The 57,671-nt window shown below is 72.4% G+C and carries 53 protein-coding genes (2 of these 53 only partly in view); 38 read left to right on the plus strand and 15 right to left on the minus strand.

The features are described 5' to 3' along the window. On the minus strand, positions 1–1,720 hold the 5' portion of the coding sequence (locus DPM19_RS03280) for an RNA degradosome polyphosphate kinase (RefSeq protein ID WP_111863239.1). The gene continues 344 nt to the left of window position 1, outside the view; 1,720 of the gene's 2,064 nt are visible here — the first part of the coding sequence; it begins with the start codon at positions 1,718–1,720; the stop codon falls past the left edge of the window. A 134-nt stretch (positions 1,721–1,854) separates the two neighbouring features. Here DPM19_RS03280 and DPM19_RS03285 point away from each other — a divergent pair, with 134 nt between their 5' ends. After that, entirely contained in the window at positions 1,855–2,682 is an 828-nt protein-coding gene (locus DPM19_RS03285; RefSeq protein ID WP_233509777.1) for a sulfotransferase family protein, read from the plus strand. A 14-nt stretch (positions 2,683–2,696) separates the two neighbouring features. On the opposite strand, the gene DPM19_RS03290 is transcribed toward DPM19_RS03285, so the two are convergent. After that, positions 2,697–3,596, minus strand: coding sequence for a helix-turn-helix domain-containing protein (locus DPM19_RS03290; RefSeq protein WP_111863240.1), 900 nt, complete (start codon positions 3,594–3,596; stop codon positions 2,697–2,699). Positions 3,597–3,921: 325 nt separating this feature from the next. On the opposite strand from DPM19_RS03290, the gene DPM19_RS03295 reads away from it, so the two are divergent. Then, positions 3,922–4,275, plus strand: a complete 354-nt coding sequence (locus tag DPM19_RS03295; RefSeq protein ID WP_111863241.1) for an STAS domain-containing protein — start codon at positions 3,922–3,924, stop codon at positions 4,273–4,275. Positions 4,276–4,291: 16 nt separating this feature from the next. Here DPM19_RS03295 and DPM19_RS03300 read toward each other — a convergent pair whose 3' ends face one another. Continuing rightward, a complete protein-coding gene (locus DPM19_RS03300; protein ID WP_146778727.1) occupies positions 4,292–4,648 on the minus strand; it encodes an ATP-binding protein in 357 nt (118 codons plus the stop codon). Between the two features lie 485 nt (positions 4,649–5,133). Here DPM19_RS03300 and DPM19_RS03305 point away from each other — a divergent pair, with 485 nt between their 5' ends. Both DPM19_RS03305 and DPM19_RS03310 read left to right on the plus strand, forming a co-directional pair. Beyond that, complete coding sequence (locus DPM19_RS03305; protein ID WP_111863243.1) at positions 5,134–6,147, plus strand: 3-oxoacyl-ACP synthase III family protein; 1,014 nt, start codon at positions 5,134–5,136, stop codon at positions 6,145–6,147. Positions 6,148–6,152: 5 nt separating this feature from the next. Further along, positions 6,153–7,685, plus strand: a complete 1,533-nt coding sequence (locus DPM19_RS03310) for a class I adenylate-forming enzyme family protein (RefSeq protein ID WP_111863376.1) — start codon at positions 6,153–6,155, stop codon at positions 7,683–7,685. On the opposite strand, the gene DPM19_RS03315 is transcribed toward DPM19_RS03310, so the two are convergent. Together DPM19_RS03315 and DPM19_RS03320 are read right to left on the minus strand one after the other, a co-directional pair. Beyond that, complete coding sequence (locus DPM19_RS03315) at positions 7,682–8,365, minus strand: TetR/AcrR family transcriptional regulator (protein WP_233509778.1); 684 nt, start codon at positions 8,363–8,365, stop codon at positions 7,682–7,684. The two genes, DPM19_RS03310 and DPM19_RS03315, sit on opposite strands and share 4 nt — an antisense overlap. Further along, a complete protein-coding gene (locus DPM19_RS03320) occupies positions 8,362–9,585 on the minus strand; it encodes an acyl-CoA dehydrogenase family protein (protein WP_111863244.1) in 1,224 nt (407 codons plus the stop codon). The genes DPM19_RS03315 and DPM19_RS03320 overlap by 4 nt, the downstream gene beginning before the upstream one ends. Before the next feature lie 112 nt (positions 9,586–9,697). On the opposite strand from DPM19_RS03320, the gene DPM19_RS03325 reads away from it, so the two are divergent. The 4 genes from DPM19_RS03325 (at position 9,698) to DPM19_RS03340 (ending at position 14,780) form a co-directional block, all read left to right on the plus strand. Next, on the plus strand, positions 9,698–10,438 hold the full coding sequence (locus tag DPM19_RS03325; protein WP_111863245.1) for an SDR family oxidoreductase: 741 nt from the start codon (positions 9,698–9,700) through the stop codon (positions 10,436–10,438). Positions 10,439–10,490: 52 nt separating this feature from the next. Further along, entirely contained in the window at positions 10,491–11,447 is a 957-nt protein-coding gene (locus DPM19_RS03330) for a quinone oxidoreductase family protein (protein WP_111863246.1), read from the plus strand. Between the two features lie 73 nt (positions 11,448–11,520). Further along, positions 11,521–13,584 (plus strand): phosphate acetyltransferase, encoded by a 2,064-nt coding sequence (pta, locus tag DPM19_RS03335; RefSeq protein ID WP_267900863.1) that lies wholly within the window; start codon positions 11,521–11,523, stop codon positions 13,582–13,584. Then, positions 13,581–14,780, plus strand: a complete 1,200-nt coding sequence (locus tag DPM19_RS03340; RefSeq protein WP_111863248.1) for an acetate/propionate family kinase — start codon at positions 13,581–13,583, stop codon at positions 14,778–14,780. The genes pta and DPM19_RS03340 overlap by 4 nt, the downstream gene beginning before the upstream one ends. Before the next feature lie 35 nt (positions 14,781–14,815). Here DPM19_RS03340 and DPM19_RS03345 read toward each other — a convergent pair whose 3' ends face one another. Both DPM19_RS03345 and DPM19_RS03350 read right to left on the minus strand, forming a co-directional pair. After that, positions 14,816–15,472, minus strand: coding sequence for a response regulator (locus DPM19_RS03345; protein WP_111863249.1), 657 nt, complete (start codon positions 15,470–15,472; stop codon positions 14,816–14,818). Positions 15,473–15,499: 27 nt separating this feature from the next. After that, positions 15,500–16,789, minus strand: coding sequence for a sensor histidine kinase (locus DPM19_RS03350; protein ID WP_233509780.1), 1,290 nt, complete (start codon positions 16,787–16,789; stop codon positions 15,500–15,502). Between the two features lie 447 nt (positions 16,790–17,236). Between DPM19_RS03350 and thrS the strand changes: the two genes are divergently transcribed. Further along, positions 17,237–19,207, plus strand: coding sequence for a threonine--tRNA ligase (gene thrS / locus DPM19_RS03355; RefSeq protein ID WP_111863250.1), 1,971 nt, complete (start codon positions 17,237–17,239; stop codon positions 19,205–19,207). Between the two features lie 89 nt (positions 19,208–19,296). Next, the gene (locus tag DPM19_RS03360) at positions 19,297–19,863 is read left to right on the plus strand and encodes a hypothetical protein (RefSeq protein WP_146778728.1); all 567 of its coding nucleotides are present in this window, start codon (positions 19,297–19,299) and stop codon (positions 19,861–19,863) included. A gap of 26 nt (positions 19,864–19,889) precedes the next feature. On the opposite strand, the gene DPM19_RS03365 is transcribed toward DPM19_RS03360, so the two are convergent. After that, complete coding sequence (locus DPM19_RS03365; protein WP_111863252.1) at positions 19,890–20,453, minus strand: Asp23/Gls24 family envelope stress response protein; 564 nt, start codon at positions 20,451–20,453, stop codon at positions 19,890–19,892. Between the two features lie 172 nt (positions 20,454–20,625). Between DPM19_RS03365 and DPM19_RS03370 the strand changes: the two genes are divergently transcribed. Continuing rightward, on the plus strand, positions 20,626–21,219 hold the full coding sequence (locus DPM19_RS03370; protein ID WP_407642470.1) for an HIT family protein: 594 nt from the start codon (positions 20,626–20,628) through the stop codon (positions 21,217–21,219). Positions 21,220–21,291: 72 nt separating this feature from the next. Here DPM19_RS03370 and DPM19_RS03375 read toward each other — a convergent pair whose 3' ends face one another. Continuing rightward, a complete protein-coding gene (locus tag DPM19_RS03375) occupies positions 21,292–23,484 on the minus strand; it encodes an elongation factor G-like protein EF-G2 (RefSeq protein WP_111863253.1) in 2,193 nt (730 codons plus the stop codon). Between the two features lie 276 nt (positions 23,485–23,760). On the opposite strand from DPM19_RS03375, the gene pgsA reads away from it, so the two are divergent. From pgsA to DPM19_RS03470, 19 genes are all read left to right on the plus strand, one after another. Further along, positions 23,761–24,387, plus strand: coding sequence for a phosphatidylinositol phosphate synthase (gene pgsA / locus DPM19_RS03380; protein ID WP_111863254.1), 627 nt, complete (start codon positions 23,761–23,763; stop codon positions 24,385–24,387). Continuing rightward, positions 24,384–25,289 (plus strand): phosphatidylinositol mannoside acyltransferase, encoded by a 906-nt coding sequence (locus DPM19_RS03385; protein ID WP_111863255.1) that lies wholly within the window; start codon positions 24,384–24,386, stop codon positions 25,287–25,289. Before pgsA ends, DPM19_RS03385 begins: the two co-directional genes overlap by 4 nt. A 16-nt stretch (positions 25,290–25,305) precedes the next feature. After that, positions 25,306–26,463 (plus strand): glycosyltransferase family 4 protein, encoded by a 1,158-nt coding sequence (locus tag DPM19_RS03390; protein WP_111863256.1) that lies wholly within the window; start codon positions 25,306–25,308, stop codon positions 26,461–26,463. After that, a complete protein-coding gene (locus DPM19_RS03395; protein WP_111863257.1) occupies positions 26,456–26,989 on the plus strand; it encodes a LemA family protein in 534 nt (177 codons plus the stop codon). Before DPM19_RS03390 ends, DPM19_RS03395 begins: the two co-directional genes overlap by 8 nt. A 96-nt stretch (positions 26,990–27,085) precedes the next feature. After that, positions 27,086–28,096 (plus strand): DUF3048 domain-containing protein, encoded by a 1,011-nt coding sequence (locus DPM19_RS03400; protein ID WP_111863258.1) that lies wholly within the window; start codon positions 27,086–27,088, stop codon positions 28,094–28,096. A gap of 96 nt (positions 28,097–28,192) precedes the next feature. After that, positions 28,193–29,122: a pyridoxal 5'-phosphate synthase lyase subunit PdxS gene (gene pdxS / locus DPM19_RS03405; protein ID WP_111863259.1), complete on the plus strand. Its 930-nt coding sequence runs from the start codon at positions 28,193–28,195 to the stop codon at positions 29,120–29,122. A 130-nt stretch (positions 29,123–29,252) separates the two neighbouring features. Beyond that, complete coding sequence (locus DPM19_RS03410) at positions 29,253–29,867, plus strand: DUF6928 family protein (protein WP_111863260.1); 615 nt, start codon at positions 29,253–29,255, stop codon at positions 29,865–29,867. 80 nt (positions 29,868–29,947) lie between these two features. After that, complete coding sequence (gene pdxT, locus DPM19_RS03415; protein WP_111863261.1) at positions 29,948–30,565, plus strand: pyridoxal 5'-phosphate synthase glutaminase subunit PdxT; 618 nt, start codon at positions 29,948–29,950, stop codon at positions 30,563–30,565. Positions 30,566–30,568: 3 nt separating this feature from the next. Continuing rightward, entirely contained in the window at positions 30,569–31,318 is a 750-nt protein-coding gene (locus tag DPM19_RS03420; RefSeq protein ID WP_111863262.1) for a YebC/PmpR family DNA-binding transcriptional regulator, read from the plus strand. Between the two features lie 16 nt (positions 31,319–31,334). Further along, entirely contained in the window at positions 31,335–32,501 is a 1,167-nt protein-coding gene (locus tag DPM19_RS03425; RefSeq protein WP_111863263.1) for a GNAT family N-acetyltransferase, read from the plus strand. A gap of 81 nt (positions 32,502–32,582) precedes the next feature. Next, complete coding sequence (gene ruvC / locus DPM19_RS03430) at positions 32,583–33,122, plus strand: crossover junction endodeoxyribonuclease RuvC (RefSeq protein WP_111863264.1); 540 nt, start codon at positions 32,583–32,585, stop codon at positions 33,120–33,122. Next, positions 33,119–33,733: a Holliday junction branch migration protein RuvA gene (gene ruvA, locus DPM19_RS03435; protein WP_111863265.1), complete on the plus strand. Its 615-nt coding sequence runs from the start codon at positions 33,119–33,121 to the stop codon at positions 33,731–33,733. The genes ruvC and ruvA overlap by 4 nt, the downstream gene beginning before the upstream one ends. After that, a complete protein-coding gene (gene ruvB / locus DPM19_RS03440; RefSeq protein ID WP_111863266.1) occupies positions 33,730–34,779 on the plus strand; it encodes a Holliday junction branch migration DNA helicase RuvB in 1,050 nt (349 codons plus the stop codon). Before ruvA ends, ruvB begins: the two co-directional genes overlap by 4 nt. 187 nt (positions 34,780–34,966) lie before the next feature. Beyond that, positions 34,967–35,416 (plus strand): preprotein translocase subunit YajC, encoded by a 450-nt coding sequence (gene yajC, locus DPM19_RS03445; protein ID WP_233509797.1) that lies wholly within the window; start codon positions 34,967–34,969, stop codon positions 35,414–35,416. Positions 35,417–35,451: 35 nt separating this feature from the next. After that, positions 35,452–37,176 (plus strand): protein translocase subunit SecD, encoded by a 1,725-nt coding sequence (gene secD / locus DPM19_RS03450; protein WP_233509799.1) that lies wholly within the window; start codon positions 35,452–35,454, stop codon positions 37,174–37,176. Next, positions 37,176–38,336: a protein translocase subunit SecF gene (secF, locus tag DPM19_RS03455; protein ID WP_111863267.1), complete on the plus strand. Its 1,161-nt coding sequence runs from the start codon at positions 37,176–37,178 to the stop codon at positions 38,334–38,336. Before secD ends, secF begins: the two co-directional genes overlap by 1 nt. Positions 38,337–38,349: 13 nt before the next feature. Beyond that, positions 38,350–38,880, plus strand: coding sequence for an adenine phosphoribosyltransferase (locus DPM19_RS03460; RefSeq protein ID WP_111863268.1), 531 nt, complete (start codon positions 38,350–38,352; stop codon positions 38,878–38,880). Positions 38,881–39,226: 346 nt separating this feature from the next. Continuing rightward, positions 39,227–41,404, plus strand: coding sequence for a RelA/SpoT family protein (locus tag DPM19_RS03465; RefSeq protein WP_199484835.1), 2,178 nt, complete (start codon positions 39,227–39,229; stop codon positions 41,402–41,404). A gap of 77 nt (positions 41,405–41,481) precedes the next feature. Then, on the plus strand, positions 41,482–43,467 hold the full coding sequence (locus tag DPM19_RS03470) for an arabinofuranosyltransferase (RefSeq protein WP_111863270.1): 1,986 nt from the start codon (positions 41,482–41,484) through the stop codon (positions 43,465–43,467). Positions 43,468–43,509: 42 nt separating this feature from the next. Here the strand turns inward: DPM19_RS03470 and aspS are convergent, their stop codons facing one another. From aspS to DPM19_RS03485, 3 genes are read right to left on the minus strand one after another with little or no spacing between them, the layout of a single operon-like run. After that, positions 43,510–45,249 (minus strand): aspartate--tRNA ligase, encoded by a 1,740-nt coding sequence (gene aspS, locus DPM19_RS03475; protein ID WP_111863271.1) that lies wholly within the window; start codon positions 45,247–45,249, stop codon positions 43,510–43,512. Beyond that, positions 45,246–46,511, minus strand: coding sequence for a histidine--tRNA ligase (gene hisS / locus DPM19_RS03480; protein WP_111863272.1), 1,266 nt, complete (start codon positions 46,509–46,511; stop codon positions 45,246–45,248). The genes aspS and hisS overlap by 4 nt, the downstream gene beginning before the upstream one ends. Next, a complete protein-coding gene (locus DPM19_RS03485) occupies positions 46,508–47,206 on the minus strand; it encodes an MBL fold metallo-hydrolase (protein ID WP_111863273.1) in 699 nt (232 codons plus the stop codon). The genes hisS and DPM19_RS03485 overlap by 4 nt, the downstream gene beginning before the upstream one ends. Before the next feature lie 234 nt (positions 47,207–47,440). Between DPM19_RS03485 and DPM19_RS03490 the strand changes: the two genes are divergently transcribed. Next, positions 47,441–48,238, plus strand: a complete 798-nt coding sequence (locus DPM19_RS03490) for a peptidylprolyl isomerase (protein ID WP_111863274.1) — start codon at positions 47,441–47,443, stop codon at positions 48,236–48,238. 95 nt (positions 48,239–48,333) lie between these two features. Continuing rightward, positions 48,334–49,563, plus strand: coding sequence for a DUF349 domain-containing protein (locus tag DPM19_RS03495; protein ID WP_111863275.1), 1,230 nt, complete (start codon positions 48,334–48,336; stop codon positions 49,561–49,563). A gap of 16 nt (positions 49,564–49,579) precedes the next feature. On the opposite strand, the gene DPM19_RS03500 is transcribed toward DPM19_RS03495, so the two are convergent. From DPM19_RS03500 to DPM19_RS03510, 3 genes are read right to left on the minus strand one after another with little or no spacing between them, the layout of a single operon-like run. Next, positions 49,580–50,233 (minus strand): DUF305 domain-containing protein, encoded by a 654-nt coding sequence (locus DPM19_RS03500; protein WP_111863382.1) that lies wholly within the window; start codon positions 50,231–50,233, stop codon positions 49,580–49,582. After that, a complete protein-coding gene (locus DPM19_RS03505; protein WP_111863276.1) occupies positions 50,230–50,832 on the minus strand; it encodes a DUF3105 domain-containing protein in 603 nt (200 codons plus the stop codon). The genes DPM19_RS03500 and DPM19_RS03505 overlap by 4 nt, the downstream gene beginning before the upstream one ends. A gap of 47 nt (positions 50,833–50,879) precedes the next feature. Next, the gene (locus tag DPM19_RS03510; protein WP_146778729.1) at positions 50,880–51,254 is read right to left on the minus strand and encodes a hypothetical protein; all 375 of its coding nucleotides are present in this window, start codon (positions 51,252–51,254) and stop codon (positions 50,880–50,882) included. Between the two features lie 234 nt (positions 51,255–51,488). On the opposite strand from DPM19_RS03510, the gene DPM19_RS03515 reads away from it, so the two are divergent. From DPM19_RS03515 to mltG, 6 genes are all read left to right on the plus strand, one after another. Next, positions 51,489–52,742 carry a replication-associated recombination protein A gene (locus tag DPM19_RS03515; RefSeq protein ID WP_111863383.1) on the plus strand — a complete coding sequence of 418 codons (1,254 nt, stop codon included), beginning with the start codon at positions 51,489–51,491 and terminating at the stop codon, positions 52,740–52,742. A 174-nt stretch (positions 52,743–52,916) separates the two neighbouring features. After that, on the plus strand, positions 52,917–53,321 hold the full coding sequence (locus DPM19_RS03520) for a DUF948 domain-containing protein (RefSeq protein ID WP_111863278.1): 405 nt from the start codon (positions 52,917–52,919) through the stop codon (positions 53,319–53,321). A gap of 28 nt (positions 53,322–53,349) precedes the next feature. After that, the gene (locus tag DPM19_RS03525) at positions 53,350–53,628 is read left to right on the plus strand and encodes a DUF6167 family protein (RefSeq protein WP_111863279.1); all 279 of its coding nucleotides are present in this window, start codon (positions 53,350–53,352) and stop codon (positions 53,626–53,628) included. Between the two features lies 1 nt (position 53,629). After that, the gene (gene alaS, locus DPM19_RS03530; RefSeq protein ID WP_111863280.1) at positions 53,630–56,299 is read left to right on the plus strand and encodes an alanine--tRNA ligase; all 2,670 of its coding nucleotides are present in this window, start codon (positions 53,630–53,632) and stop codon (positions 56,297–56,299) included. Between the two features lie 141 nt (positions 56,300–56,440). After that, positions 56,441–56,899: a Holliday junction resolvase RuvX gene (gene ruvX, locus DPM19_RS03535; protein ID WP_111863281.1), complete on the plus strand. Its 459-nt coding sequence runs from the start codon at positions 56,441–56,443 to the stop codon at positions 56,897–56,899. Then, positions 56,896–57,671 carry the 5' portion of an endolytic transglycosylase MltG gene (mltG, locus tag DPM19_RS03540; RefSeq protein WP_111863282.1) on the plus strand. The gene runs 376 nt beyond the window's last position, so the window shows 776 of its 1,152 coding nt (coding positions 1–776); its start codon is at positions 56,896–56,898; its stop codon lies off the right edge, out of view. The genes ruvX and mltG overlap by 4 nt, the downstream gene beginning before the upstream one ends.

The following is a 57,671-nucleotide window of genomic DNA, read 5'->3' on the forward strand; positions in this document are numbered from 1 at the left end:
GCCCGGGGCGCAGCGCGCAGATCCCGCGCACCCAGATCTCGATCGGGACGCCCTCCTGGGAGGCCCGGTACAGCGCGTCGATGACCCCGCCGTCCACCATCGCGTTGCACTTGAAGCGGATCCGCGCGGGCCGTCCCGCCCGGTGGTGCTCGACCTCGCGGGCGATGCGGTCGACCAGCCCGGCCCGCAGCGTCGTCGGCGAGGCCAGCAGCCGCCGGTACTCGGACGGCCGGGAGAACCCGGTCAGGTGGTTGAACATGGACGCGACATCGGCGGCGATCTCCGGGTCCGCGGTGAACAGGCCCAGGTCCTCGTACAGCCGGGCCGTCTTGGGGTGGTAGTTGCCGGTCCCGATGTGGCAGTAGCGGCGCAGCGTCCCGTCGGCCTCCCGCCGGACGATGAGCGCCAGCTTGCAGTGCGTCTTCAGATCGACGAATCCGAAGACCACATGGCAGCCGGCCCGTTCCAGCTTGCGCGCCCACGAGATGTTGGCCCGCTCGTCGAACCGTGCCTTGATCTCGACGATCACCACCACCTGCTTGCCTGCCTCGGCGGCGTCGATCAGGGCGTCGACGATGGGGGAGTCGCCGCTGGTGCGGTAGAGGGTCTGCTTGATCGCCATCACCTGCGGATCGGCCGCGGCCTCCTCGACCAGCCGTTGCACGCTACGGGCGAACGAGTCGTAGGGGTGGTGCACCAGCACGTCGCGCTCGCGCAGCGTGGTGAACACGTCGGTGTCCGAGGGCAGGGCCCGGCCGTCGGGGATGAACGGCGGGTACTTCAGTTCCGGCCGGTCGAGGTCGGTGACGTCGCTCAGTCCCGCCAGGTCGAGCGGCCCCGGCAGCCGGTAGACCTGCTCGGGTTCCACATCCAGTTCCTCCACCAGCCATTCCAGCACCTGGGGCGTGATCGACTCCTCGACCTCCAGCCGGACCGCCGGGCCGAACCGGCGGCGGGCCAGTTCCCGCTCCAGCGCCTGGAGCAGGTCCTCGGTGATGTCCTCGTCGACGTCGAGGTCGGCGTTGCGGGTGACCCGGAAGGCGTGCCGTTCGATGATCTCCATGCCGATGAACAGCTCGTCCAGGTGCTCGGCGATCACGTCCTCCAGCAGGGCGAACCGCCCCGGCTCGGCCTCGACGAAGCGGGGCAGGCTCGGCGGGACTTTCACCCGGGCCAGCCGGGTGGTGCCGTCGGTGGGGTCGCGCGCGACCACGGCCAGGTTGAGGGACAGCCCGGAGATGTAGGGGAACGGGTGGGCCTGGTCGACGACCAGCGGCGTCAGTACCGGCTGGATGCTGTCGGTGAACAGCTTCCGCAGGGCGGATCGCTCGGTTCCGGTCAGCGCCTCCCACCGCAGGATCTCGATGCCCTGCGCGGCCAGCGCGGGACAGATCTCCTCGTGGAAGCACCTGGCCTGCCGCAGCACCAGTTCGTGTGCCACTTCGCCGATCCGCGCGAACACCTGGCGCGGCTGGCGCCGGCTGGCCGACTCGCCGACGAGCCCGGTGGCCATCCTGCGCAGCAGTCCGGCGACCCGGACCATGAAGAACTCGTCGAGGTTGCTGGAGAAGATCGACAGGAACCTGACCCGTTCCAGCAGGGGGACTCCGGGGTCTTCGGCGAGTTCCAGGACACGCTGGTTGAACCGCAACCAGCTTTCCTCACGGTCGTGGAAGCGGTCGGCGGGCAACTCGGGGGACCTGGCCGGCAGGGTGTCCATGTCCCCACCTTCTCAAACGGTTCGACGGGTCCGTCCCGCGCGCCGGGGCGACCGTTCCGAAATCGGCTCCCTGCGACCCCGAAGTCGATACTCTGCGTGCACACCCCCTTTCAAGGAGTGAGAAACTCTCCGATATGTCAGTGAAATGGAAAAACTCGACCAACCGAGTGCTGCGCCGGGCCGGCTACGAGATCGTGCGGTCACGCAGGTCGGAGCCCCTGTCCACCTCGGCGGCCCTGACGGCGAACGGTGACCGGCTGCTCGCCGCGCCGGTGTTCCTGATGTCCTCGGTCCGCTCGGGCTCGACCCTGCTGCGTGTGATCATCGACGGCCACTCCGCGATGCACGCCCCGCACGAACTGCATCTGCGCGACCTGAAGGTCGATCTCCACAACGACTACGTCGCCCGGTCGATGGCGGGTCTCGGGCTCTCGGAGCGCGAGCTCGAGCATCTGCTGTGGGACCGGGTGCTGCACCGGGAGCTGATGTCCAGCGGCAAGCAGATCCTGGTCAACAAGTCGCCCGACGACCTGTTCATGTGGCGGCGGATCGCCGGGTGCTGGCGGGACGCCCGCTTCGTTTTCCTGCTGCGGCATCCGGGCGCGGTGCTGGCGTCCTGGTGGCGGGCCCGGCCGCGCTACTCCGAGGACGAGGCCGTCGAGAGCGTCCGCCGTTACATGACGGCCCTGGAGGAGGCGCGTACCGAACTGCCCGGCCACGTCGTCCGGTACGAGGAGCTCACCGCCGATCCCGAGTCGGTCTGCCAGGACCTGTGCCGGTTCATCGGCGTGGACTGGGAGCCGAAGATGCTGGAGTACGGCCTGACGGGAGAGCGGAACTTCGAGGCCGGGCTCGGCGACTGGAGCGCACGGATCAAGTCGGGGCGGGTGCAGCCCGGAACGCCCCCGCCCGCAGACGTGCCGAAGGGGCTGCGCGACTTCGCCCGTGCCTGGGGGTACTAGGCGCGGGCGGCCGCTCAGTAGGACTTGAGCAGGTCGAACAGGATCCGCTTGGTCTCGGCCGGCTGGGCGGCCTGGATGCACAGCCGGTCCATCACCCGCATGTAGCCGTCGGTGTCGTGCGGCTTGTCGAGGTAGAGCGCGCTGTTGAGCTGCTCCAGGTAGACGACGTCGGGCAGGGCGGGCTCGGCGAACCGCAGGATGGTGAACGGGCCGCCCGCCGCCGCGTGGCCGCCGCTGGCGAAGGGCACCACCTGGAGGGTCACGTTCGGCTGCTCGGTCATGTTGAGCAGGTGCTGGATCTGGTCGCGCATGACCTCCGGGCCGCCCATCGGCCGGCGCAGCGCCGCCTCGTCCACCACGGCCCACAGTGACAGCGCCTCGCCGACCCGGAGTTGCCGGGCCATCCGCACGCTGAGCCGGCGGTCCATCTCCTCCTGGGTGGCCTCGGCGTGGCCGTGCCTGATCACGGCCCGGGCGTACTCGCGGGTCTGCATCAGCCCGGGCACGAACTGCACCTCGTAGGCCCGCATCAGCGACGCGGCCTCCTCCAGCCCGATGTAGACCTCGAACCAGCGGGGCAGCACGTCGCTGTAGCGGTGCCACCAGCCGGGCCGGTTGGCCTCGACGGCCAGCTGGAGGGTCATCGCGCGCTCTTCGGAGTCGGTCACCCCGTACAGGGTCAGCAGGTCGGTGATGTCGCGCTGCTTGAACCCCACCCGGCCCAGCTCGATCCGGCTGATCTTGGAGTGCGAGGCCCGGATCGCGTCACCGGCCTCCTCGGTGGACAGCCCGCGGCGCTCGCGCAGCCGGCGCAACTGCGCGCCCAGGACGATGCGGCGCACGGTGGGGCCGCTGCGGGAGTGTCCCTGCAGGGGACTGACGGGGGAACCCTCTGCGGCTGGGGCCGTGTTCATCGCCACTTCCTGGACAATCCGCTGTCTCCTTGGATATGCGGGTCAGTGTTGCACATCCGTGCCTCCCCGCCCAGTGGACCGTTCTCATTCTTACCCGGTTGTCATCTCCGGTCCGGATTGCGCGCCCCCACGCCGTCCCAGGATGGTGATGATCATGGCGGTGGCCGCGGTTGTCAAGACCGGGCGGTGGACCGGAAACTTGCTGGTCGGTCAGCGGGGCCGAGGAGACGTCCTTCGGTAAAGGAAGTCAGGAGTTCCCCGGTTTGCGGGCGGTGCACTGGGTAAGTTGGCCGTCCCCTTGCCGACTCATTATGAGGAATTGCGGATGACCGGTACCACGGAAGTTCTGCAAGTCACGACGGGCCGGACCGGCCTGTGGATGGTGGTGGAACTGGCGGGCGAACTGGACGTGGCGGCCCTGCCCCTGTTCCACCAGGAGATCGAACGCGTCTGCGCGGGTACCCCGGCACCGCGCGTGATCATCGACCTGTCGGCGGTGACGTTCATGGACTCGTGCGGCCTGGGCGGCCTGGTCCGCGCCTGGAAGCAGATCGGCGGCCCGGGCGGGCGCCTGGTGCTGGCCGGGGTGAACGGCAGGGTGCGGGAGGTGCTGCGCATCACCGGGATGCTGGCGGCCTTCGAAATCTGGGAGGGCGTGCCGGGGCCGGCCGGAGAATGACCCTTCGGAGCGCGTCTCAGGCCCCGTTCGCCAACTCGAACCAGGTCGTCAGCCCGGCCGCGCCACGGACGTGGTCCCACCGGTCCGCCAGGTGCTCGACGAGGAAGAGGCCGCGCCCGTTCTCGGCGGAGTCGGTCGCGATCCGCGGCCGGGGCACGGTGCCCGACCCGCCGTCGCCCACCTCGACCCGCACGCCGTCGCAGACGCTGACGACGGCCACCGTGACCAGGCCCTCGCCATGCACGATCGAGTTGGTCACCAGTTCACTGGTCAGCAGTACGGCCGTCTCCCGGCCCGGGTGGTCGTGCAGCGTGGCCGCCACGAACCGGCGCGCGTGCGCGACGTCCTCGTAGCGGTCTCGCAGCGTCATCATCCCGAGAACGGTGCCCACGGGCACCCGATGCGTGTGCTCGCCCGTACAGGACGGCCTGACCCGATCCTCGACGTGTCCTCGCACGGTGGCCGCACCAACCTCTCCACTGCCCCTGCCGGGCGGAACGCCGCGGGAGGGGTGGGTCCCGACGCATTCCCGGTGAGTACTCACCACATCACGCGATCCGGCGGCAGCGCTTGGATCGCCGCCCAAAGCGCGCGGAGGCCCGTTGTCAGCAGCATGACAATGCCAGCCTCGCTGGAAGAGGTCGCCACCGGGGTACCCAGAAGATGTCTTCTTCTTTCGCTTCACATTGACTTTGCCGGGTTTTCGGGTGGAAGCAGGCCTGCGACGTATTTCCTCCGGGGCTGGAGATCCGCCCGTACCCGGGCGGGCCGGTATGTTCTGGAGCTGACCTCCGGGGGGAGCAGGTACAGCGCGGCCGTCCTCCGCCCGGCACGCGCTGCGGGAGCGAGGACGGCGGAATGGGCGACAGGGGCCGAGCGGGCATCACCGCGGTGGCGACGTATCTGCCGGAGCACCTGGTGACCAGCGACGAGGTGGAGCACCGCGTCGCCGCGGAGAGCGCGGGCTACCGGCCGCTGCCCGGCATCGTCGAGCGGATGACCGGCATCACCGTCCGGCATCTGGGCCGCGACGACCAGCAGGCGTCCGACCTCGCGGCCGAGGCGGCGCGCCGGCTGCTGGCCGGGCGGGGGCTCGCCGCCGCCGACCTGGACCTGATCGTCTTCGGCTCGGCCAGCCGGGACATGGTCGAGCCCGCCACCGCCCACATCGTGGCGGCCAAGCTGGGGGCCGGCTGCCCGGTGTTCGACGTCACCAACGCCTGCAACAGCTTCCTCAACGCCGTGCAGATCGCCGAGGCGCTGATCCGCACCGGCCAGCACTCCCGGGTGCTGGTGTGCACCGGGGAGATGCCGTCCCGGGCGATCCGCTGGAACGTCCGGGGCTTCCGCCAGTTCGTCGAGTCCTTCCCCGGCTACACGATGTCGGACGGGGGCGCCGCGGTCCTGGTCGAGCCGGTGGCGCGGGGCGGGATCTTCCACCGGTCCTTCACCGCCGACTCGGCCCGCTGGGAGATCGGCACCCTGCCCGGCGGCGGCACCATGCATCCGCGGGACCCCGAGTACGGCTACTTCCGCGCCGACGGCCGACGGCTGCGGGAGGCGTTCCTGGCCCTGGGCACCGAGATCTTCGACAAGGCGCTCGCCGAGACCGGGCTGGCCTGGACCGACTTCGCCGTGGTCTGTGTGCACCAGGTGGCCATGGCGTACCTGGACGAACTGCGCGAGCTGACCGGCATCCCCGCCGACCGGCTGGTGGTCACGCTGCCCGGGCACGGCAACCTGGCCTCCGCCACGCTGCCCCTGCAACTCGCCACCGCGATCGAGGACGGCCGCTGCGGCCCCGGCGACCGGGTGGCGCTGCTCGGGCTGGCCGGCGGGCTCAGCATGGGCACCGTCCTGCTGGAACTGTGAAGCCGGTGGACGAGGCGGACCTGGTCGGGCGGGTACTCGCGGTCGCGGCGGAGCGGCCCGCGGCGGTCGCCCTGGTGACCGGCCGCCGCGACGAGGAGGTCAGCTACGGCGAACTGGGCCGCCGGGTGCGCGCCGTCGCGCACGGTCTGGCGGGCGCCGGGCTGCGCCCCGGCGACGGCGTGCTGCTGGGCGTGCGGCCGTCGGCGGACACGGTCGTCACGGCCCTGGCGGTGGTGGCCGCGGGCGGCACCCTCGTACTCGTCGATCCGGGCGCGGGACCGGAGATGTTCGCCGCCCGGCTGCGGCTGGCCCGGCCGCGCTGGGCGGTGGCCGAGTCGGCGCTGTACACGATCAACCGGGTCCGCGCGCTGCGCCGGTTCGCCCGCGACCGGGGGCTGCTGCTGCCCGGCCTGGCCGCCCCGGCACTGCGGCACGTGTACACCGGGCCCCGGCTGCCTGGCGTCCCGCGGGACGCGCTGCGCCTCGCCGACCTGGCGCACGGGCCCGCCCCCGAGCCGTCCCACGACCGGGACCCCGCCGCCCCGGCGGTCGTGGTCTTCACCTCCGGCACCACCGCCGCGCCACGCGGGGTGGTGCACACCGCGGCCTCGCTGGCCGCCGGGCTCGGACTGTGCCGGGAACGCTTCCCGCTCGGCCCCGCCGACGTGATCCATGACAGCGGGTTCATGCTCGGCCTGCCCGCGCTGCTCGCCGGCGCGCGGTGGTCGATCCCGTCCAGCCGCGACCCGGTGCGGGGGTTCATGGCGGAGGTCGCCCGGCGCTCGGTGACCCACGCCCTCTGCGTGCCGGTGCACCTGGCGCGGATGCTGGACGAGGACCTGGCGCTGCCGCCCTCCCTGAGCCACCTGCTGCTCGGCTCGGCGCCCGTGCCGCCGGCCGTGCTGCGCCGTGCGGTGGCGGCCGCGGGCCCCGGGACCGAGGTGCTGTCGGTCTACGCCATGACCGAGATGCTGCCGGTGGCCGTCGCGACCGCGGCCGAGAAGCTGGCGCACTGGGCGGCCGGCGCCGGGGGCGACCTGCTGGGCGCGGTACCGGCCGGGATCACCGCCCGGATCGCCGCCGACGGGGAGTTGCTGCTGCGCGGCCCCAACGCCTGCCTGGGCTATCTCGGCGAGCCGCCGCTGACCGAGGTGGCCACCGGCGACCTGGCCCGGCTGGACGAGCAGGGCCGGCTGGTGCTGGTCGGCCGCAAGAAGGACATGATCATCCGGGGTGCGGTGAACATCTACCCCGGTCTGTACGAGCCCGCCGTGGCCGCGCTGCCCGGGGTCGCCGAGGCCGCGCTGGTCGGCCTGCCCGACCCGGTGACGGGGGACGAGACCGTGGTGCTGGCCGTGGTGCCCGACGGGACGGTACCGCCCGGACCACTTGTCGAGCGGCTGCACCGGACCCTGCCGGAGGTGCTCGACGCGGGCGCGCTGCCCGACCGGATCGTCGCGCTGCCGGAACTGCCGCGCGGCGGGCGGTCGCACAAGCTCGACCGGGCGGCGCTGCGCGGGCTGCTGTCCGGCCCCTAGGTCCGGGGCAGCCGCTCGCCACGCCGCAGCCGCTCGAGGCCGAGCCAGATGAACTCCGTGGCGATGGCCTCGGCCCGCTCCCGGGGCGTGTCGGGGTGCTCCAGCCACCACGACACGATCGACAGCATCGACCCGTACATCAGGGGCACCAGCAGCCGGACCCGTCGCTCGTTGGCGGCCAGCGCGGCAGGTGACAGCGTTGGATCGGTCCGCCGCCGGGCCATCAGCAGGTCGGCGAAGGCCACCCCCAGCCGCTCCCGCAACTCCCGCAACTCGACCCCGATCTCGGGCTTGTCGAGGTGCCGGACCAGCAGCATCCACGCCTCGGGTTCCTCGGTGGCGTAGTCGAACAGGACCCGCACCATGGCCTGGATCGCCCGCTCGGCCCCGCCGGCGCCCGGGACCGTCGTGTTCAGCCGATCGGTCAGATCATTGACGATCACGGTGCTGACCTCGGTGAACAACCCCTCCTTGGAGGGAAAGTGCTGGTAGAGCAGCGCCTTGGAGACATGTGCGGCGGTGGCGACGTGCTCCATCTGGGTGAGATGGAAGCCGCGCCGGGCGAACTCGCCGAGCGCCGCCGCGAGTAGTTGCTCGCGGCGGCGCGCGAACGGCATCCGCTGCCGTACGGCCCGTGCGGCGGGGGCAGCGGAGGCGGAGTCGCCCGGCGCGTCGCTCACGAGCGGCGGTACGGGCGCAGTTCGGCGCGGGCGACCGAGCGCACGTGCACCTCGTCCGGGCCGTCGGCCAGCCGCAGCGTGCGCAGCGAGGCCCAGGCGCGGGCGAGCAGGGTGTCATCGCTGACGCCGGCCCCGCCGTGGATCTGGATGGCCCGGTCGACGACGTCCAGGGCCACCCGGGGCGCGACGACCTTGATGGCCGCGACCTCCTTGCGGGCCGCCTTGACGCCGTGCTTGTCGATCAGCCAGGCGGTCTTCAGGGTGAGCAGGCGGGCCTGCTCGATCGCCATGCGGGACTCGGCGATCTGCTGCTGCACCACGCCCTGTTCGGCCAGGGCCCCGCCGAAGGCGACCCGGGAGGAGGCCCGCTCGCACATCATCTCCAGCGCCCGCTCGGCCATGCCGATGGCGCGCATGCAGTGGTGGATGCGGCCGGGGCCCAGCCGTGCCTGGGCGATGGCGAACCCGCCACCTTCCTGACCGATCAGGTTGGTGACCGGTACCCGCACGTCGGTGAGGACGATCTCGCAGTGGCCGTGCTGGTCGGAGTAGCCGAAGACGGGCAGCGCCCGGCGGACCTCGACCCCGGGGGTGTCCAGGGGCACCAGCACCATGGACTGCTGCATGTAGGGGTGGCCCTCGGGGTCGGTCTTGCCCATGAGGATCATTATCTTGCAGCGCGGGTCGGCGGACCCCGTGATCCACCACTTGCTGCCGTTGATGACGTACTCGTCGCCGTCGCGCTCGATCCGGGTGGAGATGTTGGTCGCGTCGGAGCTGGCGACGTCGGGCTCGGTCATGCCGAAGGCGCTGCGGATCTCACCGTCGAGCAGGGGACGCAGCCAGCGCTCCTTCTGCTCGGGCGTGCCGAACAGGTGGAGCACCTCCATGTTGCCGGTGTCGGGCGCCGCGCAGTTGGTGGCCTCCGGGGCGAGGTGCGGGGAACGGCCGGTGAGCTCGGCCAGCGAGGCGTAGTCGGTGACCGTCAGGCCGTGCGCGGGGTCGTCGGAGTCGGGCAGGAAGAGGTTCCACAGGCCGCGCTTGCGCGCCTCGACCTTGAGTTCCTCGACCACGGGCGGCACGGTGTGCTCCTGTCCCGCCGCGCAGAGTTCCGCGCGCTGGGTCTCGTACAGGTGCTCGGCCGGGTAGATGTGCTCGTCCATGAACTCCTGGAGCCGGCCCAGGTACTCCTGAGCCCTCTCGCTCAAACCAAAATCCATTCCGTTAGAGTAACTGACGCGTCAGTCACTTGTGAGAGGGCGTCCCGGGAACCCGTTCCCGGGACGTACGAGCCGCCGGGCGCAGCGAGTCGAGCAGACGAAAGGGACTGGAATGGGCGCCGACGACAACGCCGCGGGCAAGGTCGTGCTGATCACGGGTGGTGCGAAGGGGATCGGGGCCGGGGTCGCCCGCCGGCTGGCCGGTCAGGGGGCCAAGGTCGTCCTGGCCGACATCGAGGAGGAGCGCGGCACCGCGCTCGCCGCCGAACTGGGCGGCGTGTTCGTCCGGTGCGACGTGCGCGACCCCGCCGCCAGCGTCGCGGCGGTCAAGGTGGCGACCGACGAGTTCGGCGGGCTGGACATCGCCTTCCTCAACGCCGGGATCTCCACCGGCTGCGGCCTGGAGGACGACTTCGACCCGGAGATCTACCGCCGGGCGATGGCCATCAACCTGGACGGGGTGGTGTACGGCGTGCACGCCGCGCTGCCCGCGCTGCGCGCCCGCGGCGGCGGCGACATCATCGCCACCGCCAGCATGGCCGGGCTGACCGCCGTCGGGTTCGACCCGATCTACGGGGCCAACAAGGCCGCGGTGGTCGGGCTGGTCCGCGGGCTCGCCCAGGCCCAGGCCGGCTCCGGCATCCGGGTGAACGCGCTGTGCCCGTCGTTCGCCGACACCGACATCCTGGGGCCGCTCAGGGACGCCCTGGACTTCCCGATCCTGCCGGTGGAGACGGTGATCGACGGCTTCATGGAGATCCTCGCCGGCGGCGGCACCGGAGAGGCATGGTACGTAGTGCCCGGCCGCACCCCCGAGCCGTTCAAGTTCCGCGGCGTCCCGGGCCCGCGCTGACCGGCACGGACACAGACAGGACAGGCAGGACAGCAGGACAGGGAGGACAGGCATGCGCGCGATCCAGATCACCGAGTTCGGCGGCCCCGAGGTGCTGCGGCTCACCGACCTGCCGGACCCCGAACCCGGCACCGGCGAACTGCTCGTGGAGGTCTCCCGGGCCGGAATCAACTACGCCGACACCCACCAGGCGGAGAACTCCTACCTGTCGGCCACGAGCCTGCCGCTGGTGCCGGGCGGCGAAGTCGTCGGGCGCGCTGCGGACGGCCGCCGGGTGGTGGCACTGTGCGGGACCGGCGGTTACGCCGAGCGCGCCGTGGCCCCCACCGCGATGGCCTGGGAGGTGCCCGACGCGGTCGACGACGTGGCCGCGCTGGGCATGATCGTGCAGGGCGCCACGGCATGGGTCCTGCTGCGCCGCAACGTCCATCTCCAGCCGGGGGAGTCGGTGGTGGTGCACGCGGCCGCGGGCGGCGTGGGCACGCTGGCGATCCAGCTCGCCCGGGCGTGGGGCGCGGGCCGGATCATCGCCACCGCCTCGTCGGAGGAGAAGCGGCGGCTCGCCCTGGAGCTGGGGGCGGACGTCGCCGTGGACGCGGGGGCCGAGGACATGAAGGCCGCGCTGATCGAGGCCAACGGCGGCCGCCGGGTCGACGTGGTGCTGGAGATGACCGGCGGCACGGTCACCGACCAGAGCCTGGCGGCGCTGGCGCCGTTCGGCCGCCTGGCCTTCTACGGCATGGCCTCGCGCGTCCCGCCGCGCCCGGTGCGGCCCGAGAGCCTGATGTCGCACTCCACCACGATCTCCGGGATGTGGCTGGCGCACGTGTTCCGGCTGCCCGGCGACGTGATGGGGACCGCGCTCAAGGAGCTGTTCGGGCTCGTCGCCGACGGCCGGCTGCGGGTGATCTCCGGCGGCGAGTACGGGCTGTCGGAGGCCCGCCGGGCGCACGAGGACATGCGCGCCCGGCGCACCACGGGCAAGCTGGTGCTCGACCCTGCCCGTTAGACCTGCCCGCTAGAGGGGCGCACGGCCCCGTCCTGACCGGGGCGGGGCCATGCACTCTGTACGGTTTGGGACTGTGACCGGCATCTACATCGCGGCCATCGACGCGGCGACCAAGAAGGCGACCGTGGCGCTCGGCATGACCGAGCTGCTGGCCCGCCGGGCCGGGCGGATCGGGGTGTTCCGGCCGGTCGTCCGGTCGGGTGTCCCCGACAACCTGGTCGAGACGTTGCGCGCCCGGTTCAAGCTCGACCTCGGCTACGCCGACTGCACCGGGGTGACCTACGAGCGGGTGCACGCCGACCCCGACGGCTCCGTCGCGGAGATCGTCGACCGCTACCGCAAACTCGCCGCCCGGTGCGAGGCCGTGGTCGTCGTCGGCACCGACTACACCGGGGTGGGGGCGCCCACCGAGTTCGAGTTCAACGTCCAACTCGCCGCGCACCTGGGCACTCCGGTGATGCTCGTGGTCAGCGGGCGCCGCCGCACCCCCGAGGACGTCGCGGCCGTGGTCGGGCTGGCCGTCGAGGAGATACGGCGCGAGCACGCCGCCGCGCTGGGCTGTGTGATCACCCGGGTCGACCCGGCCGGGCTGGCCGCGACGACCGCCCGGCTGGCGCGGGCCGAGCCGCCGGTCTTCGTGCTCCCCGAGGTGCCGCGGCTGGCCGCGCCCACGATGAACGACCTGATGACGGCCTGCTCCGGCTACCTGATGATCGGTGACGAGCAGCGGCTGGGCCGGGAGGTGGGCGGGCTGATGGTGGGCGCCATGTCGCTGCCCAACATCCTCAACCGGCTGACCGAGGGGGTGACGGTCATCATCCCGTCCGACCGCGCCGCCGCGCTGCTGCCCGGCCTGGTCGCCGCGCACGCCGCCCCCACCTTCCCGGCGCTGTCGGGGGTCGTCATGACCGGCGGCATGGACCTGCCCGAGCCGGTGGCCCGCCTGCTGGACGGGATGGCGGTACGGCTGCCCGTCGTCATCACCGAAGAGGACACCTTCGAGACGGCGACCCGGCTGTCGGCCGTCGAGGGGACCTTCACCCCCGACGCCGAAGGCAAGATCGAGACCGCCCTGGGGTTGTTCGCCGACCACGGGCCCGGTGCCGGGCTGCTCGACCGGCTGCGGGTGACCCGCACCGCCGTCACCCCGGTGATGTTCGAATACGACCTGTTGGAGGCGGCCCGCGCCCACCGCCGCCACATCGTGCTGCCCGAGGGAACCGAGGAACGGATCCTGCGGGCCGCCGACATCCTGCTGCGCCGGGGCGTCGCCGATCTCACCCTGCTCGGCGAGGAGGAGCAGATCCGGGCCCGGGCCGCCGAGCTCGGCCTCGACCTCGCCACCGCCCGGATGCTCAGCCCGCACGAGCCCGGCATCCGGCACCGGTTCGCCGAGGAGTACGCGCGGCTGCGCGCCCACAAGGGCGTCACCTACGACCTGGCCCGCGACACCGTCACCGACGTGTCCTACTTCGGCACCCTGATGGTGCACCTCGGGCTCGCCGACGGCATGGTCTCGGGGGCGGCGCACACCACCGCGCACACCATCCGGCCGGCCTTCGAGATCATCCGGGCCCGGCCCGGGGCCGGCGTCGTCTCCAGCGTGTTCTTCATGTGCCTGCCCGACCGGGTGCTCGTGTACGGCGACTGCGCGGTCAACCCGGAGCCCACCGTCGAGCAGCTCGCCGACATCGCGATCGCCTCCGCGGCCACCGCCGAGCGGTTCGGGGTGCAGCCGAGGGTGGCGATGCTGTCGTACTCCACCGGCGAGTCGGGCACCGGGCAGGAGGTCGAGCGGGTGCGCGCGGCCACCCGGCTCGTCCGCGGGCGGCGGCCCGACCTGCCGGTCGAAGGGCCGATCCAGTACGACGCCGCCGTGGAGCCCGCGGTGGCCCAGGCCAAGCTGCCCGGCAGCGAGGTCGCGGGCCGGGCCACGGTCTTCATCGTCCCCGACCTCAACACCGGCAACAACCTGTACAAGGCCGTGCAGCGCAGTGCCGGGGCCGTCGCCGTGGGGCCGGTGCTCCAAGGGCTGCGCCGTCCCGTCAACGACCTGTCCCGGGGCGCCACCGTGCAGGACATCGTCAACACCGTCGCGATCACCGCCATCCAGGCCCAGGGAGAGCAGCCCCCGTGACCCGACATGTACTCGTCCTGAACGTGGGCTCGTCATCAATCAAGTACGCGCTGCTGGACCCCGCCACCGGCCACCGGGCGGCCGGCGGGCTCGTCGAGCGCATCGGCGAGGACGGGGGTCGGCTCGTCCACCACGGCCCCGGCGAGGAACCGTACGAGCGGCCCGGCCCCTACCCCGACACCGAGAGCGCGCTGGCCGCGCTCCAGGCCGCGTTCGCCGAGGCCGGCCCCGACCTGGCGGACGCCAGGCTGGCCGCGGTCGGGCACCGGGTGGTGCACGGCGGCGACCGCTACTCCGCCCCGGTGGTGATCGACGAGTCGGTGGAGCAGACGATCGAGGAGCTCATTCCGCTGGCACCGCTGCACAACCCACCGGCCCTGGCCGGCATCCGGGCGGCCCGGCGGACCTTCCCCGAACTGCCGCACGTGGCTGTCTTCGACACCGCCTTCCACCAGACCCTGCCGCCCGCGGCCCACACCTACGCGGTGCCCCGCGACTGGGCGGCCGAGCTGGGGGTACGCCGCTACGGCTTCCACGGCACCTCCCACGCGTACGTGTCGCGGCGGGCCGCGGCGCTGCTCGGGCGGGTGCCCGGCGAGGTGAACTCGATCGTGCTGCACCTGGGCAACGGGGCCAGCGTCACCGCGGTGGCCGGCGGCCGCAGCGTCGAGACCTCGATGGGGCTGACCCCGCTGGAGGGGCTGGTGATGGGCACCCGGTCGGGCGACGTGGACCCGGCGCTGCCGGCGTTCCTCGCCCGCACCCGCGGGATGACCGCGGAGGAGACCGACAAGGCGCTCAACACCGCCGCCGGGCTGGAGGGCCTGTGCGGCGCCCGGGACATGCGGGAGGTGTGGCGGCTGGTGGACGCCGGTGACCCGGCGGCGGCGCTGGCGATCGACGTCTACGTCCACCGGATCCGCAAGTACGTCGGCGCCTACTACGCGGTGCTCGGCCGGGTCGACGCGGTGGTCTTCACCGCGGGGGTCGGCGAGAACGACGCGCGCACCCGGGCCCGGGCGCTGGCCGGTCTGGAACGGCTCGGCATCGCCGTGGACGCCGGCCGCAACACCGCGCCCGGCGGGGGCGAACGGTTCATCTCCCCGAAGGACGGCGAGGTGGCGGTGCTGGTGGTGCCCACAGACGAGGAGCGGGAGATCGCCGCCGGGGCGGTGCAGGCGGTGCGCGGCGCCTAGTCCACTGTTTCAGCCGGCCGTTTCAGCCGGCCGTTTCAGCCGGCAAGGCCGTTCTCGTAGGCGTAGACGACGGCCTGGGTGCGGTCGCGCAGCGCGAGCTTGGTCAGCACGTGCCCCACATGGGTCTTGACGGTCTGCTCGGCCAGCACCAGTTCGGCGGCGATCTCGGCGTTCGACAGCCCGCGGGCGATCAGCCGCAGCACGTCGATCTCGCGGGGGGTGAGGGAGGCGGTGGCCGTCGGGCTCGGCCGCTGGTGCTTGCGGCGGCGGGCGAAGTCGCCGATCAGCCGGCGGGTGATCGAGGGGGCCAGCAGGGCGTCGCCGTCGGCCACCACCCGCACCCCCTGGATCAGGTCGGCGGCGGCGGCGTCCTTGAGCAGGAACCCGCTGGCGCCCGAGCCGAGTGCCTCGTAGACGTACTCGTCGAGGTCGAAGGTGGTCAGCACCAGCACCCGCGGCCCGCTCTCGGGGGTGTCCCCGACGATCTCGGCGGTGGCGGCCAGGCCGTCCATCTCGGGCATCCGGATGTCCATCACGATGACGTCGGGCGACAGCTCACGGGCCAGCGCGACGGCCTCCCGGCCGTTGCCCGCCTGCCCGACCACCTCGATCTCGGGGTCGGAGGACAGCACCGCGGCCAGCCCGTCGCGGATCATCAGTTGGTCGTCCGCGATCAGCACCCGTATCGTCACGCGATCACTCTAGGGCGCGGCGGCGGCTCAGTCCTCCCCGTAGGGGAGTTCGGCCAGCACGGTCCACCCTGGTACGTCCGGGCGTGGCCCGGCCGCCAGCGTTCCGCCGAGCATCGTCACCCGCTCGCGCATACCGACCAGCCCGTGCCCGCCACCGGGCTCGGCGGGCTCGCCGTGCGGGCCGTCGTCGGTGACGGTCACCCGCAGCAGGTCGTTCCCGTACCGGACCTCCACTCCCGCCCGCGAGCCGGGCGCGTAGCGGGCGGCGTTGCTCAGCGACTCCTGCACGATGCGGTACGCCGACAGGTCGACCCCGGCGGTGACCGGCCGCGGCATGCCCACGATCGAGACGGCGACGTCGAGGCCGGAGCGCCGCGCGGCGGCGGTCAGCTCGTCGAGCCGGTCGAGGCCGGGCTGGGGCAGCCGCTCGGCTGCCTCGTCCTCGGCCCGCAGCAGGCCGACCACCCGCCGGGTCTCGGCCAGCGCCTGCCGGGCGGCGTCGTGGACCACGGAGAAGGTCTCCTTGGCCGGCTCGGGCAGATCGGGGATCTTGTACGGCGCGGCCTGGGCCTGCATCACGATGACCGACATGTGGTGGGCGACCACGTCGTGCAACTCGCGTGCGATCCGGGCGCGCTCCTCCAGCACCGCGTGGGCGGCCAGTTCCTGGCGGCGTAGCTCGGCCTGCTCGGCCAGGCTGGCCTCGGCCGCGTACCGCCCGCCGACCGCGTCCCCGAGCACCAGCGCGAAGAGCACGATGCCGGTCAGGATCAGACCGAACCAGCTCGGCATCCCGCCGATCACGATCGCCGAGCCGAACAGCCCGAACACCACGACCACCCCCGCGCCTCCCGAGATCCGCCGCTGGTAGGCCGTCGCGACCAGGAACACCAGCACGATCTGGGCGAGGAAGGAGGTCACCGGCCAGGGCCAGAACTCGCCGTCGGTCTGCGAGGTGACGGTCAGGACGCCCAGGAACATGCCGAGCGCGGAGATTCGCCAGGCGACCAGCGGCCGGAACACCGCGAACAGCAGCGGGCCGCACTGGAGCAGGCCGAGCACCGCGCCCCAGAAGGGGTGCAGGTGGAGCACGGCGATGTGGATGGCGATCGTGCCGCCCGCCCAGCCGACCGTGAGGGCCAGCGCGACGGCGAGCACGGTCAGCCGTGCCGCGGGGTGGGAGATCCACGGCATCGTCCGCTGCGGGGGCAGGGGGGCCCGCAGCACGGCGTCCCGGACGGCCCCGAACAGGTGGCCCGGCTCGGGGTCGTGGGCGGGTGGGTGGGCCGGCCCGCCGAGGAAGAAGTGGTCGGTCATCTTGCCCCCGAGCCTAGGACGCCCCGGCCTGGGCGCGGATGCCCCTGGGGAGGGAGATACGGCACGGCTCCCCGGTATCAGCCGGGCACCAGGGCGAACGGGGCGAGATCGGCGGGGCGGCCCCGCGCACGGTTTTCCGGTTCCGGCTCGTGCGGCGGGCCCGAGGGACGCGAACCAGCGGACATGCCATGGCGTGGCGGCGCTACCATGGGCCTGTGGCGGCCGCGCTTACTACGACGACGCCGGGGAATCCCCGGCGGCCGGTTCGCGTGCGCTGACACCGCACACCACGACGAGGCCCCGGGAGCTCCCGGGGCCTCGTGCGTTCCGGGCTCCCGGCCATGACGGGAGGCGAGAGCATGAAACGGGCCGTGCCCGACTCGATAGCATCGGTGCCCAGCCGACCAGCGGCGGGTTCCTACCACCATTGTGACCAGGGAGTTCTTCGTGTCCACCGTGTCTGAGCTGCGCGTCACCCTCAACGGAGACGAACGGGTGGTGCCGGCCGGGACCACCGCCGGGGACGTCCTGGCGGCCGACGGCAAGACCGTGATCGCCGCCCGGGTCGGCGGTGAGCTGCGCGACCTCGCCCACGCGGTCCGCGACGGCGACGCCGTCGAGCCGGTGGAGATCGGCTCTCCCGACGGCCGGGCCATCCTGCGCCACTCGACCGCGCACGTCATGGCCCAGGCGGTGCAGGAACTGTTCCCGGAGGCGAAGCTGGGCATCGGCCCGCCGGTGGAGAACGGCTTCTACTACGACTTCGACGTCCCCGCGGCGTTCACCCCCGAGGACCTCAAGCGCATCGAGAAGCGGATGCGCGAGATCGTCAAGCAGGGCCAGCGGTTCTCCCGCCGAGCGGTCTCCGACGACGCGGCCCGCGCCGAGCTCGCCGGCGAGCCGTACAAGCTGGAGCTGATCGGCCTCAAGGGCGGGGCCTCGGCCGACGACGGCTCCGACGTCGAGGTCGGCGCCGGTGAGCTGACCATCTACGACAACCTCGACCCCAAGACCGACGAGCTGTGCTGGAAGGACCTCTGCCGGGGCCCGCACCTGCCCACCACCCGCACCATCCCGGCGTTCAAGCTGATGCGCTCGGGTGGCGCGTACTGGCGGGGCAGTGAGAAGAACCCGCAGCTGCAGCGGATCTACGGCACCGCCTGGGAGTCCCGCGAGGCGCAGGACGAGTACCTGCACCTGCTGGCGGAGGCCGAGAAACGCGACCACCGCAGGCTCGGCACCGAGCTCGACCTGTTCTCCTTCCCCACCGAGATCGGCGGCGGGCTGGCGGTCTGGCACCCCAAGGGCGGCATCGTCCGGAAGGTGATGGAGGACTACTCCCGCAAGCGCCACGAGGAGGACGGCTACGAGTTCGTCGTCACCCCGCACCTGGCCAAGTCCACCCTGTTCGAGACCTCGGGCCACCTGGCGTGGTACGCCGACGGCATGTACCCGCCCATGGAGATGGACGGCGCGGCGTACTACCCCAAGCCGATGAACTGCCCGATGCACATCACCATCTACAAGGCGCGCGGCAAGTCCTACCGCGAGCTGCCGCTGCGGATGTTCGAGCTGGGCACCGTCTACCGGTTCGAGAAGTCGGGAGTGCTGCACGGCCTGACCCGGGCGCGCGGCTTCACCCAGGACGACGCGCACATCTTCTGCGCCCCCGACCAGCTCCAGGACGAGCTGGCCGCCCTGCTCAACTTCGTGGTGGGGCTGCTGCGCGACTTCGGGCTCACCGAGTTCGAGGCCGAGCTGGCCACCCGCCCGGAGAAGTTCGTCGGCGACCCGGCCGACTGGGAGAAGGCCGAGGCCGCGCTGGAGTACGCGCTGGGGCAGGCCGGGCTGCCCTACGTCATCGCCGAGGGGGAGGGCGCCTTCTACGCCCCCAAGATCGACGTGCACATCCGGGACGCGATCGGGCGGCGCTGGCAGCTGTCCACCCTCCAGGTGGACTTCCAGCTGCCGCAGCGCTTCGACATGGAGTTCCAGGCGGCCGACGGCAGCCGGCAGCGGCCGTACATGATCCACCGTGCGCTGTTCGGCTCGGTGGAGCGGTTCTTCGCCATCCTGCTGGAGCACTACGCCGGGGCGCTGCCGCCGTGGCTGGCACCGGTTCAGGTGGTGGGCATCCCGATCGGCGACGCCCACGTCCCGCATCTGGAGAAGATCGCCGCCCGGCTGCGCGAGCGGGGCGTGCGGGTCGAGGTGGACACCTCCGCCGACCGCATGCAGAAGAAGATCCGCAACGCCCAGAAGCAGAAGATCCCGTACATGCTGCTGGCCGGTGACGACGATGTCGCCAAGGACGCCGTGTCCTTCCGCTACCGCTCCGGCGAGCAGAAGAACGGGGTGTCGATCGACGCGGCGGTGGCCGAGATCGTCGAGACCGTCGAGAGCCGCGTCCAGATCTGATCCGCCGGGGTCGTCTCCGCCATGACCGGGAGACGACCCCGGCGGCCCGGTAACCTCGGTCACCCCCTGCCGATCCGGAGAATTCGACGATGAGGCGCATGCTGCCCCGGGCCGGGCGATCCCGGCTGCTCGGCTACGGCGGTGCGATGCTGCTCGTGCTGCTCGCGGTGGCGGTGCTGGTGACACCGCTGGTCGGGGACGGCGCCCCGCCGGACGCCCCGGCGGCCGGTAAGGACGCGAGCGGTGGCCCGGTGCCGCCCGGGGCGTCGCCGGGCTGGTCGGTGCCCCCCGTGCGCCCGGGGGGCGTCCCCACCGGCACCCCCGGCCCGGGAGCGGGGCGCGACCCGCGGCCGGGTCCGGGCATCGACCCGCCGGCCCGGGTCGGGGGCGCCGCCCCGGCCTGCTCCACCGCCACGGCGGTGCACCGCTACGCGGCCGACGGGCTCCGGGTCACCGTGCGCCCGACCGAGGTCGCACTCGTCAACGTGGCGGTGGAGCTGCGCGGTGGCCCGCCCGTCAGCGAGAACGCCACCGTGCGCGGTAGGCCGCACACCTTCGAGTTCCCCGGGGTGACGGCGGGCGCGGTGCAACGGATCATGGTCACCGTCCTGGACACCTCCGGCTACCGGGCCTGCGCGGCCCGCGCCCAGGGCTGAGCCGGCTCGGGCCATCTCGGGCCCGCTCAGCGCGTGCCGGCGCCCTCCGGCAGCCGCACGTCCTCCACGTCCACGTCCACCGAGGTCACGCGCAGGCCCACCATCAGGGCGACCACCCGGGCGACGTTCGCCTTGACGCGCTTGGCCACATCCATGATCACGCTGCCGTACTCGACCACCACGGAGAGTTCGACCGCGATCTCGGAGTCCTGCTTGCGCACCCGGACCGGACGCTCCCGGTCGGGGGCGGCGCCGAGCCCGGCCACCCCGGGCACCTCCAGCACGGCGAAGGCCGCGATCTTCTCCACCACTTCGTCGCCGATCGTGATCCTCCCCTTGACGACCGCGCTGGGCGTCGCCGCGATGGTGGCCCCCGCGTCCGGATCGGTCCGGGTGGGATCGCCCAGGGCCGGCGCCGGGGCCGGCGTGGCCTGCCGCGTCGCGACCGGTACCTGCTGTGGGGCGGGGGCGGGCGCCGACAGGGGTGAACCGGACGACCCGGGTGGCGAGGGGAAGAAGGGCCGGGGTCGCCTGGGGACTCCGGAGGGGTCGTCACCGGGGCCGGCGAAACCGGTGCCGAGGTCGGTCATCGATCATCTCCAGCCTGAGGAAGCGATCTCATAGTGTCGGAGGCGAATGCAGTGTGCCAGAAAGGCGGCGAAGAGTTCGCCGAAGCGTTGTACGGGCGGGTATCCCCGCGGTGGCACGGCCCGCTCCGCTCAATATGCTGCTTGTCAGGCCGAGGAGAAGGAGAGCGCCGTCTTGAGCGTAGAGCCCGACAGCGCAGCGGCGCCGGAGGCGCGCTGGGACGCTGCCGCCCAGGAGGAGCAGCGCGGAGCGGGCGTGCCCGACAGCTTCCAGCGGCTGTGGACCCCGCACCGGATGGCTTACATCAAGGGTGAGAACAAGCCCACCGGCACCGGGCCGGGGGAGGGCTGCCCCTTCTGCGAGATCCCCGGGATGAGCGACGAGGACGGGCTGGTCGTGGCCCGCGGCGAGGCCGTGTACGCGGTGCTCAACCTCTACCCCTACAACTCGGGGCACCTGATGGTCGTCCCCTACCGGCACGTGGCCGACTACGCCGACCTCGACGCCGCCGAGACCGGCGAACTCGCCGAGCTCACCAAGCGCGCGCTGCTCGCGCTGCGCAAGGCCAGCGGGGCGCAGGGCTTCAACGTGGGCATGAACCTCGGCGGGGTGGCCGGGGCCGGGATCGCGGCCCACCTGCACCAGCACGTGGTGCCGCGGTGGGGCGGCGACACCAACTTCATGCCGGTCGTCGGCCGCACCAAGGTGCTCCCGCAGCTGCTGCGCGACACCCGGCAGTTGCTGGCCGACGCCTGGCCGCAGGACTGATCGAGGCCGGCCGGTACCGGCCGCCCGGCGGTACCGCGGCATGCGCGCCGCCGCCGGGCGGCCGGGCGGGCGTCAGGCCGACATGGCGGTCTTCCCCGTTGCGTCACCGGCCACCTTGCCGGCCAGGTGCGCGGGCAGCGGCTCGTACCGCAGGAACGAGCGGCTGAACGTGCCGGTGCCCTGGGACATGGAGCGCAGGTCGATCGAGTAGCGGACGATCTCCAACTGCGGGACCTCCGCCCGGACCAGGGTGCGGCCGCCGGCCACCGGCTCGGAGCCGAGCACCCGCCCGCGCCGGGCCGACAGGTCCGACATCACCGGCCCCACGTAATCGTCGGGGACCAGCACGGCCACCTCGTCGACCGGCTCCAGCAGCCGGGTCGACGCCCTGGCGGCGGCGTCCTTCAGCGCCAGCGCCCCGGCGGTCTGGAAGGCCATGTCGGAGGAGTCGACCGAGTGCGCCTTGCCGTCGTCCAGGGTGACCCGGATGTCGACCATCGGGTAGCCGGCCAGCACGCCCCGGGCCATCTGGGTCTTCACCCCCTTCTCGACCGAGGGGATGAACTGGCGCGGCACCACCCCACCGACGATCTTGTCGACGAACTCGAAGCCCGTCCCGGACGGCAGCGGCTCCACGGTGATGTGGCAGATGCCGTACTGGCCGTGCCCGCCGCTCTGCTTGACGTGCCGGCCCAGTCCCTCGGCCGGTCCGCCGAAGGTCTCGCGCAGCGGCACCCGTGGCTCCACCGTCTCCACGGAGACGCCGTACCGGGAGCGGAGCCGGTCGAGGAACACGTCGGCGTGGGCCTCGCCCATGCACCACAGCACGAGCTGCCGGGTCTCGGCGTTGTTCTCCAGCCGTAGCGTGGGGTCCTCGGCGACGAGCCGGCCGAGCGCCTGGGAGAGCTTGTCCTCGTCGGCCTTGGACGTGGCCCGGATGGCGACCGGCAGCAGCGGGTCGGGCATCTCCCAGGAGCGCATCAGCAGCGGCCGCTCCCGGTCGGAGATCGTGTCGCCGGTCTCCGCGCGCGTCAGCTTGGCGACCGCGCAGATGTCGCCCGCCCGGCATTCGTTGACGGTCCGCTGCACCTTGCCCAGCGGCGAGGTGAGGGCGCCCACCCGCTCGTCGACGTCGTGGTCCTCGTGCCCCCGGTCGGCCAGGCCGTGCCCGGACACGTGGACCGTGGTGTCGGGCCGCAGCGTCCCGGAGAACACCCGGACCAGGGAGACCCGGCCCACGTACGGGTCGGACATGGTCTTGACGACCTCGGCGACCAGCGGGCCGGCCGGGTCGCAGCCGACCTCGGCCGGGCGGTTCCCGGACACCTCGATCACCGACGGGACGGGGTGCTCCAGCGGCGACGGGAAGCCGCGGATGACGACCTCCAGCAGCTCGATCACGCCCAGCACCGGTCCCGGGTGGTCGCCGTGCGGCACCGCCGTGGTCAGCACGGGGTGGAATCCGCCCCGGGCCACCGCCTTCTCCAGGTCGTCGATCAGCGCTCCGACCTCGATCTCCTCGCCGGCGAGGTAGCGGTCCATGAGCGTCTCGTCCTCGCTCTCCTGGATCACTCCCTCGATCAGCGCGGAGCGCCGCTCCTCGATGCTGTCGGCCAGTTCCGGGCCGGGCTCGCAGTCGTCCCGCCCGCCGCCCGAATAGTCGATCCACCGGCCGGAGAGCAGCCCGATCAGGCCCTGGCAACGCTGGTCCGACTCGCCGGCGTCGATCACCGGCAGGTAGCACGGCAGCACGTTGTCGCCGAAGGCCTCCTGGCAGGCCAGCAGGGCGGCGTCGAAGTCGCCGCGCACCTGGTCGATCTTGGTGATGACCACGGCCCGGGGCATCCCGACGGCCGCGCACTCCTCCCACAGCATGCGGGTCAGCCCGTCGACGCCGTCGACGGCCGAGACCACGAACAGCGCGGCATCGGCGGCCCGCAGCCCGGCCCGCAGATCACCGACGAAGTCGGGGTATCCGGGAGTGTCGATCAGGTTCACCTTCACGCCGTCGTGCATGAAGGGCAGGAGGGACAGGTTCACCGAGCGCCGCTGGCGCACCTCCACCTCATCGTGATCACCGACCGTGGTGCCCTCCTCCACCCGGCCGGGGCGCTGGATCGTCTTGGTCGCGGCGAGCATCGCCTCGGCGAGCGTGGTCTTGCCCGCCCCCGAATGGCCGACCAGCGCGACGTTGCGCACCCTGTCAGGCCGGTCGGCCTCCGGTGCCCTGCCCGCGGCTCCCGGGTGCGCTGCCTTGTCCGCCATGAGCTACCTCCTCGGCGCGGGGCCCGTGCGGGCCCTCCGGCATTGCCGGGAGTGACGCTCGTGACGTGACGGGCGTCACATCCGTATCATCACCCTTCCCCGCTCAGCGACCGAAAACAAGAGGGAAACTCCAGGAAACCGGTAATGTGCCCGACCCAGGCCCTGGCGGAGCCGGGCATCCGGTGGTTCGGACACCGGGCGCCTCACCAGCCACTACGATGGTCGGGCCCTTTGCGGACAGGTTCCGGGGAACGACAGCGGACAGGATCGACGGCGATGCTTAACCAACTGCGGCCCGTGCTGGGACGCGTCCTGACCCCGATCGGGCAGGCGGTCGCCCGGACCGGAGTGACTCCCAATGTCATCACCGTCGTGGGCACCGTCGGCGTCGTGGTGGGCGCGCTCGGCCTCTACCCCCGGGGCCAGCTCTTCTGGGGCACGATGTTCATCACCGCGTTCGTGCTGTTCGACATGCTGGACGGGGCCGTGGCCCGCGTCACCGGCAAGATCAGCCGATGGGGGGCCTTTCTCGACTCCACCATGGACCGGGTCGCCGACGCCGCGATCTTCTCCGGGCTGGCGCTCTGGCTGGTGGGCGAGCGGGCCGGCACGCAGACCGGCCTGGCCGCGCTGGCCCTGTACTGCCTGGTGTGCGGCGCCGTCGTCTCCTACGCCAAGGCGCGGGCCGAGGGGCTGGGCTTCGTCTGCGACGTCGGCATCGCCGAGCGGGCCGAACGGGTGCTCGTGGTGCTCGTGGTGGCCGGGCTCGACGGCCTGGGCGTGCCGTACGTGCTGGCCGCCGGCCTCTGGCTGCTGGCCGCCGCCAGCACGGTGACCGTCGCGCAGCGTTTCGCGGTGGTCTACCGGCAGTCCGCCGCGCAGCCCGTCCCGGAGCACAAGTGACCCTCCGACCACCCAGCCGTGACGAGGCGACGGACGCCCTCTATGCGCTGGGCTGGACCGTGGTCCGCAAGATGCCCGAACGGGCCGCCCGGCAGGTCTTCATGGCCATCGCCGACCGCACCTGGCGGCGGCGCGGCGCCGGTGTGCGGCAGTTGGAGAAGAACCTGTGCCGGGTGCTGGGCAAGGACGCGGTCGACGCCGAGGTCCGCGCGCTCAGCAGGCGGTCCATGCGCTCCTACCTGCGCTACTGGCTGGAGGTCTTCCGGCTGCCGGAGATGAGCCGCGAGCGCGTCCTGGCGGGAATGCGGATCACCGGGCACGAGGCGCTGTTCGAGGCCCTGGACTCCGGGCGCGGCGCGGTCGTCGCGCTCCCGCACATGGGCAACTACGAGCAGGCGGGCGCCTGGCTGGTGTACCAGGGGTATCCGTTCACCACGGTCGCCGAGCGGTTGCGGCCCGAGTCGCTGTTCGATCGCTTCGTGGCCTTCCGCGAGAGCCTGGGCATGGAGGTGCTGGCGCTGGGCGGCGGCAACGGCGCCACGGTGTTCGGCACCCTGGCCCGGCGGCTGCGCGCCGGCGGGTGCGTCTGCATCGTGGCCGACCGCGACCTCACCGAGAGCGGCCTGGAGGTCGAGTTCTTCGGCCGGCCCGCCCGGATGCCCGGGGGCGCCGCCGCGCTGGCGGCCCAGACCGGGGCGGCCCTGTTCCCGGCCACCCTGTGGTACGAAGGGGAGCACTGGGGCGCCCGCGTGCACGAGGAGATCCCGGTGCCCGCGGAGGGCACCCGGCAGGAGAAGGCGCGGGCGATGACCCAGGGCGTCGCGGACGCCTTCGCCGCGGGCATCGTCGCCCACCCCGAGGACTGGCACATGCTCCAGCGGGTGTGGCTGGAGGACCTGTGAGACCGGAGCGCGCCGGATGAAGATAGGAATCGTCTGTCCCTACACCTGGGACGTTCCCGGGGGGGTGCAGCAGCACATCCGCGACCTGGCCGAGGCGCTGCTGGCGCTCGGCCACGCGGTGTCGGTGATCACCCCCGCCGACGACGACTCCCCGCTGCCCGCCTACGTGGTCCCGGCGGGCCGCGCCGTGCCGGTGCCCTACAACGGCTCGGTGGCGCGACTGGCGTTCGGGTTCCTGTCGGCGGCGCGGGTGCGGCGCTGGATCCGCGACAACGACTTCGACGTGCTGCACGTCCACGAGCCCGCGGCACCCTCGCTCGGCCTGCTGGCCTGCTGGGCCGCCGAAGGTCCGATCGTCGGTACCTTCCACGCCTCCTACACCCGGTCCCGGATGGTCTCGGCGACCGCTCCGATCCTGCAGAGCGCGCTGGAGAAGATCACCGGTCGGATCGCGGTGTCGGAGGCCGCGCGCACCACCCTGGTCGAGCACCTGGGCGGCGACGCCGTGCTGATCCCCAACGGGGTGACCACCGAGCGGTACGCGATGGCCGAACCGCTGCCCGGCTGGGCGGGCCGCGGTGACGGCGCCGAGCCCCGGGACGGCGCCGGCGCCATCGGCTTCCTGGGCCGGATGGACGAGCCACGCAAGGGCCTTCAGGTGCTGCTGCGCGCCTTCGAGATCCTGGCCCCGCAGCGCCCCGGGCTGCGGCTGCTGGTGGCCGGGCCGGGCGACGCCGATGACGTGTTCGACAAGGTTTCGCCGGCGCTGCGCGACCGGGTGGTGGTGCTCGGCATGATCAGCGAGGCCGACAAGGTCCGCGCCTACCACTCCGTCGACGTGTTCGTGGCCCCCAACCTGGGCGGTGAGAGCTTCGGCATCGTGCTGGCCGAGGCGATGTCCGCGGGCGCGCCCCTCCTGGCCAGCGACATCGAGGCGTTCCGGCGGGTGCTGCTGGACGGGCGGGCCGGGGTGCTGTTCCCGGTCGGCGACGCCGCGGCGCTCGCCGAGGCGACCGCCGAACTGCTGGACGACCCGGCCCGCCGCAAACACCTGTCCGCCGAGGCGCGGACCGCGGTGCGCGCCTACGACTGGTCCACGGTGGCCCGGGACGTGCTGCGGGTGTACGAGACCGTGGTGGTCCCGGGTGCCGGGGTGGTGGAGTCCGGTGCCTAGCCGGCTGGTGGACGTCCTGTTCTGGATCGCCGTCGTGTTCCTCGTCGGCGTGTACGTGTCGTGGCGGGCCACCCGGCTGGACCGGCTGCACGTGCGGGTGGAGACCGCCCGGGCCGCGCTGGACGCCGCGCTGGTCCGCCGGGCCGCGGTGGTGCTGGAACTGGCCGCCTCCCGGCTGCTGGACCCGGCCACCAGCCTGGTGCTGGCGACCGCCGCGCACGAGGCCCGGACCGCGGACGCGGAATCCCGGGAGTTCGCCGAGAGCGACCTGTCCCGGGCCTTGCGCGCGGTCTCCGAGCAGCCGGACTTCCGGGCCACCGTGGTCGAGCGGGGCGACGGCCCGGCCCTGCTGGACGAGCTCGACGCGGCCGTCCAGAAGGTGACCTTCGCCCGGCGGTTCTACAACGACGCCGTGGCCGCCACGCTGATCGCCCGGCGCAAACTGCTGATCCGGATGCTGCCGCTGGCCGGGAACGCCCCGGCGCCGGGGTTCTTCGAGATCGACGACGCGCCGCCGCAACTGTGAACCAGCCCATGATCGGCCGGTAACCGGCCCGACGGGTCAAAGGCGTCCGCTACTCTCCGAAGCCGGTAGCGGAAAGGGTTGATTGTGCGCATTGCCATGCTTCGTACGGCCGCCATTCTCGGCGCCGTCACCCTGGCGGGCGTGTCGGCCTGCTCGGAGGACGGGCGCAAGGCCGTCCCGCCGGTCAGCCCGGGCACCACCACTCCCACGCCGACCCCCACGCCGACGCCGCCCGCCACGCACCCCTTCACCGGCGGCCGGACCGGGCTGCAGAACCCGGTACTCGCCGTGAAGATCGACAACACCCGTCCCGCCCACCCGCAGGAGGGCCTGCGCTCGGCCGACATCATCTACGTCGAACAGGTCGAGGGCGGCGAGACCCGGCTGATGGCGATCTTCTCCTCGAAGCTGCCGCGCCGGGTCGGCCCGGTTCGCAGCGCCCGGATCTCCGACCTGCACATCCTGAGCGCGTACGGCCGGCCGGCCTTCGCCTTCTCCGGCGTGCAGAGCAAGATGAAGCCCTACATCCGGCGGTCGAAGCTCTACGACATCTCCCAGGACAACGGCGGCAGTTCCTACTTCCGGGTGGGCGGTGGCCGGTCGATCCCCTACAACCTGTTCAGCAGCCCCCGGGCCCTGCTCGCCCAGGCGCCGAAGGCGTCCGGACCCCGCAACATCGGCTTCCGCTTCGGCCCCGCCCCCGAGGGCGGCAAGCCCCGCACCAGCTTCACCGCCCGCTGGCCCTCAGAGACCATGGGTTTCCGCTGGTCGGCCGCCCAGAAGCGCTGGCTGTCGTCGCACAGCGGGCGGAGCAACACCGCCGCCGAGGGCGGGGTGCTGGGCGGGCAGACGATCGTCGTCCAGTACGCCAAGACCACCCGGTCGCGGTTCCACGACTTCCTGGGCTCCTACACGCCGCTGATCCATACCACCGGCACCGGCCGGGCCACCGTGCTGCGCGACGGGAAGGCCTACGACGCCCGGTGGTCCCGGCCGAACGAGGAGTCCGGCACCACCTTCACCACCGCCGCCGGCGCCCCCATGACCTTCGCCCCCGGGCAGGTCTGGGTGGTGCTGGTCAACGACGGCCCGCCGCGGATCCCCTGACCCGGCGGTCTCCGGAGGACGGCGCGTCGAACACTGCAACGAGCAGGCAATATCATGGAAAGGTCCATGTCGTCCGCTCATGTGAGGTAAAAACCGGTGTCCACTGACAGTTCCGCTCCCGTCGAGTCCGCAGCCCCGACCGCCGCCGCGACCGGGACCGCCCGGGTCAAGCGCGGGATGGCGGAAATGCTCAAGGGCGGCGTGATCATGGATGTCGTCACCCCCGAGCAGGCCAAGATCGCCGAAGACGCGGGTGCCGTCGCCGTCATGGCCCTGGAACGGGTGCCCGCCGACATCCGGGTGCAGGGCGGCGTGGCCCGGATGAGCGACCCCGACATGATCGACGGCATCATCGAGGCCGTCTCGATCCCGGTGATGGCCAAGGCCCGCATCGGCCATTTCGTCGAGGCCCAGGTCCTCCAGGCGCTCGGCGTCGACTACATCGACGAGTCCGAGGTGCTGACCCCCGCCGACGAGGCGCACCACATCGACAAGTGGGCCTTCACCGTCCCGTTCGTCTGCGGCGCCACCAACCTCGGCGAGGCGCTGCGCCGCATCGCCGAGGGCGCGGCCATGATCCGCTCCAAGGGGGAGGCCGGCACCGGCAACGTCGTCGAGGCGACCCGGCACATGCGGCAGCTCCGCGCCGAGCTCAAGCGGCTCACCACGCTCGACGAGACCGAGCTGTTCGTCGCCGCCAAGGAGCTGCGCGCCCCCTACGAGCTGGTCAAGGAGGTCGCGCAGGCCGGCCGGCTGCCCGTGGTGCTGTTCACCGCCGGCGGCATCGCCACCCCCGCCGACGCGGCCATGATGATGCAACTCGGCGCCGAAGGCGTCTTCGTCGGCTCGGGCATCTTCAAGTCCGGCAACCCCGCCCAGCGCGCCGAGGCCATCGTGAAGGCCACCACCTTCCACGACGACCCCGACGTCCTGGCCAAGGTGTCGCGCGGGCTGGGCGAGGCCATGGTCGGCATCAACGTCGACACCCTGCCCGAGTCCGAGCGGTACGCCGGCCGGGGTTGGTGACCGGGCCGGTTTCTTCTCCCCGCCTCTCCACAGCGCGTGCCGCGCGGGTTACGCTGGCCGCGCGGCCGGGCGGGACCGGGCTGGTCGGGGGTGACCGAGGTTCGCGAACGGCCCGCGGAAGGGGACGTGCATGGTGTGGTCGGTGGCGCTGGCCTGCGTGATCGCGGGTGATCCCGCCACGGTGTTCCGACCGGGGTTGACCCCCGATCCGGCCGCCGCGGCCGGGCTGGCGCACCGGCTCTACCCGGCGGCCAACCTCGTCGAGACCGGCGACACCATGCTCGACTTCGCCCTCTGGCCCTACCAGGACGAGCTGTTCGTCGGCGTGTACGAGGACGCCCTGCTCGTCTGCGACCGGCGGCTGTTCTGCCTCGACGACGACGCCCGCCGGGTCGCCGACACCATCGCCGCGGCCCTGCCCGAGGCGAACTGCGGGGTGCTGGTCCTGCACTCGGTGATCTCCGGTTGCTGGTGGCGCTGGTACGAACGCGGCGAACTGCTGCGCGACGTCTTCGTCACCGTCGAGGACGGCGTGGTCGTCGACCAGGGCGCGCGGCTGGCGGCCGAGGAGCCGTACTGGAAGTCGGTCGACGCCGACGGGCTGGACGTCCCCCTGCCGTTCGACCCCGAGGAGTTCGGGCTGGAACTGGCCCGCACGCACCTGTTCGGCCGCGGCCTCGCCGATCGCGGCGACGACGGTTTCCTGCCCCTGGAACTCCCGGTCCGAAGGTTCAAACTCGGCTGAGAGCAGCGCGGGGTGATGGGAAGACCGGTTCGACCGGTGGCGTTGAATTACATCGTCCGCATTCTTGGGAAGGGCCCTTTGTGACGGCTTTGCCGACGATCGGTGTGCTCGCGCTCCAGGGCGACGTGCGCGAGCATGCGCGCGCGCTGGAGGCCGGCGGGGCGCGCACCCTGGCCGTGCGCCGGCCGGAGGAACTGGAGCGTGTCCACGGGCTGGTGATCCCGGGTGGGGAGTCGACCACCATGTGGCGGCTGGCCCGGACGTTCGACATGCTCGAACCGTTGCGCAAGCACCTGGGGGCGGGGCTGCCCGCCTACGGGTCCTGCGCCGGGATGATCCTGCTCGCCGACCGGATCATCGACGGCGCGCAGGGGCAGGAGACCGTCGGCGGCATCGACATGGTCGTGCGCCGTAACGCGTTCGGGCGTCAGGTCGACTCCTTCGAGTCCGACATTTCCCTGCCGGAGCTGGGTGATCCGCCGTACCATGCCGTTTTCATCCGCGCACCGTGGGTGGAGTCCGTCGGGGCCGGGGTCCGGGTGCTCGGGCGCGCCGAAGGGGGCGGCGGCGCCGGTAGGATCGTCGCGGTCCGTCAGGGGCGCCTGATGGCGACGGCCTTTCATCCCGAGTTGACGGGCGATTTCCGGGTGCACCGGTACTTCGTCGATCTGGTGCGTCGGGCGATGGAGGAGGATTAACGAATGTCCGGCCATTCCAAGTGGGCGACGACGAAGCACAAGAAGGCGGCTCTCGACGCCAAGCGGGGCAAACTCTTCGCCAAGCTGATCAAGAACATCGAGGTGGCCGCGCGGACCGGCGGCGGCGACCCCGACGGAAACCCCACGCTGTACGACGCCATCCAGAAGGCGCGCAAGAACTCCGTGCCGCTCGACAACATCGAGCGCGCCCGCAAGCGCGGTGCGGGCGAGGAGGCCGGCGGCGCCGACTGGCAGAACATCACCTACGAGGGTTACGCCCCCGGCGGGGTGGCCGTGCTGATCGAGTGCCTCACCGACAACCGCAACCGGGCCGCCTCCGAGGTCCGCACCGCGATGACCCGCAACGGCGGCAACATGGCCGACCCGGGCTCGGTGTCGTACCTGTTCAACCGTAAGGGCGTCGTGATCGTCCCCAAGGACGGGGCCAGCGAGGACGACGTGATGCTCGCGGTGCTGGACGCCGGCGCCGAGGAGGTCAACGACCTCGGCGAGTCCTTCGAGGTGATCTGCGAGGCGGGCGACATGGTGGCGGTCCGCAGCGCACTCCAGGAGGCCGACATCGACTACGAGTCGGCCGACGCCAACTGGCTGCCCAGCGTCACGGTCCCGCTCGACGAGGACAACGCCAAGAAGGTGTTCCGGCTGATCGAGGCGCTGGAGGACTCCGACGACGTGCAGGACGTCTTCGCCAACTTCGACGTCGACGACGAGGTCCTGGCCAAGCTGGGCTGACGGGTACGGTCGGACGGTGAAGATCCGACCACTGCACCAGGGTGACCTCGACGCGGCCGCCGACAACGATTTCCGGGCGTTCTCCTGGCCGTCCGCCGCCGACCGGGAGGAGTGGGGGCATCGGGCCGCCCGCTCCGTGCGCGACGGCCTGTACCTCGGCGGTTTCGACGGCGACCGGCTGGTCGCGTCCGCCCGGATCCTCGACCTCGCCCAGTGGTGGCATGGGCGCGCGGTCCCCATGGCGGGCATCGCCGGGGTGAGCGTCGCCCCCGAGGACCGCGGCCGGGGCGCCGGGCGCCGGATCATGGCCGCCGTGCTGGAACGGTGCGGCGCGCTGGGCAGCCCGCTGTCGGTGCTGTTCCCGGCCACCACCCCGCTCTACCGGGAGTTCGGCTGGGAGCACGCCGGTGCCCAGCACGTCATCGGCCTGGCCGCGGAGGGGCTGCGCACCCTGGCCGCCGAGCCGGTGCCGGTCCGGCGGCCGGGCCCGCAGGACGCCGCCGAGGTGGCCGCCGTCCTGCGGCGGGTGCACGCTGCGGCCGCCGACTGCGGCCCGCTCGACTGGGGCGAGGACGAGTGGCGGCTCCGGCTCGACGAGCCCGGCGGCCGGTTCCGCTACCTGGCCGACGACGGTTTCCTGTCCTATCGCTGGATCCGGGACGGCGCGGCCCTGGAGGTCGACAAGCTGGTGGCGGGCTCGGAGCGGACGCTGCGCGCGCTGTGGGCGATCGTCGGCTCCGGCTCGTCGATCGCCCGCACCGTCGAGGTCCGCGCCGCCCCGCACGACCCGGTCCTCTGGCTGGTCCGCGAACGCCCCGACGACGAGGTGCGGCGGCACCCCTGGATGCTGCGCGTGGTGGACGCCCCCGCGGCCGTCGCCGCCCGCGGCTTTCCCGCCGGGGTGGACGTCTCCGCCCCACTGGTGATCGAGGACCCGCTGTGCCCCGGGAACACCGGCTCCTGGCGGCTGACGGTCTCCGGCGGCGCGGGCGGGCTGGAACCCGCCGGTGCGGCCGCGGAGCGGGCGGTCCGGCTCGGCCCCCGCGGGCTGGCCGCGCTGTACGCCGGCGCCCCGGTGGGGGTCCTGCGCCGGTCGGGCCTGCTGGGCGGCGGCGACCCGGGCACCGACGCCGCACTCGGCGCGGCCTTCGGCGGTGTCCCCTTCACGCTCGACGCCTTCTGAGCCGGGCCGGCGCCTCCTCGCCCGGTACGGCGGGATGTTCCGGTAGCGTGGGGCCGAACACATGATCGAAAGGGGTGGGGCGTGCGGGTGCTCGGCATCGACCCCGGGCTCACCCGGTGCGGGGTCGGAGTGGTCGACGGCGCGCCCGGCGCGCCCCTCACCCTGGTGCGGGTCGGCGTGGTCCGGACCAGCCCGGACGACGACCTCGCGGCCCGGCTGCTCGGTATCGAACAGGGCATCGAGGAACTGATGGACGAGGTGCGCCCCGACGCCGTCGCGGTCGAGCGGGTCTTCGCCCAGCACAACGTGAGCACCGTGATGGGCACCGCACAGGCCGGGGCCGTCGCCATCGTGGCCGCCGCCCGGCGCGGGCTGCCGGTCGCCCTGCACACCCCCAGCGAGGCGAAGGCCGCGGTCACCGGCAGCGGCCGGGCCGACAAGGCCCAGGTCACCGCGATGGTGACCCGCCTGCTGCGGCTGGACGCCCCGCCCCGCCCGGCCGACGCGGCCGACGCGCTCGCGCTGGCGATCTGCCATCTGTGGCGCGGCGGCGCGCAGTCCCGGATCGAGGCCGCCCGGCTGGCCGCCCGCAGCCGGATGAAGGGGAGCAGCGGAAGGTGATCGCTTTCGTCAGCGGCCGGGTGGCCGCGACCGGGCCGGATGCCGCCGTCGTCGACATCGGCGGCGTCGGGCTGTCCGTGCAGTGCACTCCGGCGACCCTGGCCGGGCTGCGGGTGGGCGAGGAAGCCCGGGTGGCGACGTCGCTGGTGGTCCGCGAGGACTCGCTGACCCTCTTCGGCTTCGCCGACGACGACGAGCGCACCGTCTTCGAACTGCTCCAGACGGCCAGCGGGGTGGGCCCCCGGCTGGCCCTGGCCATGCTCGCCGTGCACTCCCCGGACGCGCTGCGGCACGCGGTGGCCACCGAGGACCTGACCGCGCTGATCAGGGTGCCGGGCATCGGCAAGAAGGGCGCGCAGCGCATCGTGCTCGAACTCAAGGACCGGCTGGGCGCGCCGTCCGGGGCCCCCGCCGACGTGCCCCGTCCCGCCGCGGCCGTGGCCTGGCGCGACCAGGTCCAGGCCGGGCTGGTCAACCTCGGCTGGTCGGCCCGCGACGCCGAGGGCGCGGTGGACGCGGTCGCCGCCGACCTCGCCGCCGGACCCGACGGCGAGGCCCCGCCGGTCGCCGTCCTGCTCAAGGCCGCCCTCAAGAAGCTGAGCCGCCCGTGACCCACGACCCCGAGGATCGGATCGTCTCGCCGGTCGTGGCCGGGGACGAGCAGGCGGTCGAGGCCGCCCTGCGCCCCAAGCGGCTGGCGGAGTTCGTCGGCCAGGAGCGTGTCCGCGAGCAGCTCTCCCTGGTGCTGCAGAGCGCGCTGCGGCGGAACCGGCCGCCCGACCACATCCTGCTCAGCGGGCCGCCCGGCCTCGGGAAGACCACCCTGTCGATGATCATCGCGGCCGAGCTGGGGAAGCCACTGCGGATCACGTCCGGGCCGGCCATCGAGCGGGCGGGAGACCTGGCGGCGGTGCTGTCCACCCTCTCGGAGGGCGAGGTGCTGTTCCTCGACGAGATCCACCGGATGGCCCGGCCCGCCGAAGAGATGCTCTACATGGCGATGGAGGACTTCCGGGTCGACGTCGTCGTCGGCAAGGGCCCCGGCGCGACCGCGATCCCGCTGGACATCGCCCCGTTCACGCTGGTCGGAGCCACCACCCGGGCGGGCATGCTGCCCGGCCCGCTGCGCGACCGGTTCGGCTTCGTCGCGCACATGGACTTCTACGAGCCGGCCGAACTCGAAGTGATCATCGACCGGTCGGCGGGCCTGCTGGACGTGCGGATCGACGCCGAGGCCGCCACCGAGGTGGCGGGCAGGTCGCGCGGCACGCCCCGGATCGCCAACCGGCTGCTGCGCCGGGTCCGCGACTACGCGGAGGTCCGCGCCGACGGCCGGGTCACCCCGGAACTGGCCCGGGCGGCGCTGGAACTGTATGAGGTGGACGAGCGCGGCCTCGACCGACTCGACCGCGCCGTCCTCGGCTCGCTGCTGCGGAAGTTCGGCGGCGGGCCGGTCGGGCTGTCCACGCTGGCGGTCTCGGTGGGGGAGGAGCCCGAAACCGTCGAGGTCGTCGCCGAGCCGTTCCTGGTCAGGCAGGGGTTGCTGGCCCGGACGCCGCGCGGCCGGATCGCCACCCCCGCGGCCTGGACCCACCTGGGCCTCACCCCGCCAACACCATCGCCGGCGGCGGGTACCCTTTTCGATGTTGACGAATGAATCCGGGTGAACTCCGGATCGGGCGGCGCCGGGAACTTTCCATCTCGCCGGATCGTCGCGCCTTTGCCGGAGTCACACGTACTCTCTACACTTCGGGACTTGGTCGCCGCCCTTCGTCGGCGGTTCCCCGGTGTCGCCGTGCCGGCGACGGATCGGGTCCTCGATATCGGAAGGAATGCCCCGTCTCATGGGCACTGACATGAACGTTCTCGCGGAGCAGGCTCAGGGCGGCAACCCGATCGTCAGCCTGATGCCGCTGATCCTCATCGCCGTGGCCTTCTACTTCTTCCTGATCAGGCCGCAGAGCAAGCGCCGGCGCGAGCAGATGGAACTGCAGAACTCGGTCGAGCCCGGCAGCCGCGTCCTGACCACCAACGGCATGTACGCCACGGTCGCCGAGGTGGACGACGACGGCGTCACCCTGGAGATCGCCCCCGGGGTGGAGGCCCGCTTCGTCAAGCAGGCCATCATGCAGGTCATCAAGGACGACGTCGAGGACGATGACGACGCCGACGACGACGAGACCGAGCTGGCGGAGACCGACGCGGCCGACGAGACCGCCAAGGCCGACGCGGCCGACGAGGTTGACGAGGTCGATCTCGCGAAATCCGGCGACAAGGCTGTGAAGAAGCCCTGACGACCGGGCGACGACGGCAAAGTTAGGCGATCCAGTTGGCCTCCTCCCCAAGCAACGTGCCCAATCCCGGCCGCACCCTCCTGGTGCTGTTCGCGATCATGGCCGGGTTGACGAGCCTGATGTTCCTGCAAGGGCACCCCACGCCCAAGCTGGGGCTCGACCTGGCGGGCGGCACCACCGTCACGCTCACCGCGGTGACCGAGGCGGGCAAGAGCCCGCCGGAAGCCCAGATGAACCAGGCCCTGGAGATCATGCGGGACCGGGTGAACGGCCTCGGCGTCTCGGACGCCGAGGTGAGCAAGCAGGGCAGCAACGTCATCGTGGTGAACGTGCCCGGCGAGGGGCAGGACCGGGTCGTCCAGCTCATCGGGACGACGGCGCAGTTGCAGTTCCGGCAGGTCTACGCGATCTCCGACGCCGTGCCGGACGCGCCGGCGAGCACCGCGCCGTCCGGCACGGCCAAGCCGACGCCCAAACCGACCCCGTCGGTGAGCCCGTCCGGCACGGCCACGCCGCGGGGCCGGGCGGTGCCGCCCGCGCTGGCGGAGCCCACCCCGGCCCCGTCCGGGTCGGCCCCGGCGCAGCCGTCGGCGCCCGCCTCGCCACCGGTGATCCAGCCGCAGCAGCCGGCCGAGACCTTCGAGGGCATCACCGACAAGGCCGTCATCGCCCAGTACCAGCAGCTCACCTGCGCGAAGGGCAAGCGGGTTCCCGGCGCCGACGACCCGAGGAAGCAGTGGGTCGCCGTCTGCTCCCAGGAGGGCGACGCCAAGTACATCCTCGGCCCCGTCCAGGTGGAGGGCCGGCAGGTCTCCGACGCCAACGCGGTGCCGCCGAACGCGCAGCAGGGGCAGAACAGCTGGCAGGTGTCGCTGCAGTTCAGGTCGCAGGGCGGCCGGCAGTTCGCCGACGTCACCACCAAGGCGTACCAGGCCTACCAGATGAACCCCGGCTCGCCGCAGCAGTACGTCGCCATCGTGCTCGACGGGCAGGTGATCTCGGCGCCGAGCATCACCAACGGGGCGATCACCGGCGGTCAGGCCAGCATCTACGGGCCGCCCGAGAGCTTCAACCAGCAGTACGCCGCCGACCTGGCCAACGTGCTGAAGTACGGGGCGTTGCCGCTGAAGTTCACCCCCAGCTCGATCGACGAGGTGTCCTCGACGCTGGGCGACGACCAGCTGCGCGGCGGTCTGATCGCCGGCGCGATCGGGCTGGGCCTGGTCGTCATCTATTCGATGATCTACTACCGGGGGCTCGGGCTCGTCTCGGTGTTCAGCCTGCTGGTCGCCGCGGGCCTGACCTATCTGTCGGTCGTCGTCCTCGGCGAGAACATCGGGTTCCGGCTGTCGCTGCCGCACATCATCGGCCTGATCGTCTCGATCGGTATCACCGCGGACTCCTTCATCGTCTACTTCGAGCGATTGCGTGACGAACTGCGCGCGGGCCGCCCGTTGAGACCCTCGGTGGAGGTGGCCTGGCGCCGGGCGCGCCGGACGATCCTGGTGGCCGACGCCGTCACGTTCATCGCCGCCCTGGTGCTGTTCTTCCTGGCGGTCGGCGGGGTGGCCGGCTTCGCCTTCGCGATGGGGCTCACCACCCTGATCGACGTGGTGGTGGTCTTCATGTTCACCAAGCCGCTGGTCGCGCTGCTGGCGCGGACCCGGTTCTTCGGCAGGGGCCACAAGTGGTCCGGGCTCGATGTCGACCGGCTGCGCCAGACCGGCACCGCCACCCGCTCGATGCGCCAGGAGGCCTGATGTCCGGGTTCCGTCTCGCCATTGCCCGGATCTACCGCGGTGAGATCAGCGCCGACATCGTCGGCCGGCCCCGGCTGTGGTACTCGCTTTCGGCCGTGCTGCTGGTCATCTCGATCGCCGGGCTGATCATCAAGGGCCTCAACTTCGGCGTGGAGTTCACCGGCGGCTCCGTCTTCAGCATGAAGGCGCCGAACGCCTCGATCACCCAGGTGCGCTCCGCCGTCCAGGAGGGCGGGGCCCACCAGGCGATCGTGCAGGAGGCCGGCGACCGCTGGCGGGTCACCACCGAGAGCCTGGACACCACCGAGGTCGCCGAGGTCAAGAAGTCCATCAACGAGCGGCTGGGCGTGCCCGCCGGGCAGGTCGACACCCAGGTCGTCGGCGGCTCGTGGGGTGGTGAGATCTCCAAGAAGGCCTGGCAGGCGCTGGGTGTCTTCATGCTGCTCATCGTCATCTACCTGTCGGTGGCCTTTGAGGGGCGGATGGCGGTCGCGGCGGTGGTGGCGCTCGTCCACGACCTGATCATCACGGCCGGGATCTACGCGTGGTCCGGGTTCGAGGTGACACCCGCGACCCTGCTGGGCTTCCTGACGATCCTCGGCTACTCGCTGTACGACGCCGTCGTGGTGTTCGACATGATCAAGGAGGTGACGAAACCGCTCGGCCCGCAGTCCAAGATCACCTACAGTCAGGCCGCCAACAACGCGCTGAACAGCACGCTGGTGCGGTCGCTGAACACCTCCCTGGTGGCGATCCTGCCGGTGGCCTCCATCCTGTTCATCGGCACCACGCTGTTCGGGGCGGGCACCCTCAAGGACCTGTCGCTGTCGCTGTTCGTCGGGATCATGGTCGGCACCTACTCCTCCATCTGCGTCGCCACCCCGCTGCTGGTCCAGCTCAAGGAACGCGAGCCCAGGTACCGGGAGATCCGCGAGCGGATCGAGGCCCGCCAGGCCAGCCCCAAACGGCAGGCCAAGGCCGCCAAGCTGGTCACGTCCGGTCCGGGTGGTGACGATTCCGATGCCGCGGACGAGGAGCCCGCACCGGCCGTCACCCCGGATCCCAAGACCTCCGCGCCGCGCCCGGCGCGCAAGCTCGTCCAGCAGGGCCCCCGGGTCCAGCCCCAGCGCGGTAGCCGCCGCAGCCGGGGCAAGAAGTGAGAGGCCGGCGGTGATGGACCTGCAGAAGCTGATCCTGGAGCGGGTCCGGGACGTCCGCGACTACCCCCAGGAGGGGATCCTTTTCAAGGACATCACCCCGCTGCTCGCCGACCACGTGGCGTTCGCCGGGGTCGTCGACGCGATCGTCGCCCACCACGGGAGGGGCACGATCGACAAGGTCGTGGGGATCGAGGCGCGGGGGTTCATCCTCGCCGCTCCGGTGGCCTACCACTTCGGCGCCGGGTTCGTGCCGGTGCGGAAAAGGGGAAAGCTGCCCTCGAACACCCACGAGGAGACCTATGATCTGGAGTACGGCACCGCGACGATCGAGATGCACACGGACGCCTTCCTCCCGGGGGAGCGGGTCCTGATCGTCGATGACGTGCTCGCGACCGGCGGCACCGCCGGGGCGGCCATCGAGCTCGTCCGGCGCGGCGGGGGAACGGTCGCGGGCCTGTCGGTGTTGCTGGAACTGTCGTTCCTGCCCGGCCGGCAGCGACTCGACGGCTCCGGTGTCGACGTTCACTCCCTGGTGACGGTCTAGCGCCGAACGGGCCCCGATACACTTGTGGTCAGGAGGGGCTGGTGACGGCAGTGTCCCCGACGCGGGGGCGGCCGTGAGATCCGCGAACAACGCGGTATGAGGAGGCTGAGTGCCCGGTGAGGTGTCCTCGACGAACGCGGTGACTCCGGCCGCGCAACCGCCGGACGCGCCGCCCGGCAACGCCCCGGCGGCGAACAAGCCCGACGGGGCGGCGGCGGAGCCCGACGGAGTCGTCGACGCGCCCGCCCTCCCCACGGCGACGACCTCGGCCCAGTCCACAATCCCACCGTCGGCGGCCCGGGTGCGGCGCAAGCTCGCCCGGCTGGGAGCCCAACGCGGTCCCACTATGAACCCCGTACTCGAACCCCTGATCAAGACGGTCCGCAACACGCACCCCAAGGCCGACCTGCGGATGATCGAGCGCGCCTACGACGTGGCCGCGCACTACCACCGCGAGCAGAAGCGCAAGAGCGGCGACCCGTACATCACCCACCCGCTGGCGGTGGCCACCATCCTGGCCGAGCTCGGCATGAACACCGAGACCCTGTGCGCGGCCCTGCTGCACGACACCGTCGAGGACACCCCCTACACGATCGACGAGCTGCGGCAGGACTTCGGCAGCGAGATCGCCGCGCTGGTCGACGGGGTGACCAAGCTCGACAAGGTGAAGTACGGCGAGGCCGCCGAGGCCGAGACCGTCCGCAAGATGGTCGTCGCCATGGCCCGCGACATCCGGGTCCTGGTGATCAAGCTCGCCGACCGGCTGCACAACATGCGCACGCTGCGCTACCTGCCCCGGCACAAGCAGGAGCGGAAGGCCCGCGAGACGCTGGAGATCTTCGCTCCGCTGGCGCACCGGCTCGGCATGAACACGCTCAAGTGGGAGCTGGAGGACCTCGCGTTCGCCACCATGTTCCCCAAGCGGTTCGACGAGATCGCCCGGCTGGTCTCGGAGCGGGCGCCGCGCCGCGACGTGTACCTCCAGGAAGTGATCGAGAACGTCTCGGCCGACCTGCGCGAGGCGCGGATCAAGGCGACGGTGACCGGCCGCCCCAAGCACTACTACTCGATCTACCAGAAGATGATCGCCCGCGACGTCGGGTTCGACGACATCTACGACCTGGTGGGCATCCGGGTCCTCGTCGACTCCGTCCGCGACTGCTATGCGGCCCTCGGCTCGATCCACGCGCGATGGAACCCGGTTCCCGGCCGGTTCAAGGACTACATCGCGATGCCCAAGTTCAACATGTACCAGTCGCTGCACACCACGGTGATCGGCCCGGAGGGCAAGCCGGTCGAGCTGCAGATCCGCACCTGGGGCATGCACCGGCGGGCCGAGTACGGCGTCGCCGCGCACTGGAAGTACAAAGAGGAGACGGTCGCCGGCCGCAAGGCCGCCGACATGCAGTGGCTGCGGCAACTGCTCGACTGGCAGAAGGAGACCGCCGACCCGGCCGAGTTCCTGGAGTCGCTGCGCTTCGACCTGTCGGTCTCGGAGGTGTTCGTCTTCACCCCCAAGGGCGACGTGATGGCGCTGCCGCAGGGGGCCACCCCGGTCGACTTCGCCTACGCCATCCACACCGAGGTCGGGCACCGGTGCATCGGCGCCCGGGTGAACGGCAGGCTGGTCCCGCTGGAGTCGGTCCTCGACAACGGCGACAGCGTCGAGATCTTCACCTCCAAGTCGCCCGACGCCGGGCCCAGCCGCGACTGGCTCGGCTTCGTCAAGAGCGCCCGCGCCCGCAACAAGATCAAGCACTGGTTCTCCAAGGAACGCCGCGACACCGCGATCGAGTCGGGCAAGGACTCCATCGCCCGGGCGATGCGCAAGCAGAACATGCCGCTGCAGCGGATGATGTCCGGCGAGGCGCTGCTCGCGCTGGCCCGCGACATGCGCTACACCGACGTCTCCTCCCTGTACGCCGCGGTGGGGGAGGGGCACATCTCCGCGCAGACCGTGGTGCAGCGCCTGGTCCAGGCGCTGGGCGGGGTGGAGAGCGCCGAGGAGGACCTGGCCGAGATCGCCCTGCCCACCCGGCGGCGCGGGCGGAACCGGCCCGGCGACCCCGGTGTGGTGGTGGCCGGCGACCCGGACGTCTGGGTCCGGCTGTCCCGCTGCTGCACTCCGGTGCCCGGCGACGAGATCGTGGGTTTCGTCACCCGGGGCAGCGGGGTGTCGGTGCACCGGGCCGACTGCTCCAACGTGGCGAGCCTGAAGAACGAGCCCGGCCGGCTGATCGACGTGAAGTGGTCGCCCGGCGAGGACTCGGTGTTCCTGGTCGCGATCCAGGTGGAGGCGCTCGACCGGCCCCGGTTGCTCTCCGACGTCACCCGGGTGCTGTCGGACCAGCACGTCAACATCCTGTCGGCCTCGGTGACGACCACCCGCGACCGGGTGGCGGTCAGCCGCTTCACCTTCGAGATGGGCGACCCCAAGCATCTGGGCCATGTGCTCAAGGCGGTGCGCTCCATCGACGGGGTCTACGACGTCTACCGGGTCACCAGCGGAGCCGCCGCCCGATAGCAGCCACACACCTCAAGCTGCAGGTTTATGCGTTTCGCACAACTTCCGGCGTCCCACAGACCCTAGGCTGTCCCCTCATGCGCTCCGAACAACCTCCCGCGCCGCGGGCGCCGGCCGACGACCTTCCCGCTCCGGAACGCGAGGTCACGGCGGAACCACGGCCCGAGCCCGCCCCGGCCAAGGACGGGCACCGGCCGGCCCTGCTGGGCCGAGGGCTGCGCAATCCCGCGCTGGTCGCGCTGCTGACCTGGGCGCTGCTCGGGCCCTGGGCCGCCGCGCTGCCCCGGGTGCTGAACATCGACCCGTTCACCCAGCGGGGCGCCACCCTGCCGCTGGCACTGGGCGGTGCCGCCGCGGCCCTGCTGGCCTGCATCGCGCTGCGCCGCGCCGGCCCGACGCTCATCGGGATCTGTGCCGGGGTCTTCGCCGCCTACCTGGTGCTGGTGCTGCGCACCGCGCTGGTCGGCACGCCGTTCCCCTACGAGGGCGTCGACGGCGACTCCGGCCGGGTGTCGGCGGCGGTCGTGCGCTACTCGGTGAGCTGGGCGACCAGCGACGCCATCGTGGCGGGGGTGCCGGCGGAGTACCCGCCGCTCTTCCCCTACGTGGTCGGCAAGATCGCCATGCTGCTGGACACGCCGGCCTGGCAGTTGCTGGCCCCGGCGGAGATCATCATGATCTCGGGGTCGGTGATCGCCGGTTTCGCCCTCTGGATCCGGCTGACGGCCCCGCCCGCCGCCCTGGCGATCAGCGCGCTGCTGCTGCCGGCGTTCGGCAACCCGGCCAAGTGCTACGAGGTGGTCGCACTGGCGGTGTTCGTGCCGCTGGCGCTGCTCACGCTGGCCCGGCCACCGGGCGGGCGGCTGCACTGGCTGCCCGCCGGCCTGCTCACCGGCGTACTGTGCCTGACCTACTACGCCTATGTCGTCTTCGCCGCGGTGGGGCTGGTGGTGCTGGGCTGGTGGGTGTGGCGGAGCGAGCCGGACCGCCGGGCCTACCTGCTCCACCTGGCCCGGGTGACCGCCGTGGTGGCGGTGGTGACGGCCTGGTACACGATCCCGTACCTGATCGCCATGGCTCAGGGCGGCCAGCAGGTGGGCGACATGTACCAGGCCACCGAGATCTCCCAGGACCCGTTCCCGTTCCTGGACCTGTCCCCGTTCGGCCTGGTCCAGCTCGCGGGGGTGATCGCGCTGCTGTGGTACGGCCGCACCACCTGGTGGGCGAACCCGCTGCTGCTCATCGTGGCCGGAGCGTACGCCTACCGGGTGATCGGCATGATCCGCTGGGTGGCCACCGCGCACACCGGGTTGTTCTACTACACGCTGCCGCTGATCAGCGCCTGCCTCATCGCGGCGGCCGTGCTCGGCGCCTGGGAGGCCGTCCCGGCACTGCTGCGGTGGGCGCGCCGCAAGGACGTGTCGCTGTCGGCCGGGGCCGGCGTGGTGGCGCTGACGGTCCTCCTCGGCTACACCGGCTACAGCTACTGGTATGTGTGGATGCCCGCCAATCGCTGGCTCGCCACCGCGGACGGCGGGGCGGTGCCGGACTGGAACACCTCCAACCGGCTGGCGGCCTACGCGCACGTCCAGCGGCTGCCGGACGGGCGCCGCACCCTGCACGCCCAGTCGGCGTCCAAGGGGGGCGCCCGGTCCTACCTGCCGGTCGCCGACATCCAGGGGCTGGTGTACCAGGTCCGCCCCGGGGACGAGCGGCCCCGCACCCTGTCCTACAGCGAGCAGATCTTCGCGTTCCTGCCGTGGCGGGGGTTCATCGGCGTCGACCGGAACGCCTCCCTGGGCCCGGCCCGCTGGGTCGACCGCCACAACGCCCTGCTCAGGCTCGCCACCGTCCTGGATCCGGACGCCTTCGCCCGGGCGTCCGCGGACACCGGGTTCGGCCCGATCGACGTGTTCGTCCTCCGCCGGGACGGAGACTCCCTCACCTGGAAGGGGCTGCGGGTCCCGCAGACGGTGCGGTTCGGCCGCAGCCAGTTCGCCTCCGCGTCCTTCTACGTCCAGGACCTCCCCGACGGCACCACGGTGGCCATCCGCCGGCCCTGAGCGGCGTGGGGCCGTCCCCGCGGGAGACGGCCCCACCCGGTTTCAGCGGTCCTGTTCCTCGGGGGTGGCGTCCACCCCGGCCTCGGCGCGCTGCTGGGGGGTGATGCCGGTGGGGGCACCGGTCAGCGGGTCGTAGCCGGAGGCCGCCTTGGGGAAGGCGATGACGTCGCGGATCGAGTCGCCGCCGGCCAGCAGCATGCAGGTGCGGTCCCAGCCGAAGGCGATCCCGCCGTGCGGCGGCGGGCCGTACTTGAACGCCTCCAGCAGGAAGCCGAACTTCGACTCGGCCTCCTCCTTGGACATGCCCAGCACGTCGAAGACCCGCTGCTGCATCTCGGCCCGGTGGATACGCAGCGAACCGCCACCGATCTCGTTGCCGTTGCAGACGATGTCGTAGGCGTCGGCCAGCGCCTCGCCCGGGTGCTCGTGGAAGGAGTCGGCCCATTCGGGCTTGGGCGCGGTGAACGGGTGGTGGACCGGGGTCCAGCCGCCGTCCCCGTCCGGCTCGAAGACCGGGGCGTCGACGATCCAGACGAACGCCCACGCCGACTCGTCGATCAGGCCGCACCGGCGGCCGATCTCCAGCCGGGCCGCGCCCAGCAGGTCGCGCGAGTCCCGGGCCTCGCCCGCGGCGAAGAACACCGCGTCGCCCGGAGCGGCCCCGACGGCCTCGGCCAGCCCGGCCCGCTCGTCCTCCGACAGGTTCTTGGCCACCGGGCCGCCGAGGGTGCCGTCGGCCTGGACCAGCACGTAGGCCAGGCCCCGGGCGCCGCGCGCCTTCGCCCAGTCCTGCCAGGCGTCGAGCTCCTTGCGGGTCTGCGTGGCGCCGCCCGGCATCACGACCGCCCCCACGTACGGGGCCTGGAACACCCGGAACGGCGTCTGCGCGAAGTACCCGGTCATCTCGACCAGTTCGGCGCCGAACCGCAGATCGGGCTTGTCGGAGCCGTACCGGCGCATCGCCTCCGCGTAGGTCATCCGCGGGATCGGCCGGGGGACCTCGTAACCGGCCACGTCCCGCCACAGCCGTGCCACCAGGTCCTCGGCGACGTTCAGGACGTCGTCCTGCTCCACGAAGGACATCTCGATGTCGATCTGGGTGAACTCCGGCTGCCGGTCGGCGCGGAAGTCCTCGTCCCGGTAGCAGCGCGCGATCTGGTAGTACCGCTCCAGCCCGCTCACCATCAGCAGCTGCTTGAACAGCTGGGGCGACTGCGGCAGCGCGTACCAGTGGCCGGGCTTGAGCCGCACCGGCACCAGGAAGTCGCGCGCCCCCTCGGGCGTCGAGCGGGTCAGCGTGGGCGTCTCGACGTTGACGAAGCCGTGCTCCTGCATGACGTCGTGCACCAGGTAGGACGCCTGGGAGCGCAGGCGCATCGCCCGGGCCACCGCCTCGCGGCGGATGTCGAGGTAGCGGTACTTGAGCCGGATCTCCTCGTTGACGTTGACGTCGGCCTCGATCGGGAACGGCAGCGGCGCCGCCTCCGAGAGGACGTCGATCTCGGTGGCGACCACCTCGACGTCGCCGGTGGGCAACTCGGGGTTCTCGTTCCCGGCGGGCCGCACCCGGACCTGGCCGGTGATCTTGACGCAGTACTCGGCCCGCAGGTCGTGCGCGGTGTCCTCCTCCCGGAAGACCACCTGGACGAGACCGGAGGCGTCGCGCAGGTCGATGAACGTGACCCCGCCGTGGTCGCGCCGGCGCGCCACCCAGCCGGCCAGGGTGACCTCCTGGTCGGCGTGCTCCCTCCGCAAGACTCCGGCGTCATGCGTACGGATCATCGTGAGAGCCTTTCCTTCAGCGTGGTGGTGAGGTCGGTGAGCGGTACGGCGACCTGGTCGCCGCTGGCCAGGTCCTTCAGCTGGACGGACCCGGCCGCGAGATCTCGCTCGCCGACGATCACCGCGTAGGCGGCGCCCGAACGGTCGGCGTCCTTCATCGCGCCCTTGAGCCGCTTGCCCCCGAAGGAGGCGTCCGCGGCGATCCCGGCCCCGCGCAGCTCGTCGATCGCGGCGAACAGGACGCGCTCGGCCGTCTCGCCGAGCGCCACCCCGAAGACCTGGCAGGCCGGCGGCGCCGTGAACGGGGTTCCCTCGGCCTCCAGCGCGAGGATCGTGCGGTCGAGGCCGAGCCCGAACCCGATGCCGGGCAGGGGCGGGCCGCCGATGTCCTCGGACAGCCCGTCGTAGCGCCCGCCGCCGCCGATGCCGGACTGGGCGCCGAGCAGCGGGTGGTCGAACTCGTAGGTGGTGCGGGTGTAGTAGTCGAGCCCGCGGACCAGCCGGGGCTCGTCCTCCCACGCGATGCCGAGCGCCGCCAGCAGCTCGCGGACCCGGTCATGGTGGGCCTTGCATCCCGCGCACAGGTGGTCGGCCATCAGCGGCGCGTCCGTGAGCTGGGCCTGGACCTGCGGGCGCTTGTCGTCGAGCACCCGCAGCGGGTTCAGGTCGATCCGCGCCCGGGTGGCCTCGTCGAGGTCGAGGCTGCGCAGGAACTCCTGCAACCGGGCCCGGTAGGCGGGACGGCACTCCTTGCAGCCGAGCGAGTTCAGCAGCAGGCGCACCTGGCGCAGCCCGAGGTCGCGGTACCAGTTCCAGGCGATCGCGATCGTCTCGGCGTCGAGCCGCGGGTCCTCGCCACCGATCGCCTCCAGGTCGAGCTGGTAGAACTGCCGGTAGCGCCCCTGCTGGGGGCGTTCGGCGCGGAACGCCGGCCCGGTCGTCCAGACCTTGACCGGCAGCCCGCGCCCGGGCAGGCCGTGCTCCAGCACCGCCCGCAGCACCCCCGCGGTGAACTCGGGGCGCAGGGTGAGGGAGCGGCCGCCGCGGTCCTCGAAGGTGTACATCTCCTTGCTGACCACGTCGGTGGACTCGCCGACCCCCCGCCGGAAGAGCTGGGTGTCCTCGAAGACCGCCAGTTCCAGGTAGCCGTATCCGGCCAGCCGTGCCCGCTCGGCGAAGGCCTGGCGGATGGCGTAGAGGAGGTCCGCGCGCGGCGGGACGTACTCGCTGATCCCCTTGGGGGCCCGGAAACCGGAGCTCATAGCCCCCTCGCCCTCGGCCCCTGGGGAGGCGCGAGCTCGGCGAGGAACGGGTTGGTGGCGCGCTCCTGGCCGATGGTGGTCTGCCCGCCGTGCCCGGGCAGCACCGCGGTCTCGTCCGGCAGCGGCAGGCACACCCGGGCGAGGCTGTCGAGGATCGCCTGGTAGTCGCCGCCGGGCAGGTCGGTGCGGCCGATGGAGCCGGCGAACAGCAGGTCGCCGGTGAAGAGCACGTCGGGGATGCTCTCGGTGGCGGGGGTGCGGAACGTCACCGAGCCGGGGGTGTGCCCCGGCGCGTGGTCGACGGTCAGTTGCAGCCCGGCCAGCTCCAGCACGGCCCCGTCGGACAGCTCGCGCACGTCGTCGGGCTCGGCGAAGGTCAGCCCGCCGAAGAGCTGCTGTCCCGGCTGCAGCGAGAGCCCCTTGGCCGGGTCGGTCAGCAGGTCGCGGTCGTCGGGGTGGATGTAGGCGGGGACGTCCTTGGCGCCGCAGACCGGGGCCACCGACCAGATGTGGTCGATGTGGCCATGGGTGGCGATCACCGCGACCGGCTTGAGCCGGTGCTCGCGCAGGATCTCGTCGATCCCGGCGGCGGCGTCCTGCCCCGGATCGATGATCACGCATTCTTCTCCGGCGGCGGGCGCCACGACATAGCAGTTCGCGGCGAACGACCCGGCTGGGAACCCGGCGACGAGCACGGTCGTCCTTCCTTCGAGCGGTGTGCGGGCGGCGGCGGCGCGATCCGCGCGGCCGGGCCGCCTCCTGGCAGGCCCATGCCCGGTTCGAGCGTACCGGCGCGCGTCAGGCGATCGCGAACGAGATGGCCGGGCGCCGTGTCGTTTTCATGGGCCCATGGCCCTGGTACGGCAGTGGCCCGCTACCGCTACGATGCGCACCACGTTCACCTGATCACAGCGGAAGGCAGAGAGCCCGTGGCGGGGAAGGACCGCAAGAAGCAGCTCGCGCGACAGCGTTACGAGCGCCAGCAACAGCGTCGGCAGGCCCAGGAGGCCCGGGCCCGCAGGATGAAGATCATCGGCGCTGGGGTGGCCGTGGTCGCGGTCGCCGGCGGCGGTGCCGCGATCGTCGCGGTGACGGGTGGCGGCGACGAGCAGAAGGTCGCGGCCGACCAGCCGACGCCCACCCCCCGGCCCACGGCCAAGCCCGGAGAATGCCTCTACCTGCCCGACGGCTCGGGGACGAAGAAGGTCGAGAATCCGCCGGTCAAGCCCGCCTACAAGGGCAAGGTCAAGGTTACCGTCGAGACGAACCTGGGCGACATCTCCATGGAGCTCGACGGCAAGAAGGCGCCCTGCACGGTGAACTCGTTCACCCACCTCGCCAAGAAGAACTTCTTCGACAAGACGAACTGCCACCGGCTCACCACCGAGGGCATCAAGGTGCTGCAGTGCGGCGACCCGTCCGGCTCCGGCTCCGGGGGTCCTCCCTACCGCTTCCCCAACGAGGGCACCGGCGACCCCCAGAAGATGAAGAAGTACGGCAAGGCGACGGTCGCGATGGCGCACAGCCAGCAGCCCGACAGCAACAGCAGCCAGTTCTTCATGGTGTACGGCGACTCCCAGTTGCCGGACGATTACACCATTTTCGGGAAGATCCTGTCGGGTACGGACATTCTTGAGCAGGTGGCCGGGGCCGGCTCCGAGCCCAAGGGCGACGGTGCGCCGAAGAAGAAGGTCACGATCCAGGACGTCACCGTCGCCCGGAAATAGGGTGACGGGACACTAAGGTGTGGAATGTCCGGCAGATCGGCCCTGGGGCCGTCACCGTCGGGCGACTGACACGGAAGGGGTCGAGGAGGCCTGCGATGACCGCTGATCCCTGGGGCCGGGTCGACGAGGACGGCACGGTCTACGTGAAGACGGCCGACGGCGAGCGGGTCGTCGGCTCATGGCAGGCCGGTGCTCCTGACGAGGCCCTCGCCTACTTCAGGCGCAAGTACGACGCCCTGGTGACCGAGATCGACCTGCTGGAGCAGCGGGTCCGCACCACGGACCTGCCGCCCGCCCAGGCACAGCAGGGCATCGCGCGGCTGCGCGAGGCGGTCGGCGAAGCCCATGCGGTGGGCGACCTCGACACCCTCGCCCGGCGGCTCGACGCGCTGGCCGAGCTGGTCGGCAAGCGCCGCGAGGAGCTGAAGGTCGCGCGCGAGCACGCCCGGCACGAGGCCCGCGACGTCAAGGAGCGGATCGTCGCCGAGGCCGAACGCATCGCGGCCGAGGAGACGCACTGGAAGAACGGCGGCGAGCGGCTACGGCAGCTGGTGGAGGAGTGGAAGGTCGCCGAGCGGATCGACCGGCCGACCGAGACCGCCCTGTGGAAGCGGCTGTCGGCCGCCCGCAACGCCTTCACCAAGCGCCGCAAGGCCTACTTCGCCACGCTGGAGGACCAGCGCGAGGAGGCCCGGGGCGCCAAGGAGCGGCTGGTGACCGAGGCCGAGGCGCTGGCCGACTCCACCGACTGGGGCGAGACCGCCTCGATCTACCGGGACCTGATGCGGCGGTGGAAGGCCGCCGGGCGCGCCGGCCGGGACGCCGAGGAGGAGCTGTGGACCCGGTTCAAGGGCGCCCAGGACGCGTTCTTCGCCGCCCGGTCCGCCGCGTTCGCCGAGCGTGACGCGGAGCTGCAGGTGAACGCCGAGGCCAAGGAGAAGATCCTGGTCGAGGCCGAGCGGCTGCTGCCGGTCCGCGACGTCCGGCAGGCCCGCCAGGCGCTGCGGGCGATCCAGGAGCGCTGGGAGGCCGCCGGCATGGTGCCGCGGGACTCCCGCGAACGGCTGGAGGGCCGGCTCCGCAAGATCGAGGAGTCCGTCCGCTCCGCGGAGGAGTCCGAGTGGCGGCGCACCAACCCCGAGGCCCGTGCCCGGGCCGAGGCCACGGTGGCGCAGCTGCGCACCTCCATCGAGCAGCTGGAGAAGCGGCTGGACAAGGCCCGCACGGCCGGCCGGGACAAGGACGCCCGGGACGCCGAGGAGGCCCTGGCCGCCCGGCGCGCCTGGCTGGAGGAGGCCGAACGCACCCTGGCCGAGTTCTCCTAGGGTTCTCCCGGGGCTCCTAGCCTCCGGGGCGGTCGGCGTTCCGCTCGGCCCGCATGCGCGTCATCAGGTCGATCTCGGACTGCTGCCCCTCGACCATGGACCGGGCCAGCCGCAGCACCTCCGGCCGGCCGGTCCGGGACAGCACGGCCCGCGCCATCGACACCCCGCCCCGATGGTGGGTGATCATCAGGTCGAGGAACAGCGTTTCGGCCGCCCGCCCCTGGGCGTGCTCCAGCTCGTCCAGCTGTTCCCTGGTGGCCATGCCCGGCATGGTCCCGCCCGGAGCGCCGTGCCCGCCGTGCCCGCCCATCCAGCGCATCGGCCCGGCCGGGTCGGCGTGCGGCGCCCGCCACCCGTCCAGCCAGGCCGACATCATGCCGATCTGGGACTGCTGCGTGGTGATGATGTCGTAGGCGAGCGTCCGGATCTTCTCGTCATCGGAGCGGTCACGCACAGCGAAGGCCATGCGCACCGCCTGCGCGTGGTGGGCGCTCATGTCCCGGGCGAAGCCGGCCTCGGGCCCGTCCGGGGCCGGCCGGTCGCCGTTGAAGAGCCGGGGGACCGTGAACGCGCCGGCCGCCACCAGGACCAGCGCCAGCAGGGCGGCGACGGCCCACCGGCCCGGCCGGGCCGGGCCGGTGGGCGCGGAAGCGGATTCCGCTTCGGTCACGGGGTGGCCTTGCCGCCCGTGCACGCCGCGCCGGGCTCGGGCGTCTGCGGGCCCTTCACGAAGGCACGCAGGAAGTCGGAGACCCGCTGGTCGCCGGCGTCCTGGAGCTTGAGCTGCTTGCCCCAGGCGGTGAGCGTGACCGGGGAGTCCTGGTTGGGCACCGGGCTCAGCATCGTGTAGTCGGTCTTCTCCACGGTGTCCCGCAACTGGTCGAGCTGGCCGGCCGGCAGCCCGGGACGGTAAGTGATCCACACCGCGCCGTGCTCCAGCGAGTGCACGGCGTTCTCGTTGCGCAGCGCCTGGTCGTAGACCCGGCCGTCGCAGTTCTGCCACTGCGAGTCGTGGTCGCCGCCCATCGGCGGGTTGGTCGGATAGGACACCGCGGCGGGGGTGTGGTTACGGCTCAGGTTCTCGGTCTCGACCAGCCCGTCGATGCCGGCGGTGTCGACGGGGCGGGCCTGCCAGGCCGCGTAACCGATCGCGGCCACCGCGATCAGGCCGATGCAGGTGAAGAAGATGATGCCGCCCCAGGGCGGGGTCTTCCTGGTGAGTTCGTTGCGCTTGGGCTTGGGCCGGCGCTGGGCGGTCTTCTTGGACATGGGTTTCCTTTCAGGGGTGCGACGGGGGATCGGCGGCCGGGGCCGACCTATAGCCGCAGCACCTGAAGGGAGGCCAGCGACGGCGCGGGCGCGGGCCGGGAGACCGGGGGGTTCGGCGACCGGCTGGTCCTGCGCGGTGCCGTCCTCACCCGCCGGGACCTCCCGGCCAGCCCCAGGGCCACCAGGACGAGCAGGACGGCCAGGTACACGCAGGGGTTCAGGGAACCGGGCTCCGGCGGGTGCCCGGCGGCGGACGCCACCCCCAGCACGCCCACCGCACCGGTGATATGGGCGGTGCAGGACCGGATCGACTGCGGGTGCCCGAGCCCGTAGGTGAAGGCCAGCCCCGCCACGGCGCCGAGGACGACGAACAGACCCGCCACCCCGTGGGGCGGGCGCCGTGCACTGCCGCGCCTCGTCACGCCGGAATCCCCCTCCGCATCGGGCGACCGGTAGTACCAACGTCGGCACAGAATAGGACGTTTCAGCTCCGGCCGGACACCGGGCGGGCCGTCACCGCCCAGGGATACTGTCGAACAGTGGAATCCGAGCAGCCCGACGCCCTCTTCGACGCCCCCAGTCCCCCCGCCCCGCCGGCCGCGCCCCACGGCGCCCGTCCCGCGGCCGGGCGCGCACCGGAGCCGCTGGCCGTGCGGATGCGCCCGCGCGGGCTGGACGAGGTCGTCGGGCAGGGGCACCTGCTCGGTCCCGGCACCCCCATCCGGCAGCTTGTCGACCGCGACGTGCCGATGTCGCTGGTGCTGTGGGGGCCGCCGGGCACCGGGAAGACCACGCTGGCGTACGTCGTCAGCGGGGCCACCAGCCGCCGGTTCGTGGAGATCTCGGCGGTCAGCGACGGGGTCAAGCAGGTCCGCGCCGCGATCGAACTGGCCCGTCGCGAGCTCGGGACGGCCGGGCGGCAGACCGTCCTGTTCATCGACGAGGTGCACCGGTTCAACAAGGCGCAGCAGGACGCCCTGCTGCCGGCGGTGGAGAACCGCTGGGTCTCGTTCATAGGGGCGACCACGGAGAACCCGTTCTTCTCGGTGATCAGCCCGCTGCTGTCGCGGTCGCTGCTGCTGACCCTGGAACCGCTGGGCGAGGACGACCTGCGCGAGGTGATCCGCCGGGCGCTGGCCGACGAACGCGGGCTGGCCGGCGCCGTCACGCTGGAGACCGCGGCCGAAGACCACCTGGTCCGGCTGGCCGGCGGCGACGGCCGGCGGGCCCTCACCTACCTGGAGGCCGCCGCCCTGGTCGCCGGCGAGGGCGGCGTCATCGACCCGGCGGCGCTGGAACGCGCGGTCGACCGGGCCGCGGTCCGCTACGACCGGGAGGGCGACCAGCACTACGACGTCATCAGCGCCTTCATCAAGAGCATCCGGGGCAGCGACGCCGACGCCGCCCTGCACTACCTGGCCCGCATGCTGGAGGCGGGGGAGGACGCCCGGTTCATCGCCCGCCGGCTGATCGTGCACGCCAGCGAGGACGTCGGCATGGCCGACCCGACCGCCCTGCAGACGGCGATCGCGGCGGCCCACGCCGTGGAGTTCGTCGGGCTGCCCGAGGCCCGGATCAACCTCGCCCAGGCAGTGATCCACCTGTCCCTGGCGCCCAAGTCCAACGCGGTGGTCACGGCCGTCGACGCGGCCATCGGCGACGTCCGCAAGGGGCTGGCCGGGCCGGTCCCGGCGCACCTGCGCGACGCCCACTACACGGGGGCGGCGCGGGTCGGCCACGGGCAGGGCTACAAGTACGCCCACGACCACCCCGGCGGGGTGGTCGCACAACGGTACGCCCCCGACACCGTGCACGGCCGCGAGTACTACCGGCCGACCCGGCACGGGGCCGAGGCCCGGTTCTCCGACGTCCTCGACCGGATCCGCACCGTCCTGCGCGGCGGTCGCTGACCGGGCGGGCCCGTCCACCGCCGCGGACCGGCTACCCTGCTGACACGCCGGGACGGGCCGAAACCCTGCACGGTCCGGACAAGCGATCACGGTAGGGTCGTCCCGACCGGTGCCCCGCACGGGGACGGTCCGGGCCACCGGCCCGTACCAGAGAGCGACACGAACGGAACCCCGATGCTTACGGCTGGAGAGCTGGCAGGCCTCATCGTGGCCCTGTTCTGGGCGATCCTGGTTTCCTTCCTGGCCTTCGCCCTGCTGCGGCTGGCCCGGCTGATCGGCGAGACCACCGAGCTGGTCGCCGATCTCGGCGAGCAGGCCGGGCCGCTGCTCGACGACATGACCCAGGCCGTGGCCCGGGCCAACGAGCAACTGGGCCGCACCGACGTGATCACCCAGCAGGCGGCCTCGGTCACCCAGAACGTCTCGGCCGTCACCACGGTGATGACCTCGGTGGTCGGCGGCCCGCTGGTCAAGGCCGCGGCCTTCTCCTACGGGGTCCGCAAGGCCCTGGGCGACCGGCGGCCCGCGCCGCCCGCCCGCCCCGAGCTGCCGGCCCGCGCCCGCCGGGGGCGGCGATGACCGAACGCGCGACCGGACGGGGAACGCCGTGAAGAGACTGTTCTGGCTGTCGCTGGGCGCGGGCGCCGGGGTCTGGGCGACGCACCGGGTCAACCGGTTCGTGCGCAGCTGGTCCCCCGAGGGTGTGGCGGCCCGGGCGGTGGGCGCGGGCGAACGGGCCCGGGCGTTCGCCGAGGACGTGCGGGACGAGATGCGCGCCCGCGAGGCGGAGCTGCGGGAGGCCGTGCAGATCGACCGGGCCCCGCCCGACCGCCCCCGCGTCCTGAAGGCCCGTTACACGATCATCGACGACAAGGATGGCCACTGATATGGAGTCGGCAGAGATCGCACGCCGCTTCCTCACCTTCTTCGAGGAGCGCGGACACACCGCGGTGCCCTCGGCCAGCCTGATCGCCGAGGACCCCACCCTGCTGCTGGTCCCCGCCGGGATGGTCCCGTTCAAGCCGTACTTCCTGGGCCAGCGCACCCCGCCGGCGCAGCGGATGACCAGCGCGCAGAAGTGCGTGCGGACCCCCGACATCGACGAGGTCGGCAAGACCACCCGGCACGCCACGTTCTTCCAGATGCTGGGCAACTTCTCCATCGGCGACTACTTCAAGGAGCAGGCGATCCCGTTCGCCTGGGAGCTGCTGACTCGCTCCGAGGCCGACGGCGGGTTCGGCTTCCCCGAGGACCGCCTCTGGGTGACCGTCTACCAGGACGACGACGAGGCCGCCGAGCTGTGGCACGACCGGGTCGGGGTACCGGCCGAGCGGATCCAGCGCCGCGGCCTGGCCGACAACTACTGGCACATGGGCGTCCCGGGCCCCGGCGGCCCCTGCTCGGAGATCTACTACGACCGGGGGCCGGAGTACGGCCGCGAGGGCGGCCCGGTCGTCGACGAGGACCGCTACCTGGAGGTGTGGAACCTCGTCTTCATGCAGGAGCAGCTCAGCACGGTCCGCAGCAAGGTGGACTTCGACATCGCCGGCCCGCTGCCCGCCAAGAACATCGACACCGGCATGGGCCTGGAGCGGATGGCCGCCATCCTGCAGGGCGTCGACAACATCTACGAGACCGACACCCTGTGGCGGGTGCTCGACCGGGCGGCCGAGCTGACCCACGCCAAGTACGGTCGTGACCAGCGCTCCGACGTGTCGCTGCGGGTCATCGCCGACCACGTGCGGGCCGGCGTCATGATGGTCTCCGACGGGATCATCCCCGCCAACGAGGGCCGCGGCTACGTGCTGCGCCGCATCCTGCGCCGGGCGATCCGCAACCTGCGGCTGCTGGGCGGCCAGGACGCCGGGCTGATGCACGAGCTGTCCGCGGTGGCGCTTGGCACGATGGGCGAGCAGTACACCGACCTGGTCCGCACCGCCGCCAACATCCACGCGGTGATCGACGCGGAGGAGGAGCGCTTCCTGCAGACCCTGCGCACCGGGACGGCGATCTTCGACGCGGCGGTCGAGGAGGCCCGGCGCGCCGGCGGGCGCACCCTCGACGGGGTGCAGGCCTTCACCCTGCACGACACCTACGGCTTCCCGATCGACCTGACCCTGGAGATGGCCTCCGAGCAGGGCCTGTCGGTCGACGAGGAGGGGTTCCGCCGGCTGCTGGAGGGGCAGCGGCAGATGGCCAAGGCCGACGCCGCCGCGAAGAAGACCGGCAACCTCGACGTCTCCGTCCTCGGTGAGCTCCTCGACCGCTCCGGCGGCGGGGTCGAGTTCATCGGCTACCACGACGTCACCGCCGAGGCCCGGCTGGTGGGCCTGCTCGTCAACGGCGCCAACGTGCAGGCGGCCGGGGCGGGCAGCGAGGTCGAGGCGGTCCTCGACCGCACCCCGTTCTACGCCGAGGGCGGCGGGCAGCTCGCCGACCAGGGCGTGATCCGGCTGGGCAACGGCGCCGAGATCGAGGTCCGCGACGTGCAGACCCCGCTGCCCGGACTGGTCGTCCACCGCGGCACGGTGCGCTCGGGTGAGGCCCAGGTCGGCGAGCCCGCGTTCGCCGAGATCGACGTGGAGCGGCGGCGCGCCATCTCCCGCTCGCACACCGCGACCCACATGGTGCACGCCGGGTTCCGCCGGGCGCTGGGCGAGTCCGCGGCCCAGGCCGGTTCGGAGAACTCGCCGGGCCGGTTCCGCTTCGACTTCACCGCCACCGGGGCCGTCCCGGTGAGCGTGCTCCGCGACGTGGAGGACGAGGTCAACGACGTCCTGGTGAACGACCTGGACGTCCGGGCCTTCCACACCTCGATCGACGAGGCCCGCTCGATGGGCGCGCTGGCGCTGTTCGGCGAGAAGTACGGCAACGAGGTCCGGGTCGTTGAGGTGGGCGACTACTCGCGGGAGCTGTGCGGCGGCACGCACGTCGCCCGCTCCGGCCAGCTCGGCCTGGTCAAGGTGCTCGGCGAGTCGTCCATCGGGGCGGGCGTCCGCCGGGTGGAGGCCCTGGTCGGCATCGACGCGTTCCGCTTCCTGGCCCGGGAGAGCGTGCTGGTCCACCAGCTGACCGACCAGCTCAAGGTCCGCAAGGAGGAGCTGCCCGAGCGGATCTCCGGGCTGGTCGGCCGGTTGCGCGACGCGGAGAAGGAGCTGGAGCGGCTGCGCTCCCAGCAGGTGCTGGAGGCGGCCGGCGCGCTGGCCGAGGGCGCGGCGGACGTGCACGGGATCGCGCTGGTCGCGCACCGCGCCCCCGACGGCACCGGCGCCGACGATTTGCGCAAGCTCACCCTCGACGTCCGTGGGCGGCTGAACGCCCGGCCCGCCGTCGTGGTGGTCGCCGGGGTGCCCAAGGACCGCCCGGTCGTCGTCGTCGCGGTGACCGGCGGCGCCAAGGAGCGCGGCCTGAAGGCGGGCGCGCTGGTCGGTGTCGCGGCCCGGGCGCTGGGCGGCGGCGGTGGCGGCAAGGACGACCTGGCCCAGGGCGGTGGTACCGACCCGGCGGCCGTGGGCGAGGCCCTGGCCGCGGTCGAACGGGCCGTCGGTGCCGCGTGACCGTGTGCCTGGGCCCTGCCGCGCGGTGGTGAACCCTGGGCCCTTGCACCGGGCAGGGGACGACATGAACCCCCCGTGGGGCCCCGTCCGTAAGGTGCGTCATATGGAACGTGACCGTGTCCACACGAAGGCGGGCGGGCGATGAGGAAGGGCGTTCGCCTCGGCATCGACGTGGGCAGCGTCCGCGTCGGTGTCGCGCGCAGCGACCCGGGCGGTGTTCTGGCGACGCCGCTGGAGACCGTCCGCCGCGGCAGGGGGGACCTCGACCGGATCGCCGAACTGGCGGCCGAGCACGAGGCCGTCGAACTGGTCGTGGGGTTGCCGACTTCGCTGTCCGGGCGGGAGGGGCCCGCCGCCGCGGCGGCGCGCGAGTTCGCCGCCCGGCTGGCCGGCCGCTTCCCGCCGGAGACGGTACGGCTCTATGATGAGCGGCTGACCACCGTCACGGCAGAGAGCGGGCTACGGGAGCGCGGGGTGCGCGGCCGGGCCCGCCGGCAGGTCATCGACCAGGCCGCCGCGGTGGTGCTGCTGCAGGCCGCTCTCGATGGTGAACGGTCGACCGGCCGGGCGCCCGGCGAGATCGTCAGGGGTGACGAGTGAACGACCTCGATCTCTTCTCCGAACCACCCCGGGGCAGCCGGGGGCGGGGCGGGCGCGGCGCCCAGCGCACCGCCCGCAAGCGGCAGCGCCGCCGCCGGGTCAACGGCCGGGCGGCCGCGCTGTTCGCCCTGGCCTTCCTGGTGGCGGTCGTCGGCGGCGGCGGGCTGCTCGGCTACGCCTACCTGGACGACCTGGTGAACCCGCCCGATTACGAGGGTGCGGGCAGCGGATCGGTCGTCGTCCAGATCCACGAGGGCGACTCGGTGGCGCGGATGGGCGTCCGGCTGCAGGAACACAACGTGATCAAGGACGAGCGGGCGTTCAACAAGCTCGCCCTGCGGGAGCCCCGGTCCAGTTCCATCCAGCCGGGCTTCTACCAGATGCGGCTGCGCATGTCGGCGAAGTCGGCGCTGGATCTGCTGCTGGACCCCAAGGCCGTGTCCGGTAACCAGATCATCATCCCGGAGGGCCGGCGCGTCTCCCAGGTGATCGTCGAGCTGTCCAAGAAGACCGGCGTCCCCAAGGCGGAGTACGAGAAGGTCGTCAGGTCCCCCGCGAAACTCGGCCTGCCCGACTACGCCAACGGCAAGGTGGAGGGCTACCTCTTCCCGGGCCGCTACGACCTCGATCCCAAGGGGACGGCCACCACCCACCTCAAGCAGATGGTCGACCGGTACAAGCAGGTCACCGAGGCCATGGACCTGGAGAACCGGGCCCGGCAGATGAAGACCACGCCTGCCAAGGTCATCGCGATGGCGAGCATCATCCAGGC

Source organism: Actinomadura craniellae (assembly GCF_003289645.1).
GTDB lineage: Bacteria > Actinomycetota > Actinomycetes > Streptosporangiales > Streptosporangiaceae > Actinomadura_D > Actinomadura_D craniellae.

Coding starts and splice junctions, on each gene's coding strand:
- DPM19_RS03360 (WP_146778728.1), top strand. CDS start 19,297: ATGAGGCGCATGCTGCCCCGGGCCGGGCGATCCCGGCTGCTCGGCTAC.
- DPM19_RS03285 (WP_233509777.1), top strand. CDS start 1,855: ATGTCAGTGAAATGGAAAAACTCGACCAACCGAGTGCTGCGCCGGGCC.
- alaS (WP_111863280.1), top strand. CDS start 53,630: ATGGAGTCGGCAGAGATCGCACGCCGCTTCCTCACCTTCTTCGAGGAG.
- pgsA (WP_111863254.1), top strand. CDS start 23,761: ATGCTTAACCAACTGCGGCCCGTGCTGGGACGCGTCCTGACCCCGATC.
- DPM19_RS03400 (WP_111863258.1), top strand. CDS start 27,086: ATGCTTCGTACGGCCGCCATTCTCGGCGCCGTCACCCTGGCGGGCGTG.
- DPM19_RS03460 (WP_111863268.1), top strand. CDS start 38,350: ATGGACCTGCAGAAGCTGATCCTGGAGCGGGTCCGGGACGTCCGCGAC.
- DPM19_RS03420 (WP_111863262.1), top strand. CDS start 30,569: ATGTCCGGCCATTCCAAGTGGGCGACGACGAAGCACAAGAAGGCGGCT.
- DPM19_RS03320 (WP_111863244.1), bottom strand. CDS start 9,585: ATGGATTTTGGTTTGAGCGAGAGGGCTCAGGAGTACCTGGGCCGGCTC.
- aspS (WP_111863271.1), bottom strand. CDS start 45,249: ATGATCCGTACGCATGACGCCGGAGTCTTGCGGAGGGAGCACGCCGAC.
- DPM19_RS03495 (WP_111863275.1), top strand. CDS start 48,334: ATGACCGCTGATCCCTGGGGCCGGGTCGACGAGGACGGCACGGTCTAC.
- hisS (WP_111863272.1), bottom strand. CDS start 46,511: ATGAGCTCCGGTTTCCGGGCCCCCAAGGGGATCAGCGAGTACGTCCCG.
- DPM19_RS03290 (WP_111863240.1), bottom strand. CDS start 3,596: ATGAACACGGCCCCAGCCGCAGAGGGTTCCCCCGTCAGTCCCCTGCAG.
- DPM19_RS03305 (WP_111863243.1), top strand. CDS start 5,134: ATGGGCGACAGGGGCCGAGCGGGCATCACCGCGGTGGCGACGTATCTG.
- DPM19_RS03390 (WP_111863256.1), top strand. CDS start 25,306: ATGAAGATAGGAATCGTCTGTCCCTACACCTGGGACGTTCCCGGGGGG.
- DPM19_RS03515 (WP_111863383.1), top strand. CDS start 51,489: ATGCGCCCGCGCGGGCTGGACGAGGTCGTCGGGCAGGGGCACCTGCTC.
- DPM19_RS03365 (WP_111863252.1), bottom strand. CDS start 20,453: ATGACCGACCTCGGCACCGGTTTCGCCGGCCCCGGTGACGACCCCTCC.
- DPM19_RS03470 (WP_111863270.1), top strand. CDS start 41,482: ATGCGCTCCGAACAACCTCCCGCGCCGCGGGCGCCGGCCGACGACCTT.
- DPM19_RS03375 (WP_111863253.1), bottom strand. CDS start 23,484: ATGGCGGACAAGGCAGCGCACCCGGGAGCCGCGGGCAGGGCACCGGAG.
- yajC (WP_233509797.1), top strand. CDS start 34,967: ATGGGCACTGACATGAACGTTCTCGCGGAGCAGGCTCAGGGCGGCAAC.
- DPM19_RS03410 (WP_111863260.1), top strand. CDS start 29,253: ATGGTGTGGTCGGTGGCGCTGGCCTGCGTGATCGCGGGTGATCCCGCC.
- DPM19_RS03330 (WP_111863246.1), top strand. CDS start 10,491: ATGCGCGCGATCCAGATCACCGAGTTCGGCGGCCCCGAGGTGCTGCGG.
- ruvX (WP_111863281.1), top strand. CDS start 56,441: ATGAGGAAGGGCGTTCGCCTCGGCATCGACGTGGGCAGCGTCCGCGTC.
- DPM19_RS03325 (WP_111863245.1), top strand. CDS start 9,698: ATGGGCGCCGACGACAACGCCGCGGGCAAGGTCGTGCTGATCACGGGT.
- DPM19_RS03520 (WP_111863278.1), top strand. CDS start 52,917: ATGCTTACGGCTGGAGAGCTGGCAGGCCTCATCGTGGCCCTGTTCTGG.
- DPM19_RS03465 (WP_199484835.1), top strand. CDS start 39,227: ATGAACCCCGTACTCGAACCCCTGATCAAGACGGTCCGCAACACGCAC.
- DPM19_RS03295 (WP_111863241.1), top strand. CDS start 3,922: ATGACCGGTACCACGGAAGTTCTGCAAGTCACGACGGGCCGGACCGGC.
- DPM19_RS03505 (WP_111863276.1), bottom strand. CDS start 50,832: ATGTCCAAGAAGACCGCCCAGCGCCGGCCCAAGCCCAAGCGCAACGAA.
- secF (WP_111863267.1), top strand. CDS start 37,176: ATGTCCGGGTTCCGTCTCGCCATTGCCCGGATCTACCGCGGTGAGATC.
- DPM19_RS03300 (WP_146778727.1), bottom strand. CDS start 4,648: ATGATGACGCTGCGAGACCGCTACGAGGACGTCGCGCACGCGCGCCGG.
- DPM19_RS03350 (WP_233509780.1), bottom strand. CDS start 16,789: ATGACCGACCACTTCTTCCTCGGCGGGCCGGCCCACCCACCCGCCCAC.